The sequence below is a fragment of the Embleya sp. NPDC025285 genome (genome assembly GCF_055558835.1).
The window spans coordinates 1-44741 of sequence record NZ_JBVHLU010000074.1 but is presented as its reverse complement, the minus strand read 5'-3'; the positions used below and the strand labels follow the sequence as shown (position 1 = coordinate 44741).

Below are 44741 nucleotides of genomic sequence, written 5' to 3'. Positions count from 1 at the left end.
CCGGTTGCGGGACCACTTCCCGGACGAGGCGAACGTCGACCCGGCGGACCTGGCCCGGCTGCGTACGATCGCCGCCATCGCCGACAAGATCACCTCGCTCCGGGCACCGAACGGCGCGACCCCGCAGACCCGGGCGCTCGCCTCCGTCCCGGCCCCGGCCCTGGCCCCGCTTCCGGAATCGGCCTCGGCTCCGGCCCAGGAGAGCGGCGCGGACGTGGCGCTGGCGATCGTGGCGGAACTGACGGGTTATCCGGTGGAGATGCTCACGCCGGACATGGACCTCGAGGTCGACCTGGGTGTCGACTCGATCAAGCGGGTGCAGATCCTGACCCGGTTGCGGGACCACTTCCCGGACGAGGCGAACGTCGACCCGGCGGACCTGGCCCGGCTGCGTACGATCGCCGCCATCGCCGACAAGATCACCTCCCTCCGGGCGCCCGACGTCGCGACCCCGCAGACCCCGGCCCCGGTCGCGCCCGCCGCGCCGGCCGCCCGCGCGCAGGAGCAGATCCCCGCACAGGCCAAGCACGCCGCGCCCCAGCTCACGGTCCTGCGCACCGGCACCACCCTGGTACCCACCGAGGCCGCGAACGGCGGCCCCCTCAAGGGCCTGCGCGAACAACCGCTGTTGATCACCGACGACGGCACCGGCGTCGCCGAATGCCTGGCGGAGACGCTGCGCCGCGAGGGCATCAAGGTCTCCGTCACCGACCGGGTGACCGAGGACTCCACCGCCGTGATCGTCCTCGCCGGCCTGCGCGAGATCGACCCGGAGCAGGACCCGGACGCACCCACCCGCGAGGTCTTCACGACCCTGCACACCATCGCCGAGGCCATGGAGCGCCGAGGCGGCGTCCTGGTCGTCGTCCAGGACACCGGCGGCGCGTTCGGCACCTCCGGCATCCGCGGTCGCGAGGGCTGCGCCGGCATCGCCGCGCTGGCCCGGACCGCCGCGAACGAATGGGCGCACGCCTCGATCAAGACGATCGACATCGAGCGGGCCGCCCGCGCGCCCCAGGACCTCGCCCAGGCCATCGCCACCGAGCTCCTGCACGGCGACGACACCACCGACGTCGCGCTGACCGCCGACGGCTCGCGCGCGCTGCTCCGCGGCACCACCGAGACCCTCGGCACACCGCGCCCGCTCGACCTCGGACCGGACCCGGTGATCGTGGTCACCGGCGGAGCCCGCGGCATCACCGCGTCCTGCCTGATCGCCCTGGCCGGCGCCCACCGGCCCAAGTTCCTGCTCCTGGGACGGACCCGCCCCGTCGACGAGGACGACGAACTGCGCGGCGCCGCGGACGAGACCGCCATCCGCAAGGTGCTGAGCAACCGTCGCGACGAGAACACCGGCGCCACCCCGACCCTGGCCGAACTCGCCGTCGCCTCCGGCCGGGTGCTCGCCTCCCGCGAGATCCGCACCACCCTGGACCTGCTGGCCGTCGCCGGAGCGGAGACCCGCTACGTCACCGCCGACGCGACCGACCGCGAGCGGGTCTTCGAGGCACTGGCCGAGGTACGCCGGGACTGGGGCCCGATCACGGGCATCATCCACGCCGCCGGTGTCATCGCCGACAGCAACATCTCGGACAAGACCCAGGCCCAGTTCACCTCCGTCTACGACACCAAGGTGCGCGGATTCCGCACCCTCCTGGAGCTGACCGACAACGACCCGGTGCGCCTGGTGTGCGCCTTCTCCTCGGTCAGCGCGCGACTGGGTACCGCCGGGCAGAGCGACTACGCGGCGGCCAACCAGGCCATGGAGCAGATCACCGCGACCGAGGCGGCCCACCGCCCGGAGTGCACCGTGCGAGCCGTGGCCTGGGGCCCCTGGGCCGCCGGCATGGTTTCCCCCGCGCACGCCGAGCACTTCCGTCGGCTCGGCGTCCCGCTCCTGGAAGAGAGCGCGGGCGTCCAGGCGTTCATGACCGAACTCGAGCAGTCCGGTCCGGCCTGCGTCTCGATCGCCGCCGGCGCGGCCGGTCCCGCCGTCGAGACCGACCACGGCGGCGTCACCGAGATCCTGGTCGGCGCCGACACCCACCCCTACCTGGTCGACCACAGCATCGCGGGACGCCCCGTGGTGCCGGTGGCCCTGGTGCTGGAATGGTTCGCCCGCGCCGCGCGTATGGCCCTGCCCGACCAGGATTCCGTACTGGTCCGTGACCTGCGCGTGCTGCGCGCCGTCGCACTGGACAAGTTCGGTGTGGAGGAGACCCGGCTGCGGGTGCACGCGCGCCCCGACGCCACCCAGCCGGACGCCCCGCTGCGCCTGGAACTCAAGAGTGCCGACGGCGCCCTGCACTACGCGGCCCTCGCGGGTCCGGGCGAGGTCGCGACGTTGACCGCCCCGGCCGCGGAGCCCGTCGACGAGAGCTTCGAGGTACACCCGGGCAGCGCCGTCTACGACGGGGCCATGCTCTTCCACGGACCGCTCTTCCACGCCATCACCACGATCAACGGGCTGAGTTCCGCCGGGGCGACCTGCGATCTCGTCGGGCTGCGGCAGCTCGGCTGGGCGCACGACGCCTGGCAGACCGACCCGCTCGTCCTGGACGGCGCGCTCCAGGCGGCCTGCCTGTGGGTGTTGTCCTCGGCCAGCGTGCAGTCCCTGCCGATGGGCGTTCGTGAGGTACGCGTGTTGTCGACGGGCGCCGTGGACACCCCGGTCAAGTGCACCGTCCACAGCGTCATGCAGGGCACCGACAACGCGATCTGCGACATCTGGCTCACCACCGAGCACGAGGGCGCGGAGCGGGTCCTGGGCGTGCTCGCCGGCGTGGAGATGGTCTACCGCCCGGACCTGTCCAGCCCGCAGCGAACCGCGGCGTTGATCTCGACGGACGCGTGAGGGGCATGAACTTTCCCGCCATCGCCATCGTGGGACGCGGCTGCGTTCTGCCCGGAGCCAACGATCCCGCCGAACTGTGGGACACCGTGGTCTCCGGCGCGGTACGACTGACCCCGTTCTCCATCGGGCGCTCGAAGGCCGGACCCGACTGGAGCGGGGCCGACCCCGCGAGCACCGTGTTCGGCCATGTCACCGGGTTCGAGGAACGCTTCGACCCGAACGGCCTGGCCATCGACGCCGAACAGGTCATGGGCCTGGATCCGACCGTCCGCTGGGTCATGCACGCGACCCGGCAGGCACTCGCCGAGGTCGGCCGACTCGGCCTGCAGCCACGCGCCGGCCTGGTCCTGGGCAACATCTCGTGCCCGACCACGTCGATGACCGCCTACGCCGAGGACGTCTGGCTGCGCTCGCAGCCGGCCGAGGTCCGGGCCGGGTGGCCCCGGCACGACCGGCACGCGCCGATCCCGGCGAGCCGATTCTGCTTCGGGCTTCCGGCGCAACTGGTGGCCCGGGCGTTCGAGCTGCGCGCGGGCGCGGTGGTCCTGGAAGCGGCCTGCGCGTCGGTGCTGTACGCGATCGAACTCGCCTGCCGGAAGCTCTCCTTCCGGCAGGCGGACCTGATGGTCGCCGGGGCGCTCAACGGCGGCGCGCCCGAGATCATCAGCCACGGCATGGGTCGGCTGGGGGCACTGAGCCCCAGCGGACGCTCCCGGCCCTTCCACCGGGACGCCGACGGTCTGGTCCCCGCGGAGGGGACCGCCATGGTCGCCCTCATGCGGTTGGAGGACGCCCTGGCCGCGGACGTGCCCGTCCTGGGCGTGATCCGCGGCATCGGGGCGACCAACGACGGCGGCCGGGGCGGCATGCTCGTCCCGGACGGCGGCCGGCAACAACGCGCGATGAGCCTGGCCTACCAGGCCGCGGGCATCGATCCCAAGACGGTGTCCCTGCTGGAGTGCCACGCCACCGGCACCGCGGTCGGCGACACCGTGGAGGCGGGCTGCGCGGCCCGGATCTTCGCCGAACGTACGGACCTGCCGGTCGGTTCGGTCAAGGGCAACCTCGGCCATCCACTCACCGCCGCGTCGGGCGCCGCGCTGCTCAAGGTGCTGGGCGCGATGGAACACGGCACGCTGCCGCCCACCGTCGGTGCCGACGAGGCCATCGACGCCATGCGCGGCACACCGTTGCGCCCGTTGGCCCGGCCGGAGGAGTGGCGGGGTCTTCGGCGCGCCGCGGTGAGCGGATTCGGCTTCGGCGGTGTCAACGCCCACCTGGTCGTGGACGCCTGGAACACCGCCGACCGGGCGTCGGTCTCCTTCCCCGGCGTGGCCGTGCCCGGCCCCGCCGCGCGCCGCCGGCACCAAGTGGCGGTCGTCGGCCTCGGCGCCCGCGTCGGTGACGGCGACACCACGGGCGACTTCGTCGACGCCCTGCTGGCGGGCGAGCCCAGGCTGCGACCGCCGCGTACGGTCGAACTGCGCGTGGACGGCCTGCGCATGCCGCCCAACGACATGCTCCAGACCTCCGGCGAACACCTGTTGGTGCTGGAGGCCGCCCGTGACGCCGCCCGCGCGCTGGAACTGCCCGAGGAGCGCACCATGGTGCTCGTCGGCGTGGGCGCGGCGACCGTGCACGCCGAGTTCTCGGTCTGGCACAACCGCACCACCCTGGAGGCCCGCCGGTCGGCGGCGGCCGAGGCGTCCTCCGAGGACCGCGTCGCCGACCCGTTGAACTGCCCGCCGTGGTCGCTCGGGGGCCTGGGCAACATCGCCGCCAACCGGATCAGCGCGCAGCTTCGGCTGACCGACCACAGCGTCGCGGTCTGCGCCGAGGAGGCATCCGGGATCCGGGCGCTCGACATGGCGGTCGACGCGATCGGCAGTGGGGCGAGCGACGCGGCACTCGTGGGCGCGGTCGACCTCGCCTCCACGGTGGTCCACCGCGCGGTCGTCCGTGACCTCGGACTCCCCGGAGCCGAGGGAAACGCGGCCGTGGTGCTGGCCCTGAAGCGACTCGACCACGCGCGCCGGGACGGCGACCCCGTCCTCGCCGTGATCGAACCGCAGGACCGGGACCGGGACTCGGCCGAGGGAGCGGCGGCGTCGGACGCCGTCGATCTGGTGGTCGGCGACCTCGAATCGGCGCCCGCGCAGTCGGACCGATCGGGCCGGTCGGACCGGTTGGATCCGTCCGGCCTGTTCGGTCGCCCGCACTGCGCCGCCGGCCTCCTGAGTGTGGCCTGTGCGACCGTGGCCCTGTACCACCGCAGCGTGCCCACCCTGGGTGGCGTGGCAGTGCCACGGCCGGAGTTGACCCGGGCGAAGGTGAGCGTCGCCGCGCTCGGGGCGCCGCCGGCCGAACTGGTCCTGAACGCGGGGGACACGGCGCCGGCCGAGACCGGTTTCGCGACACTGGGCCGGAGGGCCGAAGGGGAGACGCCCGCCCGGCGTCTGTCCAGCATCGCGTTCTTCGACCTCAGGACCGTGCTCCGGCTCCAGGAGGCGCGCCCGGCGCGCGAGCTCGTGGCGCTTCCGGCGGCCCGCGCGGTGCCGGCGGTCGAGATCGGTGCCGGTGCACAGGCGCCGGCCCGGACTTCGGCCGCGGTCCCGGTCCCGGTCCCGGCTACGGCAATGGCCGCGGCCCCGCCGCCTCCGCCGACGCCGAGCCACGTGTCGGTCGAGGAAAGCCTGGTACCGGCCGCGCTCAGCGCCCACCAGCGGCTCGTGGGCAGATCCCATCTGCAGTTCCTGAACGCTCGGCACGAGAACCACCTGCTGTTCCTGGAGATGCAGCAGCGGGCGGCCCGAGCGCTGCTCGAGGTCGCTAGCGCGTTCCGGGATCCGCATCCGTCGGAGGCGGTGGTACCCGTACCGCATGTGCCGCAGGCGGGCGCACCCGTACCGCATCCGGTGGGATCGGCGGAGCCGGTGCCTCCGGTCGCCGCGATCGCCCCGGTGCGGCCGGCCGAACCGGCCGCCGAAGTCGCCGCGATCGCCGAGGCCGCCGCGCCGATGCCGACGCCGCAACGCGGCCCGGCCGAGCGCGAGTTCGTGGTCAGCCCCGACGACGATCCGTGGGTGCTGGACCACTGCCCCACCTGGACGTTGCCGGTGCTGCCGATGATGTGCACGGTGGACCACCTCTTCCAGGCGGCGAGCACGCACACCGGTCTCCAGGCGACCGGCCTGCGGGAACTGCGCCTCCAGCGCTGGATCCCGGTGGTGAGCCCCACCCGTCTGGCCACCAGGGTCGAGCCGATCGCGGGTCGGGACCGGGACGTACACGTCAGCCTGCTGATGTGGCGGCCGGCCCGGAACGAGGCGCTGTCCCGGTTCGAACTCGTGGCCGAGGCGACGATCACCTTCGACCGGCCCGAAACGCCGGCTCCGCTGCCGCCGCTCACCGATGCCCAGCGCGCGGAACTGCCGTATCTGACCAATCGGCTGCCGCACGGCCCGGCGTTCCAGTACCTCACCGAGGTCGGCTACGGCAGCGGTGGCGCGGTGGGCATCCTGGACGCGCGACGCGGTTCCGTCCCCGGGACGTTCACGCATCCCGGGCTGCTCGACGCGGCGACGCACATCATCGCCGATCGGGTGTTCTGGTTGCCCTATCCCCAGGTCGGGCCGAACGTGGTGCCCTATCCACACGGCCTGGTCCGGATGGACCTGTTCGCCCCGTTCCCCACGGAGGGGCAACTGCGCGTGGAGGCCCGTCCGGCCGGAGCCGAGGGCGATCTGCTCTTCGTCGACTTCCAGGTGTTGGCGGGGGATCGGCTGTGCGCCGCGTTCCGCAACGTCAGCATGGTCTCGCCGCCGAGTGTGCTGGAACTGCAATCCGGCGCGGATCGGCGGGCCTTCCTCCTGGAGCGCCGCTACGCCCCGGCGATGAGCATGTCCCAGGTCGTCGGGGGCGCCAGCCGGCTGGACCGGGCGGTACTGGAGCAGGCCGACTGGCCGACCGGCGGGCTGGCCTACGTCTACGGCCTGCCGGCCGGGGCCCCGGCCCGACTGCACGCGGAGGAGGTCGCGATGCGTGAGCACGTGGCCCGCGCGCACGGCGAACACCCGGCCCGGGTGGTCGTCGACGTACCGAACCAGGTGGCGTGGATGGCCGACCAACCGGACCGGAAGCACCGACTCCTGGTGCACTCGGACAACGAGACGGTCACGGTCGAGAACCGGCCGTAGCCCGCGCCCGCGCGCGGTCGAGGCCCACCGGTGGGCGGGATTCCTTCGGGGTCCCGCCCACCGGCGTGTGCTCGACGTGCGAGTCCCGACGGCAGTCGACTCGGGTCCGAGGCCCCGGCCGCGCTCCGCGCGATGAACCGCGGCCAGGCCCTGTCCGGCGAATCCTGGTGGGTCCGCGCCGCCCGGCACCGCGCCTCGCCGCACCGGAGAAGCAGCCGAATGGAAGCACCATGCGGCTGCTTCTCCGGCACGCCGATGCACGGCATCCGCCCTTCGGGCTCCTCGCTGCGCTCACGACGCGGCCCGATCCACCAAGATCCGCCGGACAGGGGCCTAGGACATCGCGTCGCGCAGCGCGGCGACGATCGTTTCGGGTGGGTGGATTGCGGCGGCGGCGTGTTCGGCCGCGTCGAGGACGTCGGCGAACCGGTCGGGTTCCGCGCGGCCCAGCACCTCGCGCAGCCATGGGACGAGGCGGGCGGCGTCGGTCGGAACCTCGGGCAGCACGAGGCCGGGTACAGAGGGGGCGGGCCGTACCACCGGAGGGTGCCGCTCGTCGCGCTGCGGCTTGCGCGCGGTGGGACGTGTGCCGCGAAGGAGGCGTCGCAGGCCGGGGGACAACGCGACCGGCTCGGCGGGCCGCGCGGGTTCCGGGTCCCGAGGGGGCGCGGCGTCCGGTTCGGGAGCGTGCCAGGCGGACAGGTCCGGGGCTCGGCGTTCGCTGCCCCAGCGGCCCACCGGCAAGCGGACCTTGTGCGGATGCACGCACACCCCCACACCCGACTCGGCGTCGATGCGGCGTCCCTCGCCCGGGCGCCACGGCCACGCCGGGTCCGGCCGGTCGGCCACGTCGAACTCGCCGGGAGCGAAGCGCAGCGACGGGCAGTACCCGCACACCTCCCCTTCGATCCACGGCGGCAGGACCGGCTCGTACGAGGACATGACGGCAGCGTAGTGACCCGGGCCCGGACGCGGGTCCGAAGGGTGCCGATCATGCGCCCCGCCGCCCGGGAGACGCCGCGCCCCGGTCCCGGAGCCCGACGGCTCCGGGACGGCCGGCCCGGTCGGCGGCGTCGACCCGCGTCGACGCCGCCGATCCGGCGGGGTCGCGCGGGGCTCAGACCCCGTCGGGGCGCAGGGTCCCACGGGCGACCATGTCGACGGCGGTGTCGACGTCGGGCGTCATCCAGCGGTCCTCACCGAGGGTGGGTACCCGTTCGCGGAAGCGGTGGTGCAGTTCGTCGGTGGCCTTGGCCAGGGGCAGGTCGCCCATGGTGGGACGGGCCAGGTCGATGCCCTGCGCGGCGAGGAGGAACTGCACGGCCAACACGATCTCGGCGCGGTGCAGGTTGTCGTCGAGGTTGCGCGCCGAGGCCATGGCCATCGTGTTGTGATCCTCCTGCCCGAACTTCTCCGGTCGGGACAGCACCCCGGCGGGCATCGCGCGTGCCTGCATCTCCGGGATCAGCGCCGCGCCGACGGTCTGGACCTGCACCATGCCGGAGTTGAGTCCGACCGGCGGGCCGGCGAGGTTGTCGGGGAGCCCGTAGCTCCACTTGGAGGCGATCAGTCGTCCGGACAACTCGTGCGAGAGTACGGACACGTCGGTGATCTGCGCGTTGAGGGTGTCGATCGCGTGTCCGATCTGCGCGCCGTCCCAGTTCCCGCCCATCACGAACTCCCACGTGTCGTCCGGACGTTCGAACAACAGCGGGTTGGAGGTCGAGGCGTTGGCCTCGCGGGTGATGATGGTCTGCGCCTCGTCCAGGGTCTGCCGGGCGGTCGCGACGATGTGCGGGGCGGCGCGTACGGACACCGCGTCCTGCACGCGCGGCGACGTCTCGCCGAACCGCTCCCGGCCCTGCTCGGTCATCCACGCGCTGTCGTCGGTCAACTCGCGCAGCCGGGCCGCCTCGTGCTCCTCGGCGGGGATGCGCCGCTCGGCGTGGGTGCGCTCGTCCAGGGAACTCGCCTCGGCCCGGGTCGCCTCCAGGAACAGCGCGAACGCGCCCCGGAATTGGTCCAGGAACCGTTCCGAGCGATCCACCGACGCCGTGTAACGCGCCGTCAGCACACCGCTGCCGCTGATCAGCGGCAGCGTCTCACCGGCTTCCAATGGGAAATCGACCGGCAGCCCCGCCTGTTGGAGCACCTCGCGGGCTCCGCGCGCGGGCCCCTCGCGGTACCGGGCGGTGCCCGCGTCGCCGGTGAGCACGAGTCCCGCGGCGGCCATCGGCTGGAGGTCTCCGGTCCCCAGCGAGCCGATCGAGGGCATCACCGGGGTCACGCCCGCGTTGACCAACGCGAGCATGCGCTCGACCATCTCGGGCCGCACGCCCATTTTTGCCCGGGCCATCGCGTTCGCCCGCAACACCAGGGCCAATCTGGCCACGCCGGGGGAGAGTTCCTCGCCGGTACCGGCGGCGTGCGAGCGCAGGACCCGGCGTTGGAAGTCGCGTTGTTGCTCGTCGGTGAGGGGATGGTCCTTGAGCGGGCCCAGCGCCTGGTTCCAGCCGTACACGCGCTGCCCGCGGGCGAGCGCCGCCAACGCTCCCGTGCGGGCGGTGCGCATGCGCGTGGCGGCGGCCGGGGCCAGGCGTACCGCACCCGCGTTCCCGTGCAGCACGGCCTTCATCTGCGCGAGGGTCAGGTGGTCACCGTCGAGCGTGATGCCCGCCGCCTGCTTGGTGTTCGTCGACGCGAGCGAGGCGACCGGCCGCTTCGGGCTCGGACTCGCCGAGCCGGTCACCAGGGCGGACGTCACGGCGACCGCCACGACGACCCCCGTCCAACGTCGCCGGCGTGCCGGTGGCACGGGCCGAGGTGGAGCGGCCGGATGCGGCCGGAGGCCCTTGAATTCGGGAATCGGGAACGAAAAATTCACACCGAGACCATCGGCGCCCCGGCAGGGATCCTGAACAAACTCACCGGCGGCGCCGGCGAGGGCGGCGGTGGTGCCGGGGCAGGCGGCGGCGACCGGCGGGTCCGTTCGGCTCGCCGCCGTCGCGGATGTGCCGGGTCACTCCTCCTGGTCGTCGTGGGCGTACAGCTTCAGCACCGGAACGCCCACCTTGTGGCGGGCCCGGCTGGCCCAGTCCCGGTGGAAGAACTCCTCGACCAGGTGCGGGGCGGTCAGCACGATCACCTCGTCGGCGTGCGTCTGTTCGACCACGGTTCGCAGCAGGTCCAAGGGGTGGCCCTCGATGAGTTGGCCCACGGCCTCACTGCCGGCCTCCCGCAGGCTTCGGAGCGAGTGCTCCAGTGCCAGGGCGGCGGGCCCCTCGGCTCCCTCGCCTTCCGGCTCGTCCGCCTCGTGGACCGCCTGCTTCAGCTCTCCGAGCGCGACGTCGTCGATCGAGCGCAGCAGTCGGTCCTCGTTGCCGCGCGGCTGCATCAGCACGACGAAGGACATCGTGTCGTCGTGGAGGGTGGTGACGAGCTCGACGTCCGCCGCGGACAGCGGCTGCTCGACCATCAGAACGCTTGTGAACACCATGAGCCTTCCCTCGGCGCACCCGGACGGGCACGGACGGTACGCAACGATAGCGACACGTTCCGCCCTCGATCCTCTGATTCCCTCGCGCACCGCCGTCGACGCCTCGGGCGTGGGTCCGCGCCGGGAGACCAGCACCCCCGTCAGGCACAGTGCGCCGCCCACCAGTGCCACCGGCTCGGGCACTTCGTCGAGGAGGGCCCAGGACATCAGCACGACGACGACCGGCACCAGATACGTCGTCGCGCCCATCCTTCCGGCGGTGGTGCGCGAGAGCGCGTACGCCCACGTGTAGAAGGCAAGCGCGGTCGGGAACAGGCCCAGATAGACCATGCCGAGCACGGCGCGCGGTGGCGCGGACGCCAGATCGTGCGCCAGGCCGTCGGCGAACGGCAGGCACGCCACCGCGCCGACGGCGCAGCCGAACGTGGTGACCTGGAGCGCCGAGGCATGCCCGAGCGCGGGCTTTTGCGCCATCACGCCGGCGGCGCTGCCCACGGCCGCGACCAGGCACAGCAGTACGCCCACCAACGGGGCGCGGCCGGCGTCCAGGCCGGCGAACCCGACCAACGCGGCGCCCGCGAAGGCCAGTGCCACGCCGACCATCAACTGCCGCGGGAACCCCTCCTTCAGGAGCCAACCGCCGAACAGGGCGATCAGGATCGGGCCGACGTTGACCACCAGCGCCGCGGTGCCCGCGTCGACCTCCTGTTCACCGCGATTGAGCGCGACGAAGTACACGCCGAACCACAGCACACCCGAGCCGAGGATGCCCGGCCACGCCGCACGGGCCGGCACTCCTTCGCCGCGCACCAGCAGGAACAGGCCCAGTACCACCGCCCCCAGGACCAGTCTGCCCAGCGCCAGGGCGCCGGCGGAGAAGTGCGGCGCCGCGTCACGGATGACGACGAACGCCGACGCCCACAACAACACGGTGATCCCGGCCGCGACCAACGCCCGCCCCCGGTCACCCCGCCACACCCTCCCCGTCACCCGCCCGACGCGCCGGCCGTGCTGCTCGACGCGTCGGCGGCATCGGAACCCACCGGTTCCGCCGCCGGTTCGTCCCGCACCGACACCAACACCAGCACGATCGACAACACCGAACCCACCGTCAGCACCGGCCACACCTGATGCCCGAAGCGAATGAACAACCACCCGCCCACGACCGGTCCGACCGCCGCGCCCAGGCTCCAGGCGAAGTGGAAGCCGCCGATGTAGTGGCTCTTGAGATGCGCGGGTCCGGCGACCACCGGATAGGCGGTGGTGGCCGGACCGCCGAGGATCTCGCCGACCGACCAGATCAGCGTGCCGAGCAGGATCACGGCCGGGCCCAGCGGCAGTCCGTACACGGCCACGCCCACGCCCACCAGGACCAGGGCCCACGCCATGGTCAGGCGTTGCGACCATGCCTGCGCGTACTTGGTGACCAGCAATTCGAACGAGATGACGATGAAGCCGTTCAGTGACACCGCCAGCGTGTACCAGAAGATCGCCACGCCGCTGTCCTTGACGTCGAGCGGCAGCGTGGACAGGTACTGCACGTAGACGACCCCGAAGAAGAAGATCGCGGTCAGGTAGAGCATGTAGCGACGATCGCGCAGCATGGCGCGATACCCGCCCCGCCCGACCCGACCGGCCTCCCGCGCGCTTTCCTCCCCGTCGGCGCCCGCGGCGGCGGGCGCGCCCGCCGCGCCCGGTTCGGCTGATCGGGGCGGCAACGTCAGCCACGCGATGGTCGCGTAGATGAGCGCGATCGTCGCCTCGACCCAGAAGACCAGTGCGTAGCTGCGGCCCGCCAGGTTGTACAGCGCGAATCCGAACAGCGGCGCGACGGTGGCGCCCAGGTTCAGCCCGAAGCGGTACATCGCGAAGATCATCACCTGGCGGTTCGCCGGCGTGAGGTCGGAGAGCAGGGTGGCCGACGCCGGGCGGTAGAGCTGCCCGGCCAGGCTGACCAGGGCCACCGCGACCAGGATCAGGCCGAACGAGGGCAGGTAGAGGATGGCCGCCAGGGGCACGCTCGCGCCGACCATGCTCAGCACGCTCGCGTTGCGCGCGCCGAGCCTGATCGACAGCGCCCCGCCCAGCAGCACGCCCACGATGGCGCCGCCGCCGTACACACCCAGCGCGAACGCCGCCTGACCGTCCGAGTAGCCCTGCGAGGTCAGGAACAACACCAGGAAGATGTTCAGGAAGGCGCCGAGGCGGTTGACGAACGCCCCGGCGAGCAGCGTCTTCGCCGGGAGCGAGGCCTGCCGGAAGGTGGCCACCACGGCGGCCTTGTCGCTGTCGTGGCCCTCCTCGTGGACGACGTCGGTCATGCCCGTCAGCCGATGACGATGCGGATGGCGGCGCGGACGCGCTGCTCCAGGGCGTCGAGTCCGTCGGGCGTGGGGGCGTCGATGAAGAAGGTGACGGACCGGTCGTCGGAATTGGCGAGCGGCACCAGCGAGGCACCGCGCTTCTGCAGGACCAGCACCGCACGCAGCGTCGGTTCCTCGCCCGGCCCCCCGGGTTTGATGTCCGGCCACACACCGCTGTCGCCGATCCACTCGGGCCGTACATCCGGCCAGTCCAGGACGACGTCCTCCAGCGTGCCGGGCCGGTGCTCCAGGTAGACCTGCCGGGTGTAGCGGTGCGGCCGCGGGTAGCCGGCCGGTTCGCCGAGCGCGACGCGCAGGATCTCCGGCTCCAGGGGACGGCCGGTGGCCAGTTGATACAGCGTCAGCAGCCCGTCGCCGGGGGTGCGCGCGGCCACCTCCATCAGGCGCGGGAGACCGTCGTCGCCGACCCGCCACTCGGAGTGCGCGATCCCGTTCTCGAACGCGAGCGCCTCCACCAGCCGCCGATTGGCCGTCACGAGCGCCTCGCGCAGGTCCTCGCGCACGCCGGGCACGCTGTGCGCCATCTCCACGAAGGTGTGCGTGTGGCTGTCGGTGGTGACCTTGTCCGTCACCGACGCGAAGACCACCGCGCCGTCCTGGACGAGGCTCTCCACGGAGAACTCCGGGCCCAGCACCTTCTCCTCGACCAGGACGACCTCGTGGTCGGGGTAGGAGGCCAGCCGCTCGCGCAGCGCGGCCACGTCGTCGACCGTCTCGACTCCGGAACTGGAGGCGCGCGAGGCGGGTTTGACCACGACCGGGAAGCGCACCGCGCCGAGATCGACGCTCGCGCGCTCGCCGGCGGGAATGGTCAGCGACGCCGGTCCCAGGTCGGCGGCGTACCAGCGTTGGAGATACTTGCTGCGGCAGGCGCGGCTGGCGCGTAAGCCCGGCGAGCGCACCCCCAGTCCGTCGGCGAGCAGGCCGGTCGGCTCGGCGAGGTAGTCGCCCACCGCGTAGGCGCCGACGATGGTGTACGCCTCGCGCCAGGCCGCGGTCCGGGCGATCGCGCCCGCGACGAACGCGCCCTGCACCGTGAAGTCGCCGGTGACGTAAGCGATTTCGGTGATCTGCGAGGCGGGGTTGGAGGTGTCGGCCATCGCCGCCGTCGCCTGCTCGCGGTAGGACTCCGCGGTGATGACCAGGATCTCGAGGCCGCGCCCGGAGAGTTCGGTCAGATACAGCGGATTGCGGCGGATCACGGGGAACGAGCCGGTCAGGATGAATGCCTTGGGCCGGTCGGCGGGATCCCGCGACTCGAGTCGTGCCTGGGTCATGGTTCCGTGTCCTCCTGGATCGGTGGATCGGTGGATCGGTGGATCGTGGGGCCGGCCGGTGCTCAGCCCGTCCGGCGTTGTTCGTCGAAGCGCCAGTCGACGCCGTTCGCGCTCAGGAAGGCCAGCCACCGCCGGGCGTCCTCGGCGCCCTGGGCGGCCTGGCGCAGGCCGGCGGGCGCCTTTCCGTCGAGGATCTCGGTGACGCCGTACGCCAGCGGCAGGGACACACACCGCGCCATCGCGCTCTCCTCGGCGTCGCCGACCGTGTCCAGGACGTATTCGCCGTGCCAGGACGCGCCGTTCGCGCCGCGGATGTCGAGCGCGACGGCGAGCACGACCCGGTCGCGGTCGGCGTCGGTGGTCGGATGGCGGGCGGCGAGTTCGTCGGCGAGGGCGGCGATGCGGTCTCCGTCGCCGGTGCGCACCGTGGCGAACACGTCCTCCCAGGCCCGCAGCCAGCCCTCCAGGCGCAGCGTGCCGCGGACGAACACGCGCGCCTGCCAGGCGGGTGGGAAGGCGTACTGGGCGAGGTAGGGGACGCTGTCACGGTTGGGGTAGGCCTCGAACGTCTCGCCGTCGAGCGCGTGCGCGCGGGTCGCCGTCCACGGGAGGTCGACGACCCGCTCGACACCCTCGTCGAGGTAGCGGGCCGGTGCGCGCAGCGCGCTCAACACTCCGCGCGGCGCCCAACTGAAGCGGTAGCGGAACTCGTTGGGCTCGGCCGGGACTCCGCCGCAGTACGAGGTGAACTCGACGGTGGCCGGGCCGTCGCCGACGACCTCACGGCCCCTGGCCACCAGCAGGTCGGCGAACAGGTGGTCGATACCCGGGTCGAGGCCGGCCTCGGTCAGCACGACCAGGCCGGCCTTCGCCGCGGCCGGCGCCTCGGCCAGGATGCCCTCGGAGACGTAACTGCTGCAGGCGAAATGGGCGTTGTGCTCGACGCACAGCCGCAGCAGCGCGGGGTGCTCGCTCGCGGGCAACATCGACACCACGATGTCGCCGGTGCGCAACTCCTGTGCGAGCCGGCCCAGATCGTACGCGCGGGCGCCTGCGCGGTCGGTCAGGCCCAGCCGGGCCAGGCAGCGCTCGGCCTTGGCGTCGGTGCGGCCCCACACCAGCAGCCGCCGGGCCCGGTCGGCCACCACGCGCAAGCCGCTGCCGGTGGACAGGCCGGTGCCGATCCAGTGCACGGTTCCGTCGGCGGGAATCGCGTCAGACATGGACGTTCTCCGTTTCCAGGCCGTTCGCTTCGCATGCGTCGCGGAAGACCCGCAGGCAGCGCTGCCAGGGTTGGCCGGGTTCTCCCAGGGTCAGCAGATGGGGCGTCAGTTCGGCGGAGAAGGCGACGCCGGCCTCGCGAGGCAGCAGCGACGGCAGGTTGTCGATGGCGATCACGCCCAGTGGGTCGCCGACGTCGCGCAACGGGCGGACCGGCTCGCGCCAATCGGTGGTGTCGTCGTAGATGGGCAACACGTTGTCGCGCGAGGTGACGTCGCACGTGACGTCCGCGATCAGGGACAGTCGCCGGGGCCCGGCCCGCAGGGATTCGACGGTCACGAACGGCGGGGTCGGCGCGGTCACCAGCACGGCGTTGACGAGAATGTCGTGATCCATCAGGGCCGCGCGGTCCAGCGATCGGGTCTCGGCGACGTCCCAGCAGGTCGGCTCGATCCCCGCGACCGCCAGCGCGTCCCGCGCGCCGCGCCCGCACCGACCCAGTGCCCCGACGACCAGCACGCTCGGCCGCGTGCCGCCGGACGTCTCGCGCAACACCCGATCCAGGGCCTTTTTCGTCAGCGGTCGCAGCGGCAGGTCCAGCCGTCCCCGATGCCGGAGCACCGCGAGCGCGGCGCCCATGTAACCGGCCCAATAGCCGAACGCGGCCAGCCGTCGACCGTCCGCGTCCGTGAGGTACTCCATGTCCAGCAGCGCGCCGCCACCCGCCGCGAAGCGCCGCAGCAGCGCCGCGGCGTCGCGCTGGCCCTTGTACGCATGGCCGAAATACACGTGCCGGTGCGCCAACGCAGCCGGCTCGGCGGGCAGTTCCTTGAGCCCGACGATGAACTCCGTGGCCGGGGCGTCGAGCCAGGAACCGGCCTCGGCGGCCACGCAGCCGGCGTCGAGGTAGTCCGAGATCGGAAAGGCGCGCTGCGGCGAGTGCTCGACCGTGAGCGTGATGCCGTGCGCGACCAACCGCGCGGCGTCGGCCGGCACGATCGGTGCCCGCCGCTCGCTCTCGCGCGCCTCGTGTCGCATCGTGATCCCGACGTCGGTCGTGCGCGGGTGGGGTTCGGCCATGTGGTGCCCTCCGGTTGCCGGTTCGTGATCTCGCGGGGTCGGGGCCGACTCAGATGACCAGGTCGGCCAGGTCGTCGGTCTCGCCGGGGGACGGGGTGTCCGGGCCGGCGGGCGGGTCGCCGGCGGATATGCGCTTGAGAATCGGCTGTTCGAGGAAGTACGCGAAGGAGGCGTACCCGCGCCACACGCGACGCCACTGTTCGGCCACCGCCGCCTCTCCCACGGTGCGCCGCACCCGGTCGAGATAGCCGACGATGATGTCGGCGGCCTGCTTGGCGTGCCCGGCGGAGAAGTTGTCGATGGTCAGATGTGCCTGCTCGTAGCAGTCGTCGATGCCGTGATGGCGCAACTTCTGCAACTCGTGCAGCCGCATCTCGCCGGAGCCGAACATCTCGATCGCCAGGTTGTAGCCCAGGATCTCGCTGTGGAAACGGTCCGGGAACAGGCACATGCACAACTGCTGGATCGCGAACCCGTAAAGATCGTCCGGGAGTTCATCCTGCTCGATGAAGGCCTCGTCGCGAATGTGCGGAAGCCGGATGCCCGCGCTGGCCAACACCCGGTGGGTCAGCGTGATGTGGTTCTTGCGCAGGTCGCCGTTGCCCATCTCGTCGGCGTAGATGGCGAACAACATGGCGTCGGTCTCGCGCTCGTCGTGCCCGAGATTGCCGAGGCGGTGCAGCCACGCGCCGTCGATGAGGTAGGTGAGGTAGTAGGTGGACTGCCGAAAGAGCACCTCGTCGCGGTCCGGGATCTCGCGCAGCGGCTCGTACGGGTCGACCAGCTTCTCCCAATAGACCCGCTCGGCCCGCTCGTACAGCGCCTGTGGGCTGTAGTCGAACCAGCTCGCGTCGGTGTACCGGCCGCCGGCGCCGTGCACGAACAGGATCTCCGCGTCCCGGAAACAGCGCTCGGCCCGCTCGGCGGCGATCGGCAGGGTGTTGGGGAAGTTCTCGATGTTGACCAGGCGGTGGAACAACTCGCGGTGGTCGCGTGGTTCGGCCTCGGCGATCACGACGTCGGCGGGCGCGCTGCGGGCGATCGCGGCCCGCCGGCGCTCGGCCGCCTCGTCCCCGGCGGTCTCGGGTGAGATCTCGATGACGGGACGCTCGCCGGCCTGGACGCTCGCCGCCCAGGCCCGGAAGGTCGCCGCCTCGTGTTCGTCGAAGATCCCGAACATCGGCCCGCCGAAGCGCATCGCGTCCAGGAGCCGGCAGTCGCCGTTGCCGGGCCCGCGCAGGTGGCCGGACTCGCGTAGGTCGGCCAGGAAGCCGGCGAGGTCGATCCGGGCGGCGCCGAAGACGTCCGTCAGCGCCTTGCCGCCGATCCGCACGTCGCCGTGCTGGCGGCCGGCGAGCGGGGCGTGGCGCGCGATGATGTCGGCGACCTTCGACTCCAAGGTGAGGTTGTCGTGCCAGGCGCCGAGCTCGGCGAGCATCGCGACGTGTTCCCGCTCCAGGTCCAGGGTCAGCCGCACGGCCGCGTACAGCCGGCGCCGCGTGGCCGGACCGGCCAGTGCCAGATGTTCGGCCAGCACTTCGCGCAGATCCGGCTCGGACAACAGCGGCGCGGTGTCGGTGAGCAGGTCGTCCACGCCGAGCGCGTGGAAGGCGTAGTGCACGCCCGAGACCTCGGGCAGGAAATTGGCGGGCAGCCGGGACAGGGCCAGGTGGAAGCTGCCGTGCAGGGCGGTGAGCGGGCGGGCCCGGGCCTTGTCCAGGAAGTCGGCGGCGGCGATCTCCGGCAGGAGTACACCCGCGCTCTCCAGCGCGCGCCGGCGCAACCGGGCCTGGCCGCGCTCGGGATTGCCGCCGCCGCGCAGGGTCAGGTGGTGGGCGAAGAGCCGGTTGACGACGACGGAGGGCTGGGTCGCGGGCTGGGAAAGCGTGTCCAGCCGGCAGCCGGCCGACAGGGCCAGCGGCGCCCGCCCCCGCAGGGCCCTCGCGCGAGCCTGCGGACCCGATCGGGTCAGGGCCGCCAGGACCGCGGCCAACTCGGCGCGGACGGCCTGTACTTCGGCGGCGATCGCATCGGCGTCGGCGAAGGTGCCGGCCGCCGCGTCCGGGGCCCGGTCCTCGGCCGCGGGCAGGAAGGCGTCGATCACGCGCCGGGCGACCAGGAGCGTCGACTCCGACTCCTGGTCGCGCAGCAGAAGCCGGAACAACTCGTTCGGCTCCGCGAGCGTGGCAGCCCGGGCTTCCTCCCAGCCGGCGCGGCTGAACGCGAAGGGCCGGAGCGGCAGCGCGTCGATGGTGTCGGGAAGGACGAAGGGCACGAAGCCACGGTCGCCGCCCGGCGTACGCGGTGCGGTGGTCATCCTGGGCCTCCTCCTGGGGGTGTCGTCCACGGTCATCCGGCGGCCCTGCGCAGCAGCACTCCGATCCGTTGACCGGGAACGCCGGCGGCCAACAGGTAGTGCCGGCCCGGTTCGACGTGCCCCGCCTCGGCCCGGTCGACCAGGTTGATCAACGGATCGGCGGCGAAGCAGTGGCCCACCCGGGTGATGTTGTCCAGATGGAGCTGGGCCGGGGTGAAACCGGCCTGCCGCTCCTTCATCACGATCACCGGCTTGAAGATGTTCGCGTGCATCAGCCCCGCGATGTCGCCCGGCTTCATCCCGAGGGGGGTGAGCAGGCGCTCGTTCACCGTGCGGGCCAGGTCCGCGCTGATCTCGTTGGCGTGCGCCAGCCTGCCCGGGTCCTGGGCGCTCGCGCAGGCGAGGATCTCGTAGCCGCCCTCGACCTCGCCCTCGGCCGCCACCAGGCAACTCGCCGCCCCGTCGCTGAACAGCGCGTAACTCGCCATCCGGTCGTCCTCGTGCGCGGCGCTGTCGGTGGTGACCACCAGCACCCGCCGGTGGCGACCGGCGCGGACGAACGCGGTCGCGGTGTCGATCGCGGCCAGCAGGTTCACGCAGCGATTCATGTTCTGCCCGTAGAAGGGGACGTCGCCCAGGCCCGACTCGGCCAGGAAGGACTCCATGAACGCGCCGTGACCCTCCGAGGGGCCGGGTACCCGGGTCGAGCACAGCACGACCGCGTCGGCGCCGCTCGCCGTGGCCCGCAGGGTCGCTGCGGCGCTCTGCGCCGCGATCGCCTCCAGGCTTCGCTCGGTTCGTCGCACGGTGCCCCAGCCCCACAGGCCGGGCGTCGGCGCCATCTTGAACTCGGCGGCGCGCGCGGCCAGGTTGGCGATGCTCGTGTGCGGGACCTCGAACTCGCCCAGGACGTACCGCGGCCCGTGCAGGTGGGCGGACGGTCCGGTCACGAGTCCTCCTCCGGTTCGGCGGCCGGCTCGGACATCAGCGCGTTCACCTCGGCGTAGGGCACGGCCTGCCCGACGAAGGCGAACGTCCCGTGCTCGCGCACCTCGCGCGCCGCGCGCAGGAAGCCGCCCAGCGCGGCCCGGGCGAACGCCGAGCCCAGGCTGATCCGCCGAGCGCCGCACTCGCGCAACTCCTCGACCGACAACGCCGGACCGACCCCCGCGAGCACGTTGACCGGCCGATCGAGCACCGAGCACACGGTGCGGATCGCCTCGACGTCCGGCAGACACGGCGCGTACAACACGTCGGCGCCCGCCGCCTCGTAGGCCTGGAGCCGCACGACGGTGTCCTTGAGATCACCCCGGCCGTACAGGAAGTTCTCCGCCCGCGCGGTCAGGGTGAACGGGAACGGCAGCGCCCGGGCCGCCTCGACGGCCGCGGCCACCCGCTCCACGGCCGCCTCGATCGGCAGGATCGGGTCGTCCGGGTCCCCGGTGGCGTCCTCGATGGAGGCGCCCACCAGGCCCGCGTCGGCGGCCAGCCGGATCGTGTGGGCGATCTCCTCGCCGGACGTGCCGTAGCAGCTCTCCAGGTCGGCGCCGACCGGCAGCGGCGTCGCGGCCACGATCGCGCGGGCGTTGTCCAGCGCCTGCTCGCGATCCAACAGGTTCACGCCGTCGGAGTGGCCCAGCGCGAAGGCCAGGCCCGCGCTGGTGGTCGCCAGCGCGGTGAAGCCGAGCTGCGTCAGCAGGCGGGCGCTGCCCGCGTCCCACGCGTTCGCCACCACGAACGCCCGCTCGCTCTCGTGCGCCTCCTTGAAGGCGAGGCCCCTTCGGTACCGGTCTGCCGGGTCGAGCAGCATTGCCGTTCCTTCCGATGCGCTTTGGATGCGTTCAGCGTGCCCTTGCGGGGTCAGATCACTTCGATGTGCTGATCGGCCCGAACGGCGGTCAGCAGCAGGTCGATCACCGCCGAGGGGCCCTTGTCGCGGAAGTGGAAGTGGCCGCCGTCGACCCAGTGGCACTCGGGCGGGCTCACACACTCGCGGTCCCACAGCGCCAGCTTGTCGGGGGACAGGTAGGGGTCGTCGCGGCCGGCGATGAGCGTGACGCCCACCGCCAGCGGGGCGGCCGAGGTGTACTCGTAACCGGCGGCCATCCGGAAGTCCGCGATCACGCCGGGCAGCAGCAGGTCCAGCACCTCCTCCTGGGCCATCACCTCCGGGGGCAGACCCTCGAAGAACTGGAGCGCCTCGGCGAACTCCCGGCCCTCCAGGGCCGCGAGATGGCGAACGCGCTGCGAGGGCGCCAGCGAGGGGGCCGACACGCCGGAGACGAACAACCGTCGCAGCGTGGACAGATCGCGCAGCCGACGCGCGGTCTCGAACGCGACGAGGCTGCCCAGACTGTGTCCGAACAGGTAGACGGGCCGCGTGCCGTCGGCGCCCGACTCCCGGGCCCGGGCCCGGATCGCCGAGGCCGCGCCGTGCGCGAACTCCGCCAGCGTCGGTCGGGCCTCGCGTGCCCGGTGCGCGCGGCCGGGCGGGCACACCGCGACCAGTTCCGCCTCGTCGCCCAGCTCCTCCTGCCAGGACAGGAACGAACGCGCGTCGCCGCCCGCGTGGGCGAAGCAGTACACGCGCGGGGTGTGCGCGGCGGCGCCGTCGCGCGTGACGAACCAGCCGCCGCCGGCCACGGACACACTCACGAGATCACCTCCGCCGGTGCGGCGCCCCGGGCCACGGCGGCGCGCAGCGAGAACGAGTGGGTGCGATGGAGCGCCGGATCGCCCGGCCGCACGTGCAGTTCGCCCAGGTCCGGCCGCAGCACCACGGCCGCCACCGTGCGCTCGCGGCGGACGTCGCCGTTGCCCTCGACCCGGATCGGCGCCCGCGACAGCAGCGCGAAGTGCTCCTCGACGCCCGCTCGGGGCGCCAGCTCGGTCAGGCGGGCACGGCAGGCGTCCAGCCGCTGCCGGGAGAAGTTACGGGCGAAGACGTTGAGTTCGTCGTGCGCGACGAAGTCCGGGTGCAGGAAGTGGTTGGTGTGCGTGCTCGTCGAGGACTCGCTCACCCGCAGCTCGTCGCCGAGGATCTCCACCCATGCCGACTTGCGGGCGTCGCACAACACCAGGTTGCGCGAGCTCGCCAGCTTGAGGGTACGCAGGATCCGTACCGCGTCGTCCACGTCGCGGGCGCTGTCCAGCAGGTGGCGGATGGCCAGGTAGGGCGGCAGGCCCGGTCGCCACCGGCCGCCGAGCACGAGGTTGAGCCCGACCGCGAGACCGTCGCTGTTGACCCCGAGGTAGCCCAGGAGCCCACCGAAGCCGAGCACCAGGACCCGGCGGGGCGAGCCGGTCCGCGTGATGTCCAGGACGCAGATCTGGTCGTCCAGGTCGCCATTGAGGTCGACGGTCTGCGCCAGCACCGGGCCGGCCGCGCCGCCGACGGCGTACGTCGTACAGTCACCCATGGTCGGTATGCGCTGGTATCCCATGATCTCGCGCCGGACCTGCAACAGCAGCGCCTCGTCGGCACCGAGCCCCGCTCCCTCGGCCAGCCCGTGCAACTCCTGTGCCAGCAAAGGCGTCTGGGTCTCTATCTCGACCCGGTACGCATCCAGCGTCGGCTTCAGCGTCGCCCACGACACCGGGGCCGGCATGATCCGGTTCAGCCGGGCCAGCCCGTCGTCGAGGAAGGCGCGCAGGCTCTCGGCGCGCTCGACGCCGTGCCGTCGGCCGCACTCGAAGGCGTCGCCCCGAGCCCGCACCACCGGCACCCGCGGGCCGGCCGCGGTCACGCCTTCCCCGTCGGTCGCGTCACCTTGGGCCCGGCGAGCAACTGCGCGCGAACCGACGGCCATTCGGCGCGCAGCACGCTGTAGTAGATCGCGTCCCGGCGCCTGCCGCCGGGCATCGGATTGAAGCTGCGCAGCACGCCCTCCTCGGTGGCTCCGATGTTGCGCAGTCCGGCGCGCGCCTGGAGGTTGAGCACGTCGGTCTTGAACTCCACGCGCTCGGCGTTCAGTTGTTCGAAGGCGTGCTCCAGCATGAGGAACTTCGCCCAGCGGTTGATGCCCTTGCCCCGGAACTCGGCGCCCAGCCACGACCAGCCGATCTCCAGCCGCCCGTCCGGCTCGGCGATGCTGCAGAAGCTCATGCTGCCCGCCGTGCGATCCACGGACTTGTCGATCACGTTGTAGACGACGCGGCGACCGGCGGCCTGATCGGCCAGGGCCGCGTCGAAGAACGCGTCGAACTCGGCATCGGTGGCGATCACGAGCACGAAATAGCGCCAGATCTCGGGGTCCATCGCCTGTTTGCGCACCGCCTCGCGATCCTCGGGGACGATCGGCCGCAGCAGGACGTGCTCGTTCTCCAGCGTCGTCGACGCGGTCTGCACCCAGGTCATCTCAAGCCACCTTTCCGGCGTGGCGCGACAGCGCCTCGGTCACATCGCGCAGCGTGCTCATGGCCGCCACGTCGGGTTCGGTGAAGCAGGCCAGGTCCACCCCGGCATCGTCGCAGGCGGACATCAGGAACAGGACCTTGTTCAGCGAGGTCAACCCGTACGTGCCGACCATGTCCTGGTCCAGGTCGATGTCCTGGGGCGCGACGCCGGATTCCAGCACCTGGGCCAGGTTCCGCCTGGCCACCGTCTCAATCTCGCACTGCATGGATGCTTCCCTGGTTGTCGTGGATCCGGGAACGGTAGGCGTCGAGGATGCGCCCGCGCCTGGCCTTGAGCTGAGAGGTGAGCAGCCCGTTCTCGACACTGAACCGAGGACTGGCCACCACCACCGTGCGGATCTGCTCGTCCTGGCCGAACGCCGCGTTGGTGCGCGTGAGTTGCTCGGCGATGGCGCGCTCCTCGGCAGGCCCCACCGGATCCGCGGCGGGCGAGACCACCGCGACCAGATGGGTCTGCGTCGGGCAGAACACCACACATTCCTCGATCACCGGGCTGGACTTCATGTGCTCCTCCAGCGGTCGGACGACGATCTTGCGGCCGTTGTCCAGCACGATCACGTCGTCGGCACGACCGTGCACGAACAGGAACCCGTCCTCGTCGAGATGACCGATGTCGTTGGTGCGCACCGTCCCGTCCGCGGCGAACACCCGCTCGGACACCCCGGGCGGCGCCTGCTCGTAGCCCCGGCACACCGGGTGCTCGGCTTGCACGTGGATCACCCCCTCGGCGTCCAACAACACCCGTTTGCCCGGCAGTACGCGCCCGACGCTGCCCCGCCGGTGCGCGCCCGGGTGGTTCTTGGTGACGATGCACGTCTCGTTGAGCCCATACCCCTCGAAGATCGGCAATCCGGCGTCCTCGAAGAAGGCCAGCGTGCCGGTCGAAGCCGGCGCCGAACCGGTCCACAGATAGCGGATGCGGTCGCCGAACAACTGCCGCGCGGCGCCGCGGCGCGCCGTCGCCTCGTCGCCGTCGACGCCGGCACCACGCATCCGGGCCTCGATGTGTTTCCTGGCCGTCTCGAAGAATCCCGGCACGCCCATCACCACCGTCGGCCGGATCCGGCGCAATGCCGGGAACGCCGCCTCGTACGTGCTGATCGTGACGTCGTGGCCCCAACGCAGCGCGGAATACGTCCAGTAGCGCTGCTGGAGCACCGACAGCGGCAGGAACACGAGCAGATTGTCCGCGCCGCCGTGCCCGAACATCTCCTGGACCGCGCGCAGATCGTCGTCGACGCTGCCGACGGACGCGGTGAGCGTCTTGGGCTCGCCGGTACTGCCCGAGGTGAGCTTCAGCGACAACACGTCGTCGGGCGAGTAGACGATCGGCTCCGGGACGCGACCGTCGTCCGGTGCGCTCGCCGCCGCGTCGACCTCCGCGAGGGCCCTGCTGCCGGGGGCCCGCGGCGGGCCGTCGGTGAACAGCACGCCCAGGCGGTAGCGCTCGCGCAGACCGGTGTCCGTGTCGAACTTGGCCGGATCGAAGCCCACGGTCACCGCGCCCAGGCGGATCGCCGCGAGATCCAGCAGCGCCCACTCGAGACAGTTCGCGGCCAGGATGCCGACCCGGTCGCCCCGATCGATGCCCAGGTCGCGCAACCACACGGCGAGGCGCCCGGCGCGCGCGTGCAATTCGGTCAGCTCCATCGTCCGGATCCCGCCGAGCCGGAAGAAGGAGATGTGCGGGCCGGGGGTGGGGGCCCGGGAGACGATGTGGTTGATCACCGAGTCGCTCATGTCGCGCTCGACCCCGCCCCACCGCGCTCGGCCAGGCCGCGCTCGATGTGCGCGGCCATCGTGCGCACCGTGTCCACCTCCGGCAGCCGGTCCAGCGTGATCGTCAAGCCGAACCGCTTGCGCACCCCGGCCAGGATGCGGGCGGCCACCAGCGAGTCGCCGCCCAGGTCGTACAGCGGGCGGGTGACGTCCAGGTCCACGTCCGCGACGCGCAGCGGCTTGGCCCACAACCCGGCGACCACGAGCTCCAGTTCCGAGTCGGCGGCGGTGGGCGCGGACGCGGACGGCGCGGCGGATTCGGCGGCTTCCGCGAGCCTGACCCGGTCGACCTTGCCGTTGCGGGTCAGCGGCAGCGCGGTGTGCCAGTACACCCCGGCCGGGATCATGTACTGCGGCAGATGCTCGCGCAGCGCCGCGCGCACCGCCTCCACGTCCGGACGCTCGTCGCCGGCGGGCACGAGATGGGCGACCAGCCGATCGCCTTGCGCGCCGCCCTGTCGGGAGACCACCGCACGCTCCACGGCGGGCAACGCGACCAGGCGGGTCTCCACCTCGCCGGCCTCGATGCGATAGCCGTTCACCTTGATCTGGAAGTCGCCGCGGCCGAGGATGTCGATCTCGCCGTCCGGCAGATAGCGGCCCAGGTCCCCGGTCCGGTACAGGCGCTCGCCCCGCTCCGGGTCGATCACGAAGCGCTCGGCGGTCAACTCCGGGTCGCCCCAGTAGCCGCGTGCCAGGCCCACCCCGGCGGCCCAGATCTCGCCGGTGACCCCGTCGGGCACGTCGCACCCGTACTCGTCCAGCACGTACGCCCGGTTGTTCGCGTTCGGCCGGCCGTACGGGATGCTGCGCGAGCCGTCCTCGTCCTCGCCGATCGGGTGCGACACGTTCCAGATCGTGGTCTCCGTCGGCCCGCCCAGCGAGACGATCCGCGGGTCCAACCCGAGCTTGCGCAGGTCCAGGGGCAACGTCGGCGGGATGCGGTCGCCGCTCATCATCACCAGCCGCAGCGTGTCCAGCGCGTCCGTGCCCTCCGCCGCCTGGTCGCGCAGCAGCGACACGATCGCCGGGACCGAGTTCCACACGCTCACGCCCCGCTCGCCGCACAACCGCAACCAGTGCGCGGGATCGGCCGCCTTGTCCGCGTCCGGCAACACCACGGCCGCGCCCGAACACAGGGCGCCGAAGACGTCGTAGACGGACAGGTCGAAGTTGAAGGCGCTGATCCCGAAGAACCGGTCCGCCGGCCCGACGCCGAACCGCGCGTTGCAGTCGGCGACCACGTTGGCCACGCTCCTGCGGCTGACCATCACGCCCTTGGGCTCGCCGGTGGTCCCCGACGTGTACAGCACGTACGCCAGGTGGTCGTCGTCCTGGGCGCCGGGCACCGGGCGCGGATCGGGCACCGGACCGGGCGGCAGCGGGCGGCTCGCGTCGAGCACCAGGACCTCGCGCCCGGTGTCGTCGCCGGCGGCTTCCGCGTCGTTGGTCAGAACCACCCGCGCCCGGCCGTTGCCCAGCATGTACGCGCGCCTCGCCCGCGGGAGTGCGGCGTCGACGGGCAGGTACGCGGCCCCGGCGAGCATCGTGGCGAGGATGCCGACGATCTGCTCGGGCCCGCGGCGCATCACCAGCCCGACCAACTCGTCCGGGCACACGTCGCGGGCGCGCAGCCACGCGGCGGCGTGCGCGGCGTGCCCGTACACCTGCGCGTAGCTGTACGACGCCGCGCCGGTCAGCACCGCGGGCGCGTTCGGCGCGCGCTCCACGTGGGCCAGGAACGCGTCCGTGAGCATCCCCGGCGAAGGCAGCGTCACCGTCGTCGTGTTGGCCGCCCGGCGGCGCTCGCGCTGCGCCTCGGGCAGCAGGTCGAACGTGGTCGCCGACCACGCCTCCTCGGCCAGGAGCGCCTCCAGCAGATGCTGGTAGCCGGACACCAGGTCCGCCACCAGACCGTCCGGGAACAAGCCGTCCACGCTGTCGAACTGGACCACCACGCCGCCGTGTTGCTCGAACGTGGACACATCCAGCCACACCTGCGGAGTCTGGCTGGAGGTGTACACCTCCGCCCCGAACAACTCCAGGGCCGAGCCGTCGACGTCGGCGTGCGCGTAACCCAGCGCGCTGTTGAACGTGTACGGCATAGGCCCGCGCGCCGCACCGCCGCGCCGACCCGCCTCGCGCAGCACCTCGATGCCGGTGAAGTGTCGGTTGTCCAACCCCCGGCGCAGCCCGGCCTGCAGCGCACGCGCTCGCTCCACGAAGGGAATTCGCCGGTCCACCTCGATCTCGACGAGCATCGTCTCGCAGAAGTTGCCAACGGCCTCGAACATGCGCGGGTGGATCGGCGGACGATTCGCCACCGTGGTGTTGATCGTGAAGCGCGAACCGGCGCCCCACGCCGCGAGGGTGTCCGCGTAGATCGCGAACAGCAGTGCGGAGGGGGTGAGTCCGGCCGTCGCCGCCCGGGCCTTGAGCGCGATCCACTGCGACCGGGTCAGCCGCGCGAAGTGCGCCGAGAAGCGCGGGGCCACGATCGAGGAGGGACTCGTGCGCAGCGGCAGGTCCGGAGCGGGCGCGAGATCCTCGAGCCGGTCCAGCCAGTACTTGCGCGCGCGCTTGGCCGGGGCACGGGTGCGCGCGGCCTCCAGCGCGGCCACGTACGCCTCGAAGGACGCCTCCTCCGGCGGATCCGCGTGCTCGGCGCCCGCCTCCCCGGTCGCCTTCCCGGTCGTCTCGTCCGTCGCGTCCGCCATCACGTCATAGGCGTGGCGCCAGTCGCGGAAGAACAGGAACATGCTGATGGCGTCCATGACCAGGCCGTCGTGGTCGACGTGCAGCACCATCCGGTCGTCCGCCAGCACGGTGACGTCGACCACCAGCAGCGGCGCACGATCGGCGGGCAGGATGCGATGCGAGCGCGACTCGCGCTCGGCGAGCAGATGTTCGTGCTGCGCCGCCTCGGACGCGCCGCGCAAGTCCACGCGTGCCACGCGCACATCGACGTCGTGCTCTCGGACCTGTCGACCATCGGGGGTGAAGCGGGTGCGTAACGCGCCGTGGCGCGCCACGACCGCGCGCAGCGCCGCCTCCAGGCGGTCGATGTCCCAGACGCCCTCGATCTCGTGGTAGACGTGGCTGGCCACGTTGCCCATCTCGACGTGCTCGCCCCGTCCGACCAGATAGCTGCGTTGCAGATCGGTCATCGCGAAGCCGTCCGGCGCGTCCAGATGGGCGACGATCTCTGCCTTGTGCTCCTTGATCAGGCGCAGCAGGTCGGGATCCATGCGCTCCCTGGGGCCTTGCAGGCGCAGGTCGGCCCCAACGGCCGTGATGGTCAGACCCCTGGCCTCGATCTCGCGGAGAACCTGTATGTGACTCATGCCGGCACCTCCGTGTGCGCGGCGACCTCGTCCGGATCCAGGCCCTCGGCGATCAGCGCGCTCAGTTCGGCGACGGTGCGGGCACCGAGCAACTCCTCGATGGGCACGTCGGCGTCGACCTGCTCGGTGAGTTGGTACTGCAGGGCGATGGCCTGCAACGATTCCATGCCGAGCTGGACCAGGGACCGGTCCCGCACCGGCTCGTCCGCGGGCAGGCGCAGGAGGTCGCGCACCAGACCGCTGAACCAGGGGAGCAGCGGCGGGGCCGGGTGGTCGAAAGACGGGTGTTCGGACGCCGGGGTCGAGGAAGTCGGGTTCGAGGGCGCCGGGTCGGTTGTTCCCGGGTCGGCGAAGAACACCTGGCCGGCCAGGTCGACGGCGGTTCCGGCGGGCACCAGGTCGATCCCGGTGGGCCACCGGGTCGGCGCGGGCGCGCCGAGCGCGGTCGACAGGCGGTTCGCGAACCTCGGCATCACCGGCGCGCCGCACGTGGCCAGGAGGCGGGCGGCGGCCAGTTCGAGGGCGACCACCGTGCGCGCCTCGTCCTTGAAGTCCGCCACGTCCGCGGCCGGGGCCTGGAGGCGGGCGAAGGTGGTGACGTCCGTGACGATGCCGTCCAACAGTTCGGCCGCGCGGTTGAGCGAGAATCCGTCCTGCCCGAGGGCTCCGGTCAGCGCCGATCGGCGCGCCTCCAGCCGGGCCAGGAAGGCCGCGTGCTCGGGCCGCCAGGTGCCGGCGTCGGGCGCCACCCCGCCGTACCGCTTCGCGACGCGCTCGCCCAGGTCGTTCAGCCAGGCCTGCCACGTGCCGACCAGGGTGTCGCGGACGAAGCCCTCGTACGCGTCGGGGGAGAAGCTGGTGCGTCGGCCCTCGGGACGGGTCAGCGCCAGGTAGAAGCGGATCGCGTCGACCGTGCGCGGGTTCAGCACGTCCTTGCCCCAGATCGCGTGGCCGCGGCTGGTGGAGAACTTGCTGTCCTCGAGGAGGTAGAACTCGTTGATGTTGTAGTCGATGTCCGGCTGCCATCGTGGATGCGCGACGCGGTACAGCGCCGGGATGAACATCGGGTGGAAGAAGCTGCCGTCCGAACCCAGGAAGTGCACGATCTTCCAGTCGGCCCCGGGGTCGTCCGCGTCCCAGTCACGGCCCAGGTCGCGGCCGAGTGCCCCGATGCCGTAGAGGATGCTGAAGGCGTAGTCCAGCCACGACCAGATGACCTGACCCGGCACGTCGGATTCGGCGGGTGTGATGCCCCATTCGGCCGGATGCGTGACCGGGATGTGCAACCGCTCGCGGCGGGAGAGCCGTTCGGCCAGTTCCTTGACCCCCGCCGGGACGCGGCCGAGCCGGTGGTGGTCGGTGACCACCTTCCCGAACTCGTGCAACGGGAAGGTGTATCGCACCAGCGGACTCTCGCGCGGAGGCGCGTCGCACGCGGCGGAACGCGGCTCGACCAGGTCGGTGCACACGTTGGGTTCCAGGCACGTCTCGCAGATGTTCCCGCCGCTGTCGGCGTCGCACGCGGGGCAGCGTCCGGTGACCCCCGACTCGTACAGGTATTCGCCGGTGTCGGCGGCGAACAGCGCGGCACCCTCCCTCGGTGCCACCGTCCCCGAGGCGGTCAGCCGGGAGAAGAAGGTGCGCAGCGCGGCCGGGTAGGCGTCGTCACGGCTGGTCGCGGTGTACTGGTGGACGTCGATGTCCATCAGCTTCAGCGTGGCCAGGATCTCGGCGCTGTAGTGCGCGGCGGTCTGTGCCGGCGTGCGGCCCTCCCGGCGGGCGGCGGCCACGACGTAGTTCTGGTAGTCGTCGCTGCCGGTGATGTGCCACGCGTCGGCGCCGAGCATGCGCTGGTGCCGGACGAACACGTCGGCGCCGAAGAACGGCCCGGACAGGTGCCCCAGGTGCAGGTCGCCGTTGGGGGTGGGCGCGGAGGAGAAGACGAACACGGGACGCTTGCCGAACCCGCGGTGTCCGGTGTCGTTGGCCGCGTGTACCGCTCGTTCGCCGTCGCGCCAGTAGAAGCTGACGAACAGCAGGTCGGTGTCGCCCGTGTTCTCCACCGAGTGCGTCTCGAACGGTTCGAACTGCACGACGGTGGAGGCGGATACCGGATGGCGCTCGGCGTCCACGGTCAGTTCCCCGGTTCCGGAGACGAACACCCAGGTCTCGGTCTCGTCGTGCTGGTGCGCCTGCGAACGCGTGCCGGGGGCGATGCCGACCCAGGTCGCGCCGACCCCCAGCCGCGTCGCGGAGCCCGTCTCGACGGCGGCCGCGGCGACGCCGTCGGCGGCGCGGGGGGCGTCGGGGCGATAGGTGCTGATCTTCACGACAGACTCCTTTGCTTCTCCCACGCGTGCGGAGGAATCGAGGACAGGTCCAGCAGGTCCGCGGCCTCCGCCGCGATCGCCGGGGCGAGCCGATACCCGGAACCGTTGGCGGTACCGGCGAAGACCACGCGCCCCTCGCCCAGCGCCCGCACCTGCGGTTCTCCGGTGGGGCTGTACGCGTCACAGAACACCCGGCCCGAGACGCAGAGTTCGGCCAGTTCGGGGGCGTAGCGGCGCAGGCTCGCGCGCGCCTGGTCGACGTCGTCCGCGGACAGCCCGTCGACCAGGTCGTCGGGATCGACGTCCCAGGTCGTGCAGGTGTAGCTGAACAACCAGTGCCCCGAGGCGTGCAGGGGCAACAGGAAGGCGTCCTCGTCCTGGAAGACGACGGCTCGGTCGGTGCGGGTCGGGACCCGCTCGATGTGCAGGGCGACGATCTTCTTGACCCGGGCGCCCAGCGGGGCGAGCAGCTCCCGCCACGCGGGCTCGGCGAGCCACGGGCCCGGTGCCAGGACGACCCGCTCCGCGGTCAGCGTCTCGCCGGTGCCGAGGGTGAGTTCGACACCGCTCACGCTCGTGTCGCGGCCCGGGCTCGCGTGGGCCAGGGCGCGGACCGCGTCCACATGGACGCCCTCGCGCAGGGTCACCCGGGGACGGAGCTCCCGGGCGAGGTCGTGGACCAGGGCGTACACGTCGGCGTACTGGGCGCCTCGACAGTTCCAGATCCGCGCGTGCTCGGGCAGGCGGAGGTCGGGAGGGCCGGACGGATCCTGCCCGGGTGGTGCGCCGGAGGGATCGGCCGGCGCGGGACTGCCGGTCACGGTGTCGATGCGGGTCAACTCGGCGCTGTCGAGGTAGATCTCGCGCACTCGCGCCGCGTTCGCGGGCGAGGCGACCACCGACATCGGTACCGCGTGGATGGGCAACTCCGGGGCGCGCTGCTTGAGCCGGGCGTAGTAGTCCTGGCTGTACGCCGTCATGCGCCGAACCCGCTCCGTCGCGCCGCGCGGACAGTGCAGTCCCGCCGACCGTCGGCTCGCGCCCGCACCGACGGTGTCCCGGTCCAGGAGTACGACGGATGCCTCCGGCGCGCGTGCGGTGATTTCCCGGGCGACCAGGCACCCGACGATTCCCGCGCCGACGACGGCGACATCGGCGTGTTCGGGGCTCACAGAGCGTCCAGTTCGTCGACGGGCGGCTTGGCGGACCACTCCACGAACGACGGCAGTTGTTCGTCGGAGCCCACGCCCAGAAGCCGGTCGAGGATGCGCCGGCTGCGCCAGGCGGTCAGGCTCAGATTGGGATCCGCCAGTCCGCGCTGGCCACGTGCCGCGTTCTGCATGAAGATCAGGCGATCGCGGGGGCCGTCCCATTGCACGGCGAAGTCCCGGTCGATGCGGTACTCGTCGCCCTCGCGCTCCAGGCGGCTTTCGATCGGCGCGAGGAAATCCGTCGACGCCGGACGAAATCCGGTGGCCCACACGATGGTGTCCACATCCACGTGCTCGACCACACCCGGTCGGTCGTTGTGGCCCATCTTGATGGTCCACCCGCCGGACTCGTTCGCGCTCACATCGGTGACGCCACGATTGGGAAGCAGCGCCAGCAGATCCTGCGCCCCGTCGATGAAGCGGTGCTCGTAGCAGCGCTGGTAGATCTCGCGCAGCGTCGACTCCGAGATGCCGTCGCTGCTCAGCACGTTGCGATTGTTGAGCGACTCGCGGACCGCTTTGTCGAGGCCGGAGAAGTACTCGGAGTAGCTCGGCATGTAGTACTCGTTCGTGAACGGCGAGTCGTCGATGGGAAAGTAGTTCCCGCGCCGCGATATCCAGGTCACGCGCCGAGGCAATTCCTTCGGCGTCCGTGATATCAGATCCAGGAAAGCTTCCGCTCCGGACTGGCCGCCACCGACCACGGCCACCCTCTTGCCCACGAGTCCCGCGCGCGTTCCGTCGATGAAGTCGGAGACGTGGAACTGGGTGTCGCCGAGCTTGTCCCGAGCCTGTTCCGGAACCCAGGGTCTGGTGCCGACGCCGACGCAGATGTTGTCCGCGGTCACGGTGCGGCGACTGGTGTGCACGACGAATGAATCTTCCGCGTCGTCGAATTCGACGGAGACCACTTTTTCGCCGAACACGATGTTCTCGTTGCGCCGGCTCGCCCACTCCAGATAATTCCGGAATTCCCGACGGGGAACCGCTTCGTATTGGGCGTTGATGAAGTGGTAGATCTTCCCCTGTTCGTGCAGGTACGAGAGGAAGGAAAACCCGTTCGTCGGGTCGGAGAGGATGACGAGATCCTTGAGTAACGACACCTGTAACGACGCGCCGGGTATCTGCTGATTGTCGTGCCAGCCGAACTGCTCCTTCTGGTCGAGAAAGAGATTCGGCGTCTCCGAGCGTCCGTGCAGCAGCGACGCCAGGCTCAGGTTGGCAGGACCGACTCCGATGCCGACACAGCGGTACTGCGCCGACTGGGGTTCGTTTTTTCCCGGAATACGGTTTTCGACTGATTTCCCCACGGCTCGACGACACTCCCAGCACTCGCGCAGGACTGGTCATCCGGCGAAATTCCCCAGCGCAACGCGCGTAACTCGCGACATGGCCGGGGAACAGCCCCGGTGCGCCGGGAACCGGCTCACGCGGAGCTTCACGACAGATGCTTCTCGGAGGTTGGCCGCCACGCGCTGCGGAAGTCGAACGGTTGTCCGCGGCGCACGCCGGGCGGCGACAGGTGGTCGGATTTCAGGCACACGAGATTCCCTGCCCGCTTAATCTCGATTTCGAGCACGGCAGGCAGGTCGCGGAGCTTCGGTCCCGGTCCGCCTGTTTAGTCGGTGACGACTGGCGGAAGGGGTACCGACTCCGCGGAGAAGCTTCGGAACGGCTATTACTCAGCTATTCACTTTGGTTTGACCGGAGAGTCGCGTCATCAAATCTTTTCGCGCGAGTTCGCGCGGGCTGATGACCGAGATAGACTCTATAGCAGGGCCGGCGGCTTGGCTAGTGCGTCGCGGCGACCCTCCCGAGAAGATCGATTACCCGCCGATGGACGGAAAACGCGAAGATCGTATTCCGGTTCCCCAATCTTTGACAACTGCCGGGATGCCATTGATCAGGCGCTTTACCTTGGATATCGGCCGACCGGCACGCGAGGCGAACCGCACATGGACGAGATCGTGGACGAGATCGATCTTCGCCGCCCGACCGGATCGGCCCATGAATTTTCGGGTCATGACCCCGCCGCATATCGTTGACAATCTCAAGGAAGCGGAACCTCCGATTTTGCGGCCGCGCGCTCCGACCATGCCCCCTCGAATTGCCGTCTCCGGCACCGCGTCGACGGGCCCGGCTGCGACCGGCGACCCACATCCGCCGACGCGGGTCGCGACCGGCGGGACGGCGATGTCCCGCACGGGTCGGGGTCGGGCAGGGCGCGCACGGGCATGCGTACGACCCGGGCCGGCGGCCGGGCCGGGCTTCGTGCCCGTCCCCGCCGCCGACCCGGGTCCGCGGTCGTCGAGGTTGCCTATTTTGTGCCCGGTGCCGGCGTCCTTGCGTGTCGGCACCGGGCGCGGTTGTCGTGGCGGTCGTGCGCCGGGTCCCGAGCGTCACCGAGTATCGGCGACCCGGCGAACGGGCCGGGGGTTCAGCCTCGCCGTGTGGTCGCCGACTCCGAGGTCGGCCGGCCGGTCACGAGGTTTCCCGGTTCCAGGCTCCGGTGGCGGCCGTGGCGCGTGCGTAGTCCGCGAAGTCGCGCGGTGCGCGGCCGAGGATCCTGCGGACGCCGTCCTCGACGCGTGCGTTGCGGCCGTCGAGCACGGTGGTGAAGAGGTAGATGAGGAAGTCGATGTCGCCGGCGGGCAGGCCGGCCTCCTCGAGTGCCTTGGCGTACTCGTCCGCGCCCACGGTCGCGAAGTCGACGCGGCGTCCGGTGGCGGCGGCGATCTCCGCGACGGCGTCGGCGAAGGTGAGCAGGCGCGGCCCGGTCACCTCGTACGTCTGCCCGTGGTGCCCGTCCTCGGTGAGCGCGGCGACGGCGACCTCGGCGATGTCGTCCGCGTCGACGAAGGGTTCACCCACGTCGCCGACGGGCAGCACGACCTGTCCTTCCAGGACCGGCCCGACCAGGTAACCCTCGCTGAAGTTCTGGCTGAACCAGCTCGCGCGCACCACGGTCCAGGCGATTCCCGAATCGGCCACGACGCGTTCACACACCTGGGCCTCCTCCTCGCCGCGCCCGGACAACAGCACCAGGTGCCGCACGCCCGCGCTCGCCGCCGCCTCGGTGAAGGCCCGGATCGCCGCGGGAGCCCCAGGTACCGCCAGGTCCGGGAAGAACGACACGTAGACCTTGTCCACGTCCCGCAACGCGGGTGCCCACGTCGCCGGGTCCTCCCAGTCGAACCCCGGGTCGGCCCCGCGCGAGCCCACCCGTACGTCGGCCTCGCGCGCGCGGAGCAGATCCACGATCCGGCGGCCGGTCTTGCCGGTCCCGCCCAGTACCAGGATCTTGTTCGAACTCACCGTCATGTCGTGTCCGTTCGGCATCGTGAATGTGTTCCTCAAAGATCGTTCAGCCGCCGGACGGGAACAACGCCGCCATGATCAACTATCGTTGAGCAGGATTCAACGATCGGGCGGGGGCCTGCGTGGAGACGTACGAGATCGAGGCATTCCTGGCGGTCGCCGAGGAACTGCACTTCGGTCGTTCTGCGGAGCGATTGGGCGTGTCCACGGGGCGGGTCAGTCAGATCATCCGCAAGCTCGAACGCCGGGTCGGGGCGTCCCTGTTCGACCGAACGAGTCGGTTGGTGGCGCTCACCACGATCGGCACCCTGTTCCACGACGACCTGCGCCCCGGCCACGAGCAGGTGCAAAGGGCATTGGAACGCGCGATCATGGCCGCTCGCGGCTTCGAGGGCCCGCTGCGGGTCGGCTTTCTCGGCGCCGCGGCCGGTGCGCTCGTTCTGGAGACGGCCCGTGCCTATCGCGCCGAGCACCCGACCGGCGACGTCATCGTCCACGAGCTCCAGATGGACAACTCCTTCACGGAACTGCGCGAGCATCGCACGGAGATGGTGCTCAACACCCGGCCCGTCACGGAGCCGGACATGGTCGCCGGGCCCGCGCTGTGGAGCGAGCCTCGATACCTGGCCGTCTCCTCGCGGCATCGACTGGCCGCCCGGCCGGAGGTCTGCCTGGAGGACCTGGCCCGCGTCACCCTGCTGCGCATGCCCGCCAACGCACCCGCCGCCATCGCCGACGACCGGGTCCCGGCCGCGACGCCACAGGGTCGGCCGATCGCACACGGGCCGCGGGTGGCCTCGTTCCAGGAGGCCCTGGCCCTGATCGCGGCCGACGAGGGCGCGTTCACCGTCGGCGGCCAGGTGATCCGCTTCTACACCCGCCCCGACGTGACCTACGTGCCCATCTCCGACGCCCCGCCCATCGAATGGGGTTTCGTGTGGCGCGCGTCGCACGAGACCGCCCGCATCCGAGCCTTCAACGCCAAGGCCGTCGCCGTGCGCACACCGTCGCGACGGGCCCGGGGAGCGGCCACGCCTTGACCCTCGGGGTTGACATCGAGGCGGTCGGGCGGACGGCCGGCGCCGGCGGTCGGCGCGGCGACGAACGCGGACGCGGATGCGGAGGCAGACGCTCGGTGCGTCGAGGCAGTGGGCGCGCCCGTCACCCGGGCCGGTCGCCCCGGCGACGGATGTCGAGCGTGGCACAGTGGAACGAACCGCCCAGGCTCTGCACGTGCCGGAAGGGACAACGGAGCGGCCGGCGGCCCAACTCTTCGACCAGTGCGCACATGTCGTCGTCCTCGGCCGGGAACATCGATCGTCGGGCGGTGCCGACCACACATTCCTCCAGCGGATCCCACTCGTTGTCCGAGCCCACCGGGATCGCGGGCCCAGGGGAGTGTCGAGGGGTTCGTTCACCGGTCGGCGGGTGATGGCGCATGTCCCGATCGTGCCCGAGACCCGTGTTCCGAGCATCCCGGGCGGGGCCACACGGATCAGCCGAAGTCGTCCACACACCGCCGGCGGGCCGGTGCCCGGGTGCGGGGCCGTACGGGGACACGAGTGCTCGGGCGCGGGGCTATACGGTGACGCGATGATCCTTTCCCTGCCGCCCGGCGATTTCCGCGCCTACCTGTTCGACTGCGACGGCACCATCGCCGACTCGATGCCGCTGCACTACCGGGCCTGGAAGCAGGCTCTGGACGAGTGGGGCTGCGTGTTCCCCGAGGATCTGTTCTACGCCTGGGGCGGGCGAACGGTGGCGGACATCATCACGTCGCTCAACGAGGACCAGGGGTTGGCCATGCCGGTGGAGGCCGTCGCGCATCGCCGGGAACTCCTCTTCCGCGAATACCTCCCGCAAGTGACCGTCGTACCGGGCGTCCTGGCGCACATCGAACACGCCGCCGGGCGTATACCGACGGCCGTTGTCTCCGGCAGCACCCGCGACTCCGTCACGGCGTCGCTGACCGCACTGGGTCTGCTCGACAGGTTCGACGTACTGGTGTGCGCCGGCGACTACACGAGGGCCAAGCCCGACCCCGAGGGGTATCTCCGGGCGGCCGAGCACCTCGGCGTGCCGCCGGAGCACTGTCTGGTCTTCGAGGACACGGAGATGGGCATCCGGGCGGCGACGGCGGCGGGCATGGCGTCCGTACGGATTCCGGATCCTCGTCCGAGGTGAGCGTCGCGCCGGCGCGGTGAGGGTCGCTCCGCGGGCAGGGGCTCCGGCGCGGCTCCGGCGAAATACGATCGCGACGGCACGGCGAGTTTGCTAGCGTCGATGGCATGAAGCGCGCCCACATGATGACGACGACGCCGGAGAGTGTCCCGGCGCGCTGACGGATTTCTTGGTCAAAGCCCCGGGGCGAGTGCCCCGGGGCTTCGTCTTGCGGTCACTCGCCCGATGTACGCGAGGAGACCCGATGCACGACCACCGCAGACTCGGCCGTGAGCTGGAACTGTTCGACACCGACCCGCTGATCGGGGCGGGACTGCCGTACTGGCTGCCCGACGGCGCCGCCGTACGGCACGCCCTGGAGGAGTACATCCGCGACGCCGAACGGCGGGCGGGCTACCGGCACGTGTACTCGCCGGTGCTGGGCAAGCGGGAACTGTACGAGATCTCGGGTCACTGGTCGCACTACAGCGACGACATGTTCCCGCCGATGGACGTGGGCGGCGAGCAGGTGGTGCTGCGGCCGAGCCTGTGTCCCCATCACGCGGTGATCTACCGCTCCCGGGGCCGCAGCTACCGTGAACTGCCGCTGCGTATGGCCGAGTTGGGCGGCATGTACCGATCCGAGCCGTCCGGCGTGCTCGGTGGGCTGACCCGGGTCCGGGCCATTCAGCTCAACGACGCGCACATCTTCTGCACCCTGGACCAGGTCGCCGAGGAGGCGCGGGCGGCCCTGGAGATGATCGCTCGCGCGTACCGGGCGCTCGGCATCGGTGCGGCGCGATATCGACTCTCGCTGCCGGGTGCGGGAGGCAAGTACGTGGCCGCGCCCGAGATGTGGCGGCGGTCCGTCGCGCTGCTGACCGACGTGCTCGACGGCTCGGGGGTCGCGTACGAGGCGGTCGAGGGCGAGGCCGCCTTCTACGGCCCCAAGATCGACGTCCAGGTGGTCGACCCGGCCGGGCGCGAGTCCACCCTTTCCACCGTCCAGATCGACTTCCACCAGCCCGAGCGGTTCGACCTGCACTACATGGGCGCGGACGGCGCCAAGCACCGACCGGTGATGATCCATCGCAGCATCATCGGCAGCGTGGAGCGGGCCGTCGCGCACCTCATCGAAGAACACGGCGGCGCCTTCCCCGCGTGGCTCGCGCCCGTGCAACTGGTGGTGCTCCCGATCGCGGCGACCGAGCTCCCGAACGCGCACGCGTTCGCGCGGCGTTGCCTGGAGTTGGGACTGCGGGTCGAGATCGCCGAGCCCGAACGCGGCACCCTGGGTGCGCGTATCCGCGAGTCCCGTCTCGTTCCCTACCAGGCCGTCATCGGCGCCAAGGAGGCCGCGAACGACCACATCGCCCTACGCCTGCGGGACGGCCGCCGCATCACCCCGCAACCCGCCGAGGATGTCCTCGCACGCGTGGGCGCCCTCGTGGACGCCCACGTGAGCGAACTGTGGGACGAGGCGGCGGTGTAACGCCCGCATCCGCCGTTTCCGTCGGGCCGCCCGCCCGTTCGGCCGACAGGGAGGCCGAACGGGTCGGCCCGGCTTCTCGAGCGGAGCCGCCGGCAGGGTGTACACGATCGAACCGGTCGTGCTCGGGGCCGCGCGAGAACCGGCTCCGGATTCCCGGTGTCGGGCGGGACGGTGGGGCGAACACGCCCACCGGTGGCGCAACACCGGGCACGCGTGGGACGTGGCCGGTATCTGTGGGGTCCACCGCTCCCCAACGAAACGGACCACCTCGTGCGAACCCGACTGTCGAGCCCGCTCCCGCCCGCCGAACGAGGTTCGCGTCGAACCCGGCCGCGCCGGCGCCGCCCCAGAGCCGCGGCCGTGCTGGCGGCGGCGCTGCTGAGCCTGACGGCCGCCGCGCCGGCGCCGGCCACCGCGATTCGATCCGACGCGCCCGCCGGGTCCGCGGAGCGGGTTCCGTCCTTCGCCGAGACGCTGACGCCCGAGCTGATCGCCCTGATGCAGCGAATGCGCGTGCCCGGCGCCATCGTCTCCATCCGCACCCCCGAGTCGGGTACGTGGACCACCACACTCGGCACCGGAGACCTGGCCGACGGGGCGCCGATCCGGTCCACGGACCACATGCGGGTCGGCAGTGTCACCAAGACCTTCACCGGGACGATCATCCTGCAACTCGTCGAGGCCGGGCGGCTGTCCCTCGACGACCCGGTCGCCGCCTACCGGCCCGACGTACCCGACGGGCAGCACATCACCATCCGTCAGCTCCTCCAGATGACCAGCGGGCTGTACAACTACAGCGAGGATCCCGCGTTCAACCGGGCGCTCGACGAACATCCACAGGCCCCGTGGACCCCCGACGAACTACTGGCGATCGCCTTCGCGCACCCGTCGTACTTCCCACCCGGAGGTGGGTTCCACTACTCCAACACCAATACCATCCTGCTCGGACTGATCGCCGAGGAACTCACCGGACAGCCACTGGCCGAGTTGTTCCGGCAACGCATCTTCCGGCCGCTGGGCATGTCCGAGAGCAGTCTGGCCACGGACTCCCGCTTTCCCCGCCCGCACGCGCACGGCTACGAGTTCATTTCCAACGTCGACAGCCTGACCGCGCCGGTACTCGAGGGCAAGGAAGCGGCCTGGGCCGACTGGTCGGCCGGCAATCCCAAGGACGTCACGAACTCCGATCCCTCGTGGGCCTGGGCGGCCGGCGCCGCCGTCTCCACCGTCGACGACCTGCTCCGCTGGGCCCCGGCACTGGCCACGGGCGCCTTGCTGAGCCCCGAGGTCCAGCGCGAGCGGTTGACCTTCGTCCCGGCCTCCGATCAGCCCGGCGCGCCGACCTACGGTCTCGCCATCGCCGACTTCGGTGGTTTCCTCGGCCACGACGGCCAGTTGCCGGGTTATAACAGTTTCGTGGGCTACAACCCGCAGTCGCGCGCGACCGTTGTCGTCCTCGTCAACCTCAACCAGTCTCCCGACGGCAAGGCGCCGGCCGACGAACTGACCAAGCTGATCTTCTCGAAGGTGTTCCCGGCGCCGTCCTCGTAGCCCTTGCGGGTGGGGACGCCTCCTCGGGTCCGGGGAGCAGAGGGAGCCGGGGGAGCCGGGGGAGCCGAGGGTCCGGCGGATCGACACGCCGGGTGGTTCGGTGCGGCGGATCGGGTGCGGGTGCGCATGCCCGCGTGCCCGATCCGTACGACCCCGCAGAGGTACTGCCGACACCGAGGAAGATCCCGCCTCCGGCGCGCCGACCGGCTCCGTCACTCGACGGGCAGGCCCGAACGCGCGCCGGCCGGCGTGCGCTACGCGGGAGACGCGTTCAGTTCGTGCTCTCGGGCAACGAGTTCGCCGCCCTCGTGGAGCAGCGCGGCGCGCATCTCCGGTGTCGCGGTCCGCCAGGTGGGGCGCAGGCCGAGGAGGAAGGCGTGCCGGTACGCGGATCCGATCGTCGCCGCACCCGCCTCGTCCAGCACCTCGGTCGCCACGAGGTCGAACGTCACCTCGACGACGTCGTCGGGCAGGGCGTTGATCCGCGCCACGAGGTCCTTGCGCAGCCGGTGGGCGACGGACGCGTCCACGACCCTCGGCACCACCACCCGTGCGCGGCCGTGCTCCACCAGACACTCACAGCCCCAGGTGTCGGTCACTGTCTCCCCCATCACGCGCCGAAGAACACGCCGCTCCGGGCGGGCGGTTCCGCTTGTTCGAGTCCACCGCACGTCGGGAGTCCCCGTACGGTCCGATACACAAACGAGACGAAAGCGGTGAAGCTCGCGGACTCGACGTCGTCCGGCCGACCGGAACCGGCACCTGCGGCAGGCGCCGCAGCGTACCCGGGTGCGGATCACGCCGCCACGGGCATCGGCGACGAATCGCCCGCAGGGCATGTGAAGTTGGACTCCCGGTGGGGTTCGGGCCCGCCGAACGCATCACCGGGCAGGAGCATGGGCGGTCGGCGTAGAGCGATCCGTACCGCACGGGCGTCGCGGAGTGCCCTATCGGGAGTCGGGGCGTGGGCGGTCGAGGATCAGGTCGGCCGCGTGGGCGATGACCTCGGCGCGGGTGCGGCCCTCGTGATCGGTGGCAAGGGAGCGGTGTGCGATCGCCACGCAGAAGGCCAGCAGACTGCGCGCCTCGACCTCGTCGGGATCGGAGCAGAAGGTGCCGATCATCTCGCGCAGCAGGGCCATACGCCGGTTGTCCACCCGGCGCAGGCGTTCGGCGACCGCCTCGTCGCGCCGGGCCCAGTCGCGGACGGCGAGGTCGAGGGGGAGCAGTCGGTCGTCGGAGAAGGTGAGCATGCCCGCACGCTGGATCATGGTTTTCGGGTCGCCGCCCTCGCGCTCGACCTGGTCGATCACCTCATCGGTACTCTCCCGTTCCCAGGCGTCCAGCATCGCCCGCAGCAGCGCGTCGCGGTCGGCGAAGTACCCGTAGAACCCGCCCTTGGTGACGCCGAGCCGCTTCGCCAGCGCCTCGACGCGCACGGCGTCCGGGCCGCCGTCGGCCAGCGCGCGCAGGCCCTCCTCGACCCACCTGTCGCGCGGTGTGCGAGCAGCGCCCACGGTGTGTCCCTTCGTGCCCGTCGTGCCGGTCGTGCCCCTCGTGCCCGTGCACCGGACGTATGCAACCGCCCGTCCGATTATGCGTAACCGCATATTCGATCTTGCCTGGCGTTATACGCAAGCGTATAACAGAGGTGGCAGCAATGGCCCGAGGCAGGAAAGGCGGCGGCGCGCCGTGAGACTTCCCCGCACAGCCCATACCGATCAGCCGTGGCGGATCCACGAGCTCGCCCGTGACTTCCGGGTGGAGGACGTATGGTCCTACCGTGCTCCCGGCTCCGGTCCGGACGACTTCCCCGTCATGCTCGCCGCGATGCGCGCCGGCGGCGGGCTCGGCAAGCAGGCGCTCCCGGCCCGGTTCCTGTTCGCGGTGCGTTGGAAGCTCGGCGCCCTGCTCGGTTGGGACAAGCCGAAGACGGGTCTGGGTACGCGGGTCCGGCCGCTGCGCGACCGCGTGCCGCGCGAGCTCGCGGAGACCGTGGACCTCTCCCTCCCCGCCGGCAGTCCGTTCACGCCCGTGTACGACCTCGACAACGAGTCCGCGCGCGAACTGGCCAACCGGACGGTGCACGGGATCATGCATCTGGGGTGGGTGCGAAGCGGGGACACCGGCGGCGGTGACGGTGATGGGAACGGAGACGTCGGCGACTACGAATTGCGGATGGCGGTTCTGGTCAAGGCCAACGGGCGGTACGGCAGGGTGTACATGTCCCTCATCGCACCGTTCCGCTACCTGATCGTCTACCCGGCGCTGACCCGTCAATGGGAACGGGCTTGGCGCGATCGCGAGCAGTTGCTCGCGTAAGGCGCCGGGCCTCCTCGACCTCGATGGTTCGGATCGCCGATCGCCGACGGGGCGAGCGATGTCAGCGCTTGAGCTTGCGCCAACCGCCCGCACGATTGTTGGCGATGATCTGCTCGAACATGGCGGTCAGGGCGGGTGCGTTGATCGTCTCGCCCCGGCGTACGGCCACGGTGCGGGCGGTCTTGTTGTCGTGGCCGCCGGTGATGATCCCCTCGGGGTCGGGGACGATGGCCCCGTCGTACAGGAACACGTTGACGTGGTCCTTCGCCGCCAGGAGCGCGCAGATGTTGCCCTGAAGGACGAAGTACGGTCGAACGGTGCGCTTGATGGTCTCGGCCACCTCCGGGTCGGCACCATGGACCAGGTCGCGGACCTCGCGACAGATGGCCTGCTGCCAATCGGGCAGGGCTTCGATGTAGTCGTCGACGCGCGGGTCGGTGACGTAGGAGGTCATGATCATTCACCGTAACCGAACGACGCCGAGAAATCGGCACCATCGTCGGCGCATGTCCACGATTCGGATCCGAGGGTGTGTCCACCAGGTCCGGGACTTCCGTGCTCCTGTGACCCCCGCATGCGCATCGTCTCGCCGAGCCGGAGGTGGTGTTGGTCGTGCCATGCGGATTCCCACCCGAACGCATCGAGGCGGAACGGGACTTGCTGACGCGCCTGCCGGGCTGGTCGGATCTGCCCGCGGTTCGCAACGACAACGTGTGGGTGCTGGACGGCCCGGCGTACTTCAACCGGCCCGGACCGCGCGTGGTCCGCGGTGTCGAGATCCTCGCGTACGTCCTGCACGGCGTACGGCCACCGGTTCCCGTGACGCCTCGGGAGGCGCGGCGTCCGGGATGACTACCCGTTGCCGGCAGGTTCCGGCTCCGGAACGATCAATGGGGACAGGGTGGGCCGGTTCGGATGCCGGTCAGGCGTACCCGTACCAGGAGGTCGTGCAGCGCGTCGTGGCCCTCGGGGCGTTCCGCGAGTGTGGACGCCTCGTGCGCGTCGTCGAGGGCGGCCCGCAGCCGATCGATGTCCGCCCGTGCCGCGTCGACGGCCACCGACTCGTCCAGCGCGCCGTGCTCGGCTTCGCGTTTCGCGGCCACCAGGTCGCCGAGATAGGCCGGAGCGATGTCCCGGCACAGGTCGGCCAAGGTGGGGAGATCGGCCACGACCTGTCCCGAGCGCATCAGGTGGATCCCGGTCAGCAGGACCCGGAATGTGTACAGCAGCGGCTTGAGCTCGCCGGTCCGCTCGAACAGCCGTAGCTGCGTGCGCGCGAACCCGGCGTAGTGGTGCGCGTGGTGCCGGGTCACCAGTCCGGGGGCGAGCGCCACCAACTCGGCGTGCGCCGGCGTGGTGTGTACGACGAGTGGAGAAAGCAACTGCTTCAGGACGTAGCCGTTGCGGCGCAGCAGGAGCCGTACGAACTTTCCGAGGTCGTGGGTGACGAGGTCGTTCTCCACGCCGTCGGCTTCCCACATGCGCCCGCGCGTGTGCTCGCCCTCGCGCAGGCCGACCAACGCGGTCAGCGGCAGCAGATGCGCGCCGCGCAGGTCGACGTCGGAATCCCGGGAGGGGAAGCCGTACAGGTGCGCGCCGGACACGGTGGCGAACACGAGCGGATCGGGTTGTTCGGCCACGATCGCCGACAGGCGCTCCGGTTCGATGTCCAATGCCACGACGGGCCCTTTCCTGACGATGCTGCGGGACCCGGAATCCTAGCCCGCCACCCGCCTGCCGCGTCCCACCCGCCTGCGGCGGTCCATATGTTGGGTTGATCGCACGCGTCCCTCGGCGCGAAGACGAAGCCCACCGAACCCGGAGCCCGGCAACCGCCTTTCTCCCCCGTCCCCACCGGGCCCGGACCTGATCCCGAACCGGCCCGAAACAGGGGGGGGGGGGGGGGGGGGGGAGGGGGGGGGGAGGAGGGGGGGGGGGGGGGGGGGGGGGGGGGGGGCGGGGGGGTCGGGGGGGGGGGGGGGGCGGGGTTGGG

The 44741-nt window shown here is 71.5% G+C and carries 33 protein-coding genes and 1 pseudogene; 8 read left to right on the top strand and 26 right to left on the bottom strand.

Annotation, left to right across the window (positions count from 1 at the left end; all coding sequences use genetic code 11):
• Both ACZ4FV_RS36300 and ACZ4FV_RS36295 read left to right on the top strand, forming a co-directional pair.
• On the top strand, positions 1-2854 hold a 2854-nt coding region (locus ACZ4FV_RS36300), incomplete at its 5' end, for an SDR family NAD(P)-dependent oxidoreductase (RefSeq protein WP_465324703.1).
• A 5-nt stretch (positions 2855-2859) separates the two neighbouring features.
• Positions 2860-7050: a hotdog fold thioesterase gene (locus tag ACZ4FV_RS36295; protein WP_465324701.1), complete on the top strand. Its 4191-nt coding sequence runs from the start codon at positions 2860-2862 to the stop codon at positions 7048-7050.
• A gap of 333 nt (positions 7051-7383) precedes the next feature.
• On the opposite strand, the gene ACZ4FV_RS36290 is transcribed toward ACZ4FV_RS36295, so the two are convergent.
• From ACZ4FV_RS36290 to ACZ4FV_RS36190, 21 genes and pseudogenes are all read right to left on the bottom strand, one after another.
• Positions 7384-7992: a hypothetical protein gene (locus ACZ4FV_RS36290; RefSeq protein WP_465324698.1), complete on the bottom strand. Its 609-nt coding sequence runs from the start codon at positions 7990-7992 to the stop codon at positions 7384-7386.
• Positions 7993-8167: 175 nt separating this feature from the next.
• Positions 8168-9826, bottom strand: a complete 1659-nt coding sequence (locus ACZ4FV_RS36285) for an HAL/PAL/TAL family ammonia-lyase (protein WP_465324696.1) — start codon at positions 9824-9826, stop codon at positions 8168-8170.
• A gap of 819 nt (positions 9827-10645) precedes the next feature.
• Positions 10646-11497: pseudogene (locus tag ACZ4FV_RS36280) on the bottom strand (DMT family transporter); the annotation flags it as partial.
• Between the two features lie 35 nt (positions 11498-11532).
• Entirely contained in the window at positions 11533-12867 is a 1335-nt protein-coding gene (locus tag ACZ4FV_RS36275; protein WP_465324694.1) for an MFS transporter, read from the bottom strand.
• A 5-nt stretch (positions 12868-12872) separates the two neighbouring features.
• Positions 12873-14207, bottom strand: coding sequence for an ATP-grasp domain-containing protein (locus ACZ4FV_RS36270; protein WP_465324692.1), 1335 nt, complete (start codon positions 14205-14207; stop codon positions 12873-12875).
• Positions 14208-14269: 62 nt separating this feature from the next.
• Positions 14270-15430 carry a saccharopine dehydrogenase family protein gene (locus tag ACZ4FV_RS36265; RefSeq protein WP_465324690.1) on the bottom strand — a complete coding sequence of 387 codons (1161 nt, stop codon included), beginning with the start codon at positions 15428-15430 and terminating at the stop codon, positions 14270-14272.
• On the bottom strand, positions 15423-16508 hold the full coding sequence (locus ACZ4FV_RS36260) for a saccharopine dehydrogenase (protein WP_395864859.1): 1086 nt from the start codon (positions 16506-16508) through the stop codon (positions 15423-15425). Before ACZ4FV_RS36260 ends, ACZ4FV_RS36265 begins: the two co-directional genes overlap by 8 nt.
• Before the next feature lie 49 nt (positions 16509-16557).
• Positions 16558-18825 (bottom strand): iron-containing redox enzyme family protein, encoded by a 2268-nt coding sequence (locus ACZ4FV_RS36255; protein ID WP_465324687.1) that lies wholly within the window; start codon positions 18823-18825, stop codon positions 16558-16560.
• Between the two features lie 32 nt (positions 18826-18857).
• The gene (locus ACZ4FV_RS36250) at positions 18858-19775 is read right to left on the bottom strand and encodes a beta-ketoacyl-[acyl-carrier-protein] synthase family protein (RefSeq protein ID WP_395864855.1); all 918 of its coding nucleotides are present in this window, start codon (positions 19773-19775) and stop codon (positions 18858-18860) included.
• The gene (locus tag ACZ4FV_RS36245) at positions 19772-20635 is read right to left on the bottom strand and encodes an isocitrate lyase/PEP mutase family protein (RefSeq protein ID WP_402238081.1); all 864 of its coding nucleotides are present in this window, start codon (positions 20633-20635) and stop codon (positions 19772-19774) included. Before ACZ4FV_RS36245 ends, ACZ4FV_RS36250 begins: the two co-directional genes overlap by 4 nt.
• Positions 20636-20685: 50 nt before the next feature.
• Positions 20686-21480, bottom strand: a complete 795-nt coding sequence (locus tag ACZ4FV_RS36240) for a thioesterase II family protein (RefSeq protein ID WP_402238083.1) — start codon at positions 21478-21480, stop codon at positions 20686-20688.
• Positions 21477-22571, bottom strand: coding sequence for a C45 family autoproteolytic acyltransferase/hydolase (locus ACZ4FV_RS36235; protein ID WP_402238086.1), 1095 nt, complete (start codon positions 22569-22571; stop codon positions 21477-21479). Before ACZ4FV_RS36235 ends, ACZ4FV_RS36240 begins: the two co-directional genes overlap by 4 nt.
• Complete coding sequence (locus tag ACZ4FV_RS36230; RefSeq protein ID WP_395864848.1) at positions 22568-23182, bottom strand: GNAT family N-acetyltransferase; 615 nt, start codon at positions 23180-23182, stop codon at positions 22568-22570. The genes ACZ4FV_RS36235 and ACZ4FV_RS36230 overlap by 4 nt, the downstream gene beginning before the upstream one ends.
• A 1-nt stretch (position 23183) precedes the next feature.
• Entirely contained in the window at positions 23184-23447 is a 264-nt protein-coding gene (locus ACZ4FV_RS36225; RefSeq protein ID WP_331771933.1) for an acyl carrier protein, read from the bottom strand.
• Entirely contained in the window at positions 23431-24981 is a 1551-nt protein-coding gene (locus ACZ4FV_RS36220; RefSeq protein ID WP_465324679.1) for an AMP-binding protein, read from the bottom strand. Before ACZ4FV_RS36220 ends, ACZ4FV_RS36225 begins: the two co-directional genes overlap by 17 nt.
• Positions 24978-28364 carry an amino acid adenylation domain-containing protein gene (locus tag ACZ4FV_RS36215; protein WP_395864844.1) on the bottom strand — a complete coding sequence of 1129 codons (3387 nt, stop codon included), beginning with the start codon at positions 28362-28364 and terminating at the stop codon, positions 24978-24980. Before ACZ4FV_RS36215 ends, ACZ4FV_RS36220 begins: the two co-directional genes overlap by 4 nt.
• The gene (locus tag ACZ4FV_RS36210; RefSeq protein ID WP_465324673.1) at positions 28361-30694 is read right to left on the bottom strand and encodes a class I tRNA ligase family protein; all 2334 of its coding nucleotides are present in this window, start codon (positions 30692-30694) and stop codon (positions 28361-28363) included. The genes ACZ4FV_RS36215 and ACZ4FV_RS36210 overlap by 4 nt, the downstream gene beginning before the upstream one ends.
• Positions 30691-31866 carry an NAD(P)/FAD-dependent oxidoreductase gene (locus tag ACZ4FV_RS36205; RefSeq protein ID WP_465324671.1) on the bottom strand — a complete coding sequence of 392 codons (1176 nt, stop codon included), beginning with the start codon at positions 31864-31866 and terminating at the stop codon, positions 30691-30693. The genes ACZ4FV_RS36210 and ACZ4FV_RS36205 overlap by 4 nt, the downstream gene beginning before the upstream one ends.
• Positions 31863-33215, bottom strand: coding sequence for a lysine N(6)-hydroxylase/L-ornithine N(5)-oxygenase family protein (locus ACZ4FV_RS36200; protein ID WP_395864838.1), 1353 nt, complete (start codon positions 33213-33215; stop codon positions 31863-31865). The genes ACZ4FV_RS36205 and ACZ4FV_RS36200 overlap by 4 nt, the downstream gene beginning before the upstream one ends.
• Before the next feature lie 128 nt (positions 33216-33343).
• Positions 33344-33484, bottom strand: coding sequence for a hypothetical protein (locus tag ACZ4FV_RS36195; RefSeq protein WP_395864836.1), 141 nt, complete (start codon positions 33482-33484; stop codon positions 33344-33346).
• Between the two features lie 902 nt (positions 33485-34386).
• Positions 34387-35244, bottom strand: a complete 858-nt coding sequence (locus tag ACZ4FV_RS36190) for an NAD(P)H-binding protein (RefSeq protein WP_465324667.1) — start codon at positions 35242-35244, stop codon at positions 34387-34389.
• A gap of 101 nt (positions 35245-35345) precedes the next feature.
• Between ACZ4FV_RS36190 and ACZ4FV_RS36185 the strand changes: the two genes are divergently transcribed.
• Positions 35346-36263, top strand: a complete 918-nt coding sequence (locus ACZ4FV_RS36185) for a LysR family transcriptional regulator (protein ID WP_465324663.1) — start codon at positions 35346-35348, stop codon at positions 36261-36263.
• 121 nt (positions 36264-36384) lie between these two features.
• On the opposite strand, the gene ACZ4FV_RS36180 is transcribed toward ACZ4FV_RS36185, so the two are convergent.
• Positions 36385-36663: a hypothetical protein gene (locus ACZ4FV_RS36180; protein ID WP_395864830.1), complete on the bottom strand. Its 279-nt coding sequence runs from the start codon at positions 36661-36663 to the stop codon at positions 36385-36387.
• 153 nt (positions 36664-36816) lie between these two features.
• On the opposite strand from ACZ4FV_RS36180, the gene ACZ4FV_RS36175 reads away from it, so the two are divergent.
• The 3 genes from ACZ4FV_RS36175 to ACZ4FV_RS36165 all read left to right on the top strand — a co-directional run bounded on the left by ACZ4FV_RS36175 (position 36817) and on the right by ACZ4FV_RS36165 (position 40426).
• A complete protein-coding gene (locus tag ACZ4FV_RS36175; protein ID WP_395864828.1) occupies positions 36817-37407 on the top strand; it encodes an HAD family hydrolase in 591 nt (196 codons plus the stop codon).
• Between the two features lie 205 nt (positions 37408-37612).
• The gene (thrS, locus tag ACZ4FV_RS36170; protein ID WP_395864826.1) at positions 37613-38875 is read left to right on the top strand and encodes a threonine--tRNA ligase; all 1263 of its coding nucleotides are present in this window, start codon (positions 37613-37615) and stop codon (positions 38873-38875) included.
• A gap of 360 nt (positions 38876-39235) precedes the next feature.
• Positions 39236-40426: a serine hydrolase domain-containing protein gene (locus tag ACZ4FV_RS36165; RefSeq protein ID WP_395864824.1), complete on the top strand. Its 1191-nt coding sequence runs from the start codon at positions 39236-39238 to the stop codon at positions 40424-40426.
• A 254-nt stretch (positions 40427-40680) separates the two neighbouring features.
• On the opposite strand, the gene ACZ4FV_RS36160 is transcribed toward ACZ4FV_RS36165, so the two are convergent.
• Both ACZ4FV_RS36160 and ACZ4FV_RS36155 read right to left on the bottom strand, forming a co-directional pair.
• Positions 40681-41025, bottom strand: coding sequence for a hypothetical protein (locus tag ACZ4FV_RS36160; protein WP_395864822.1), 345 nt, complete (start codon positions 41023-41025; stop codon positions 40681-40683).
• A gap of 348 nt (positions 41026-41373) precedes the next feature.
• The gene (locus ACZ4FV_RS36155; RefSeq protein ID WP_395864820.1) at positions 41374-41943 is read right to left on the bottom strand and encodes a TetR/AcrR family transcriptional regulator; all 570 of its coding nucleotides are present in this window, start codon (positions 41941-41943) and stop codon (positions 41374-41376) included.
• A gap of 175 nt (positions 41944-42118) precedes the next feature.
• Here ACZ4FV_RS36155 and ACZ4FV_RS36150 point away from each other — a divergent pair, with 175 nt between their 5' ends.
• On the top strand, positions 42119-42748 hold the full coding sequence (locus ACZ4FV_RS36150; RefSeq protein ID WP_402238109.1) for a DUF2867 domain-containing protein: 630 nt from the start codon (positions 42119-42121) through the stop codon (positions 42746-42748).
• 61 nt (positions 42749-42809) lie between these two features.
• Here ACZ4FV_RS36150 and ACZ4FV_RS36145 read toward each other — a convergent pair whose 3' ends face one another.
• The gene (locus ACZ4FV_RS36145) at positions 42810-43202 is read right to left on the bottom strand and encodes a DUF1801 domain-containing protein (RefSeq protein ID WP_395864816.1); all 393 of its coding nucleotides are present in this window, start codon (positions 43200-43202) and stop codon (positions 42810-42812) included.
• A 203-nt stretch (positions 43203-43405) separates the two neighbouring features.
• On the opposite strand from ACZ4FV_RS36145, the gene ACZ4FV_RS36140 reads away from it, so the two are divergent.
• A complete protein-coding gene (locus ACZ4FV_RS36140; protein ID WP_402238112.1) occupies positions 43406-43600 on the top strand; it encodes a hypothetical protein in 195 nt (64 codons plus the stop codon).
• A 35-nt stretch (positions 43601-43635) separates the two neighbouring features.
• Here the strand turns inward: ACZ4FV_RS36140 and ACZ4FV_RS36135 are convergent, their stop codons facing one another.
• Positions 43636-44427, bottom strand: a complete 792-nt coding sequence (locus ACZ4FV_RS36135) for a nucleotidyltransferase domain-containing protein (protein ID WP_465324655.1) — start codon at positions 44425-44427, stop codon at positions 43636-43638.
• Positions 44428-44741 lie beyond the last annotated feature (314 nt).

Excerpts from the sequence above, each read along its gene's own strand:
- ACZ4FV_RS36215 (WP_395864844.1), bottom strand. The coding sequence starts at position 28,364 with ATGAGTCACATACAGGTTCTCCGCGAGATCGAGGCCAGGGGTCTGACC.
- ACZ4FV_RS36230 (WP_395864848.1), bottom strand. The coding sequence starts at position 23,182 with ATGACCTGGGTGCAGACCGCGTCGACGACGCTGGAGAACGAGCACGTC.
- ACZ4FV_RS36245 (WP_402238081.1), bottom strand. The coding sequence starts at position 20,635 with ATGCTGCTCGACCCGGCAGACCGGTACCGAAGGGGCCTCGCCTTCAAG.
- ACZ4FV_RS36270 (WP_465324692.1), bottom strand. The coding sequence starts at position 14,207 with ATGACCCAGGCACGACTCGAGTCGCGGGATCCCGCCGACCGGCCCAAG.
- ACZ4FV_RS36290 (WP_465324698.1), bottom strand. The coding sequence starts at position 7,992 with ATGTCCTCGTACGAGCCGGTCCTGCCGCCGTGGATCGAAGGGGAGGTG.
- ACZ4FV_RS36265 (WP_465324690.1), bottom strand. The coding sequence starts at position 15,430 with ATGTCTGACGCGATTCCCGCCGACGGAACCGTGCACTGGATCGGCACC.
- ACZ4FV_RS36295 (WP_465324701.1), top strand. The coding sequence starts at position 2,860 with ATGAACTTTCCCGCCATCGCCATCGTGGGACGCGGCTGCGTTCTGCCC.
- ACZ4FV_RS36145 (WP_395864816.1), bottom strand. The coding sequence starts at position 43,202 with ATGACCTCCTACGTCACCGACCCGCGCGTCGACGACTACATCGAAGCC.
- ACZ4FV_RS36220 (WP_465324679.1), bottom strand. The coding sequence starts at position 24,981 with ATGAGCGACTCGGTGATCAACCACATCGTCTCCCGGGCCCCCACCCCC.
- ACZ4FV_RS36255 (WP_465324687.1), bottom strand. The coding sequence starts at position 18,825 with ATGACCACCGCACCGCGTACGCCGGGCGGCGACCGTGGCTTCGTGCCC.
- ACZ4FV_RS36180 (WP_395864830.1), bottom strand. The coding sequence starts at position 36,663 with ATGCGCCATCACCCGCCGACCGGTGAACGAACCCCTCGACACTCCCCT.
- ACZ4FV_RS36190 (WP_465324667.1), bottom strand. The coding sequence starts at position 35,244 with ATGCCGAACGGACACGACATGACGGTGAGTTCGAACAAGATCCTGGTA.
- ACZ4FV_RS36175 (WP_395864828.1), top strand. The coding sequence starts at position 36,817 with ATGATCCTTTCCCTGCCGCCCGGCGATTTCCGCGCCTACCTGTTCGAC.
- ACZ4FV_RS36225 (WP_331771933.1), bottom strand. The coding sequence starts at position 23,447 with ATGCAGTGCGAGATTGAGACGGTGGCCAGGCGGAACCTGGCCCAGGTG.
- ACZ4FV_RS36275 (WP_465324694.1), bottom strand. The coding sequence starts at position 12,867 with ATGACCGACGTCGTCCACGAGGAGGGCCACGACAGCGACAAGGCCGCC.
- ACZ4FV_RS36260 (WP_395864859.1), bottom strand. The coding sequence starts at position 16,508 with ATGGCCGAACCCCACCCGCGCACGACCGACGTCGGGATCACGATGCGA.